Genomic DNA, 49,862 nt, shown 5'->3' on the forward strand with positions numbered 1-49,862 from the left:
CGGTGTGCCTGTTATGGATATGTCGCCTGACACACCGCGGTCGCGGGCAAGCGCGCTCCTACAGATATGTTGTGGGACGGGTCTAATGTGTGTCCATCAGTCCCCGCGATTGGTCGTCCACCCCCCATTCGTGCTTTAATTGAACGTTCAATCAAGTTAAACCGGTGGTTCGCTGCCCGCTCGCAACAGGAGGCCTACCCTTGCCGTATCTGCTTTGTACGAACGTTTTCGCCCCTCTCACGGCGGTATCCGCATGAGCATCCCGAGCGCGCAAAACAGCGCGCCGGTACGCATGAATGCCCCCGTGTTCTACTTCGCCGCCAGCTTTATCCTGATTTTTGGACTGCTAGTCATCAGCTTCCCCGAAGCGTCTGGCCAATGGCTGCTTGCCGCGCAGAACTGGGCGGCCAACACCGTTGGCTGGTATTACATGCTGGCCATGACCCTGTATCTGTTGTTCGTCGTGGTCACCGCGTTGTCCGGCTACGGCAAGATCAAGCTGGGCGCCGATCACGATGAGCCCGAATTCAGCTACCTGTCCTGGGCGGGCATGCTGTTCGCCGCCGGGATCAGCATCACGCTGTTCTTCTTCTGCGTCTCCGAACCTCTGACCCACATGCTGCAACCGCCCCATGGCGAGGGTGGCACCACGGAGTCTGCGCGTCAGGCCATGCAGCTGCTGTTTCTGCACTGGGGCCTGCACGGATGGGGCGTGTTCGCTTTCGTCGGCATGGCGCTGGCCTACTTCGCCTATCGCCATAACCTGCCGCTGGCGCTGCGCTCGGCGCTGTACCCGCTCATCGGCAAACGCATCAACGGGCCTATCGGTTACGCGGTGGACGGTTTTGGCATCATCGCCACCATTTTCGGTCTGGGCGCCGACATGGGGTTCGGTGTGCTGCACCTGAACTCAGGGCTGGATTATCTGTTTGGCGTGGCACACACCCACTGGATTCAGGTCGGCCTGATCACCCTGATGATGGGTGCGGCGATCCTCGTCGCCGTGGCGGGGGTCGACAAGGGCGTGCGGGTCATGTCCGACATCAACATGCTGCTGGCCTGCGCGCTGCTGCTGTTCGTGCTGTTCGCAGGGCCGACCCAGTACCTGCTCAACACGCTGGTGCAAAACATCGGTGACTACCTCGGCGCGCTGCCGACCAAGAGCTTCGACGTCTACGCCTACAACGGCCCGAGCGACTGGCTGGGCGGCTGGACCGTGTTCTATTGGGCCTGGTGGATTGCCTGGTCGCCGTTCGTCGGCCTGTTCATCGCGCGGATTTCCCGTGGCCGGACCATTCGCGAATTCGTCTTCGGCGTGCTGTTGATTCCCTTGGGTTTCACCCTGGCGTGGATGTCCATCTTCGGCAACAGCGCCATCGATCAGGTGCTCAACCACGGCATGGCGGCGTTGGGTCAGTCGGCCATCGACGACCCGTCCATGACGCTATACCTGATGCTGCAGCACTACCCGTGGAGTAAAACCGTCATCGCGGTCACGGTGTTCATCAGCTTCGTGTTTTTTGTCACTTCGGCCGATTCCGGCACTGTTGTGCTCTCGACTCTCTCCGCCAAAGGCGGCAGCCCGGACGAAGACGGCCCGAAATGGCTGCGCGTGTTCTGGGGCGTCATGACCGCGCTGATCACCAGTGGGCTGTTGTTCTCCGGCAGCATCGATGCGTTGAAGTCGGCGGTGGTGCTGACCTCGCTGCCGTTTTCGCTGATCCTGCTGACCATGATGTGGGGGCTGCACAAGGCGTTTCACATGGAGTCGCAACGCCAGATTGCCCAGCTGTACTCGCTGGCGCCGGTGTCCGGATCGCGACGCGGTGGTTGGCGTCAGCGTTTGAGCCAGGCTGTGCACTTCCCTTCTCGCGATGAGGTGTACCGCTTCCTCAATCAGACCGTGCGCCCCGCCATCGAGGACGTGACGGCCGTATTCGTCGAAAAGGGCCTGAGTGTCGTCACGCAGCCTGACCCGGCGAATCACACGGTGGGGCTTGAAATCGGCCACGGCGAAGAACGGCCTTTCATCTATCAGGTGACGATGCGCGGTTATTTCACGCCGTCATTCGCCCGTGGGGGCATGGGCTCCAAGCAACTGAACAATCGCCGCTACTACCGCGCCGAGGTGCATTTGAGCGAGGGCAGTCAGGATTACGACCTGGTGGGCTACACCAAGGAACAGGTGATCAACGACATCCTCGACCAGTACGAGCGGCACATGCAGTTTTTGCATCTGGTTCGGTAGCCGGACGTACGTAGATATGCTTTCTGTGGGAGCCAATTCATTCGCGATGCAATCGTACAGCCGACACAAATATGTCGCCTGAAGGATTTTTCGCGAAATGAATTCGCTCCCACAGGTTCGCTCCGTGTTGTTACAGAGCGATCGCGATGTCCATGGAAGCGGCCCCCTGCAAATGCCCATGCAGCAGCCTCAGCGCCGGGGTGTCCAGCGCCTGCGCGGCATAGCACAGGCCAACCCTGCGGATGAGGCTGGGGGTGCGGGCCGGGCGGGTGATCACACCGGCGTGATGACTGACCATCGATTCCGGCAGCATTGCCAGCCCTGCACCTGCCGCCACCAATCGCAACGCCAGGGTCAGGGAGCCCGCTGTCGCCATGACCGAGCCGGAACTGCGGTTGTAAAGCTCCATCAGGCGCTGGTGGGAAGGGTGAGCGGGGCAGGTAATCCACTGCACGTTGGCAAGGTCGGCTTCGTCCAGTTGCGGGCGATCTGCCAAGGGGTGGCTGGCTGCAAGCGCCAACACGAAGGGCTCTTCCCACAGCGGCAGAAACAGTTCGTCCTCGCAGCAATCCTCCTCCACCGACAGCCGCGCATCGCCGCTGCAGCCATCCTGAAGGGTGAGCAGCAGATTCGGCACAACCCGATGCGCCATCGCCAGAAACGCTTCCAGATGGCTGGCGGCGATTTCACTTTCAACACCGATTTCCAGGGTCAGCCGGTCGTTGCGCTGACGAAACTGGTTGCTCAGCGCCTGGGCTTCGGCCAGCAGGCGACGGGCCTGTGGATAAAGGGTTCGCGCGTCGTCGGTGACTTCCACGCCTCTGGGCAGACGCTCGAACAACGTTGTACCCAGCGCTTCTTCAAGCTGGCGAATGGTGACCGACAACGTAGGCTGACTGGTGAACAGGCGCTGTGCGGCCGAGGTGATGTTGCGTTCCTCGAACACTGCAATGAACGCATTGAGCTGACGAATATCCATATCAGAAACCGATACCAGCAAGAGGAATAAAGCATTTTTCGGGGAATGTGGGCGCTGAATATACTCGCTTTATCGCTTCTGCCGCGGCTTATCCATTGACGCTTCTTATCGCTGGTTTGCCTTCCAAGCGTTTTGCCATTCAACAAGAAGAGAGGACTGAATGACCTACATCGCAGCTGAAAACCGCTATGAACGCGTTCCGTATCGCCGCGTAGGGCGCAGCGGCTTGGTATTGCCTGCTCTGTCAATGGGCCTGTGGCACAACTTCGGCGACAGCACGCCGATGGAAACCCAACGTGCCATGCTGCGCACCGCGTTCGACCTGGGCATCAACCACTTCGACCTCGCCAACAACTACGGCCCGCCCTACGGCAGCGCCGAGGTCAACTTCGGTCGCCTGCTGCGCGAAGACTTCAAGCAGTACCGCGACGAGCTGATCATCTCCACCAAGGCCGGTTGGGACATGTGGCCTGGGCCATACGGTCAAGGCGGTGGCTCGCGCAAATACGTGCTGGCCAGCCTCGATCAGAGCCTTGCGCGCATGGGCCTGGATTACGTGGATATCTTCTATTCGCACCGCTTCGACCCGGACACCCCGCTGGAAGAAACCGCCAGCGCGCTGGCGACCGCCGTGCAGCAGGGCAAGGCGCTGTACATCGGGATCTCGTCGTATTCGGGCGCGAAAACCCGGGAAATCGCTAGCCTGCTGAAAGAGTGGAAAGTACCGCTGTTGATTCACCAGCCGGCCTACAACCTGCTGAACCGTTGGGTCGAAAAAGACCTGCTGGACACCACCGATGAGCTGGGTTCGGGCGTGATCGCCTTTACTGCGTTGGCCCAGGGGTTGCTGTCGGACAAATACCTGAACGGCATTCCCAAGGATGCACGGGTCAATCGTCCGGGCGGCGGTTCGCTGCAGGCGTCGCACCTGTCGGAGAAGAACATCGAGCACGTCCGCGCGCTGAACGAGATCGCCAAACGTCGTGGTCAGAGTCTGGCGCAAATGGCCCTGGCCTGGACCCTGCGCGATCCTCGTGTGACATCCGCCTTGATCGGCGCAAGCCGCCCGGAGCAGATCATCGAGAACGTCGGCGCGCTGGATAACCTGGTGTTCAGTCAGGAAGAACTGGCTGAAATCGACCGATTCGCGGTCGAAGGGGGCATCAACCTGTGGGAAAAGCCGTCTTCGGCTGAATAATCCGAAGACACATTTGACTTGAAACGCTGACCCTGTTGGAAACGCTGACCTTGTGGGAGCTTCCGGAGGTTACGACGGTGGCGAATGGGCTAAACGCGGTCTGCCTGACACACCGCTTTCGCCACTGTCGTAACCTCCGGAAGCTCCCACAAGTCCCAGGCGCATGTCACAAGTTACAAGTCAGAGGGCAGTCTGGTAGACCTGATCAGCCCTCATCCCCTTCATCATCATCCCCACCATCGATCTTCATGCCCAATTCCTTGATCTTGCGGGTCAAGGTATTGCGGCCCCAGCCCAGCAGCACGGCGGCGTCGCGACGGCGGCCTGCGGTGTGCTTCAGGGCGGTTTCGATCATGATGCGCTCGAACGTCGGCACCGCGCTGTCCAGCAGACTGGATTGACCACGGGCCAACGCCTGATCGGCCCACTGCCGCAAGGCCTGTTCCCAGTTGGTCACGGGCGCTGCGTCTTGAGGCAGGCTCAGCAGCTCAGGCGGCAAGTCGCTGATGTGAACTTCACGACCCGAGGCCATGACCGTGATCCAGCGGCAGGTGTTTTCCAACTGACGCACGTTGCCCGGCCAGGGCAGATGCTTGAGGTATTCCTCGGTTTCGGCCTTCAACAGCTTCGGCTCGACGGCCAGTTCTTGTGCGGCGCGGCTGAGGAAGTGCTTGGCGAGCGTCGGAATGTCTTCACGACGGTCCGACAGGCGCGGAATGTGAATGCGGATCACGTTCAGACGGTGAAACAAGTCCTCACGGAACTTGCCGGCCTGGACCAGCGTTTCCAGATTCTGGTGGGTCGCCGCGATGATGCGCACGTCCACTTTGACCGGCACATGGCCGCCCACGCGGTAGAACTCGCCATCGGCCAGTACACGCAGCAGACGGGTCTGGGTGTCGGCTGGCATGTCGCCGATTTCGTCGAGGAACAGCGTGCCGCCGTCAGCCTGTTCGAAACGGCCACGACGCAGATTGGCCGCGCCAGTGAATGCGCCTTTCTCATGACCGAACAGCTCGGATTCCATCAGGTCTTTTGGGATCGCCGCCATGTTCAGCGCGATGAACGGCGAGGCCGAGCGCGGACTGTGGCGATGCAAGGCATGCGCGACCAGCTCTTTACCAGTGCCTGATTCACCATTGATCAGCACCGTAATGTTGGAGTGGCTCAAACGACCGATGGCGCGAAACACTTCCTGCATCGCCGGCGCTTCGCCGATGATTTCCGGGGTGCGGGTCAGGGTCGGCGCAACGTCCATGCCCTGTTGTTCCTGAGCGTGCTGATTGGCGCGCTTGACCAGGGAAACCGCTTCGTCGACATCGAACGGCTTGGGCAAGTATTCGAAGGCACCGCCTTGATACGAGGCCACTGCGCTGTCCAGGTCCGAATGGGCGGTCATGATGATGACTGGCAGACGCGGATGCAGCTCGCGTATACGCGCCAACAGGTCCAGGCCGCTGGCACCGGGCATGCGAATGTCGGAAATGATCACGTCCGGCTGCTGACGCGCCAGGCGACTCATCACGCCGTCGGCACTGTCAAAACTCTGCGTGGTCATGCCTTCCTGCTGCAAGGCCTTTTCCAATACCCAGCGGATGGAACGGTCGTCGTCGACGATCCAGACAGTTTCACTACGGCTCATGTCGAAGCTGCTCCTTGTTCCAGCGGCAAGAAGATCGAGAAAGTTGTGTGGCCAGGATGGCTGTCACACTCGATCAGCCCCTGGTGCTGACTGATGATGTTCTGGGTGATGGCAAGGCCCAGCCCGGTGCCATCCGGGCGGCCGCTGACCATTGGGTAAAAAATCGTTTCTTGTAGTTCCGGTGGAATGCCGGGACCGTTGTCGATGATCTCGATCTTGCTCACTAGACGATGGCGCACGTGGCCGATGGTGAACTGACGCATCGCGCGGGTGCGCAGGCTGATCCGGCCCAAGCGCAATTCGTTCTGCCCGCTGATGGCCTGCATCGCGTTGCGCACGATATTGAGCACGGCCTGAACCATCTGGTCCCGGTCGATCAACACGTCGGGGATGCTTGGGTCATAGTCGCGCACCAAAGTGATGCAACCCTGACTTTCAGCCTCGACCAGGCTGCACACGCGCTCAAGCACTTCGTGAACATTGGTCATTGCCAGCGACGGCAGCTTGTTCGAGCCAAGCATGCGGTCGACCAGATTGCGCAGGCGGTCGGCCTCTTCAATGATGACGTTGGTGTAGTCCTTCAGGCTTTCTTCCGGCAGCTCGCGGGCCAGCAATTGCGCGGCGCCGCGGATGCCTCCGAGGGGGTTCTTGATCTCGTGTGCCAGGCCACGCACCAGCATTTTGGTGGTTTCCTGCTTCGACAGCTGGGCCTCTTCCTTGGTGATGCGCAGCAGGCGATCACGGGGGTGGACTTCCAGCAGAAGCATGGTTTCGCCCTGCGACAGAATGGGCGTCACGGCGTAATCGACAGTAAGCGTCTGGCCGGTGAGCGCTGTCAGCATGGCTTCGCGCTTGGTGAACGGGTGCGCCTGCTCTACCGCCTGACGAAGCGAGCTGAGCGCTTCGGCGGATTCGGTGAACAACTCACTGATGAATTGCCCGTGACTGCGCTGACCGCTGATGGCCAGCAGCATTTCGGCCGCCGGATTCATGTACTCCAGGCGCAGGTCCGAGTTGAGCAGAATCGTGGCAGTGGTCAGGTTGTCGAGTAACAGTCGGTGCAACGTATCGCTGATAGTCATGAATCTCTTTGACCTCTTTTGGCACATTGCACTTGGGCGGGCCCAAGGTGCAGGCTCTGGTTGGTCTTCGCCAGCGTGGGTAGCCGCTGATACGGGGCCTTGCCTTTAAAGTTGCAAAAACCAAACCAAGGCTCCGAAAAGAAGCGTTGAACAATGCATTTCGGGCTTTTTTCGTACAGTCGGCGTGAAGAGAGCGCAAGCTCGGGTGATTTGTGACCCAAAATGGGATTTTAAATCGCACGCTCGTTCAGCTTGTGCACCATTGTGGAGCTTAGCCGCTTGAGCGGGTGCTATCAGAAAAAAGGCAGGATGCTGCTTTCTTCAGGCGGCCTGTCTTTCACAGGGCATTCGGGGCGGATGCCGTAGTCATTGGTCTTGCAGGGTTGGGCGAGACGTTTCTGCGCCAGCGAGATGCGCATCATGCTGAAGGGTTGGTTAGGGGTGCGTTCTGCGACGCGACCGAACTCATCGACAATCTCGATCGACAATTGATGGGTGCCGCGATCGATGTTGGTCATCGGAAACACCGGGCTGCGGCCACCCTCGGCGTAGACCTTGCCGTCCAGCAGCAGGCGGTAGGTGTGGCGAGGCTGCAGTTCGGGATCGTTAGTGACGGTTACAATCAGATTGCCCTGAATGTCGCGGATTATGGAGTCCGGCTCCGGCGCGAGAATGCGCAGTAACTGATAACGAAACAGCGCGCCGGGCCTGGGCTTGGCGCTTGACGCCTGCGCCGGCTTTTTGGGCGTCGAACGAATCTCGTTGCTCGGAGCAATCTCGACCTTTTTCGCGTTCTTGCGCGGCTGGTCGGTGTACACCCGATTCCCTTCGGCATCGATGTAGGTGTAAACCTCAGCCGCCGCCGACTGGGCGACAAGCATCAGCAGACAAAGCGCAATGCCACGCAGCCAGGTGAATTCAAGGTTTACCGACATGGACTCGCTGCACCGTCAGGTTTGTCGTCTGGCTCTGCTGGATGACTTGCGCGCCTTGCAGCACATGAACCGAGAGGCTGTGTTCACCCCGGTCCAGTTCCATCACTTGAAGGCGAGGGATATTGGTCGGCTGGCCATAGGGCTTGCCGTCCACCAGCAGTTGCAGCAAATGCCCGGATTGCAGACGCGGCTGGATCGATACGCCCACGGTGAACGAGCCATTGTTGGCACGCAGCGCTTCTTCCTGAGGCAGGTCGGTCAGCTCAAGCACTTGATAGGCGGCGGTGTTTTGCTGTCCTTGAGTTTGGGCCGGGGAAGGGCTCGGCGCAGGAGGGGGCGGGGGGCCTGTATTGACGCTGTTGAGCGGCGGCAGCTCGACCGTCTCGGCCTTGATACCGTTAGGTAGCTGATTGCTGTACGCCGTATTGCCGTTGGCGTCGGTGTACTTGTAGATCTGGGCGACTGCGGGAAGCGCAAGCAACAGCAGCACAAGGGCAAGGCTTTGACGCATGAATACTCCAGGACCACGATCAGGAGAAGACAGCTTGCGCCCTGATACCGCTGTAGCATCGGGCGCAGTCGCCAGCATAGAGCAAAACCGCTTAGGCAGCGTTATTGGCGGCGTGTCTCGGTGTGTATCCACGTCAGGGCTTGGCCGGCATGACGCACAAGTCGGCTGCCGCCCGCTGCAGTGCTTTTGCCGTGATCGGGTCCGTCGTCTGGCGTTCAATCTCGGCTTGCACCCAGCGCGGGCAGGCGCTGTCTTTGCGATATGGCTGGAACGCTGCGTACTTCTGCATCATCAGCGGCTGCAGCGTATCGAGTCGTACGCGAATCCCGCTGGTCAGGCTGTCGGTCGGCTTCGCGGGCGGCTGAGTGGCCTGCCAGTGAGCGATGCGCGCGTACTGCACCATCTTGTTGGCTACGATCTGCGCGGTCATGAACTGGCGCACATCGGCTTTATCGAGTGCGTAGATGGCGGCCTGCGCCTCGGCATTGGCGATCACCAACTGCTCACGCTCGCTGTCCTGCACAGACTTGCCGCTGTAGAACTTGCTCTGGGCGACATCGTTGGCGATATCCAGGCGTTGATTCATAGCCTCGATCAGCGGACGCAGGGTGTCTGGCGATGGGGGGTTGGTCGCGTTGCTGACACAGCCGGAAATCAAAGGCGTAGCCAGAAGCAGAACCAAGAGTGGTTTGAGCATGTTTGAGCGTATGTCAGTCATTGCAGCGTCCGGCAGTGGGCTAGCGGGACAGTATCCAGAAAAACGGCCCAAAAAAACGACAAATAAATACCACCATGAGTTGATCCGCAGGCATAAAAAAGGCCTCCCGAAGGAGGCCTCTCTTTCACGCCGCTTGCGCTGGCGCGAACCGGATTAGCAGCTGTAGTACAGCTCGTATTCCAGTGGGTGTACGAAGGTACGGACCTTGATTTCTTCTTCCGATTTCAGAGCGATATAGGCATCGATGAAGTCGTCGCTGAAAACGCCGCCTTTGGTCAGGAACGCACGACCTTTGTCCAGCTCTTCCAGGGCTTCTTTCAGGCTGCCGCAAACTTGTGGGATCTCTGCTGCTTCTTCTGGCGGCAGGTCATACAGGTTTTTGTCGGCTGCGTCGCCAGGGTGGATCTTGTTCTGGATGCCGTCCAGGCCAGCCATCAGCAGTGCTGCGAAGGCCAGGTATGGGTTAGCCGATGGATCCGGGAAACGAGCTTCGATGCGGCGGCCGCGTGGGCTGGAGACGTAAGGAATACGGATCGACGCAGAACGGTTACGAGCCGAGTAGGCCAGCATGACTGGCGCTTCGAAACCTGGAACCAGACGCTTGTAGGAGTTGGTCGACGGGTTGGTGAAGCCGTTCAGGGCCTTACCGTGCTTGATGATACCGCCGATGAAGTACAGAGCGGTGTCGGACAGGCCGGCATAACCTTCGCCTGCGAAGGTGTTCTTGCCATCTTTGGCGATGGACATGTGAACGTGCATACCCGAACCGTTGTCGCCGTACAGAGGCTTAGGCATGAAGGTAGCGGTGCGGCCGTAAGCGTCGGCAACGTTGTGAACAACGTATTTGAGGGTCTGAACTTCGTCAGCCTTTTTAACCAGCGTGTTGAACTTCACGCCGATTTCGTTCTGGCCAGCGGTTGCCACTTCGTGGTGGTGAACTTCGACGACCTGGCCCATTTCTTCCAGGGCGTTGCACATTGCGGTGCGGATTTCGTGGTCGTGGTCGAACGGAGGAACCGGGAAGTAGCCGCCTTTGATACCAGGACGGTGGCCCTTGTTGCCGCCTTCGATGTCAGCGTCGGACATCCAGGAGCCTTGTTCGGAGAAGATCTTGAACATGGAACCGGAGATGTCGGATTTGAATTTCACTTCGTCGAAGATGAAGAATTCTGGCTCTGGACCTGCGAAGACGGTGTCACCGATACCGGTGGTCTTCAGGTATTCCTCGGCGCGATGAGCGATGGCGCGTGGGTCGCGATCGTAACCTTGCATGGTCGAAGGTTCGATGATGTCGCAAACCAGGATCAGGGTCGGCTCTTCGGTGAACGGGTCCAGAACGGCGGTTTCGTCGTCTGGCAGCAGGATCATGTCGGAAGCTTCGATGCCTTTCCAGCCGGAGATGGACGAGCCGTCGAACATTTTGCCGACTTCAAAGAAATCGTCTTCCAGCGCATCGCGGGCTGGCATGGTCACGTGGTGCTGAGTACCTTTGGTGTCCGTGAAGCGCAGATCAATCCACTTTACGTCATGATCTTTGATGAGTTGAACCGACTTCGACATGTTGTCCTCCGGGGTGACTTAGGGCCGGGTAGTGGTGGGCCCCTAATATGGGTGATGCCGGGCGCGATAGTCGGCCAAGGCAACCTGCCTCACAAGGGAGCAATTTGCATGCCAGTGCCCCGTGTTGGGTTTCCTGCATAAAACACCGGGTTTTTCGGGTCAAAACGTCGCATTTATGAAAATGAGCGCACCTTTATGGTGCTCTCGGATTGTATACAGTGCCATTTTGGTGCGCTTATGATCGGCTGTGCGATAACTGGTTAAACCTTGAGCAATTTCCGCTATAATCCGCGCCCCCCTTTTTCGACCGGCACTTCGCGCGCTGTTTTCATGAAACTAATCGTCAAAGTTTTCCCAGAAATCACCATCAAAAGCCGGCCGGTGCGCAAGCGCTTCATCAAACAGCTGGCCAAGAACATCCGTACCGTGCTCCGCGATCTGGACCCGGCGCTGGTGGTCGATGGCGTGTGGGACAACCTCGAGGTCGAAACCAGGGTCGAGGACGCGAAGGTCCTGCGCGAAATGACCGAGCGCCTGAGCTGCATGCCGGGCATCGCGCATTTTCTCCAGGTCGATCAATACCCGCTGGGCGATATGGATGACATCTATGAGAAGTGCAAGCTGCATTTCGGTGATGCCTTGCCCGGCAAGATTTTTTCGGTGCGCTGCAAGCGTGCCGGCCATCACAGCTTCAGCTCGATGGACGTCGAGCGTTACGTGGGCAGCAAACTTCGCCGCGAATGCGGCGCTGCCGGCATTTCGCTGAAAGAGCCGCAGGTCGAGGTGCGGATTGAAATCCGCGACCAGCGCCTGTTCGTGATTCACAGCCAGCACAACAGCATCGGCGGCTACCCGTTGGGCTCGCTGGAGCAGACGTTGGTGCTGATGTCCGGCGGTTTCGACTCCACCGTCGCGGCCTATCACGTCATGCGCCGCGGCCTGATGAGCCATTTCTGCTTCTTCAATCTGGGCGGTCGTGCCCACGAGCTGGGCGTGATGGAAGTCGCGCACTTCATCTGGAAGAAGTACGGCAGCTCCCAGCGGGTGCTGTTCGTCAGCGTACCGTTCGAAGAAGTTCTGGGAGAAATTCTCGGAAAAGTCGATAACAGTCATATGGGCGTCGTATTGAAGCGTATGATGTTGCGCGCTGCGACCCACATAGCCGACAGGCTCGACATCGACGCGCTGGTGACCGGCGAGGCGATTTCCCAGGTGTCCAGCCAGACACTGCCCAACCTGTCGGTCATCGACTGCGTGACGGAAAAGCTGGTCTTGCGCCCGCTGATCGCCAGTCACAAGCAGGACATCATCGACGAGGCCGATCAGATCGGCACCGGCGATTTTGCTCGACACATGCCTGAATACTGCGGCGTGATTTCGGTTAACCCGAAAACGGCGGCCAAGCGCCACCGCGTCGAGCACGAAGAGAAAGAATTCGACATGGCCGTGCTCGAGCGTGCGCTCGAAAACGCTCGTCTGGTGCCGATCGATCGCGTGATCGAGGAGCTGGGCCAGGACGTTCAGGTCGAAGAAGTCAGTCAGGCCCTGGCCGGACAAGTGGTCATCGACATCCGTCACCCGGATGAAGCCGAAGACCGCCCGCTGGAACTGTCGGGCATTGAAGTACAAACGCTGCCGTTCTTTGCATTGAACAGCCGTTTCAAGGAACTGGATGAAACACGCCAGTACCTGCTTTATTGCGACAAAGGCGTCATGAGTCGCCTGCATGCTCATCATCTGCTCAGTGAGGGGCATGCCAATGTGCGCGTTTATCGACCGAGCTAAGTGCCCGGGGCTGTTTGCCTGTGGCTTGCGTCACCGGCCCCCCGACACCAGTCGTCAGCCGTAACGGCTTTCGCCGGCTCCACTGTTCATAGCGGCCTACACTAGGTTGCTGACCGAATCCTCTGATCGAGATACACAAGTGATCGAAAATCTACGTAACATCGCCATCATTGCTCACGTTGACCACGGTAAGACTACCCTCGTCGACAAGCTTCTGCGCCAGTCCGGCACCCTTGAGCGTAACGAACTCAATGACGAACGCGTGATGGACTCCAACGACCAGGAAAAAGAGCGCGGCATTACCATTCTGGCGAAAAACACCGCCATCAACTGGAACGGCTACCACATCAACATCGTGGACACCCCGGGCCACGCCGACTTCGGCGGTGAAGTAGAGCGCGTGATGTCGATGGTTGACTCCGTTCTGCTGCTGGTTGACGCTCAAGACGGCCCTATGCCGCAAACCCGTTTCGTGACCAAGAAGGCTTTCGAAGCCGGCCTGCGTCCAATCGTGGTCATCAACAAGGTTGACCGTCCAGGCGCGCGTCCGGATTGGGTTCTGGACCAGATTTTCGACCTGTTCGACAACCTGGGCGCTACCGAAGAACAACTGGACTTCCAGGTTGTTTACGCCTCGGCCCTGAACGGCATCGCCGGCCTGGACCACACCGCCATGGGCGAAGACATGACCGCGCTGTACCAAGCGGTTGTCGACCACGTTCCAGCTCCGGCTGTTGACCGTGACGGACCGTTCCAGATGCAGATCTCGGCACTGGACTACAACAGCTTCCTGGGCGTTATCGGTGTTGGCCGCATCGCTCGTGGTCGCGTCAAGCCGAACACCCCGGTTGTCGCTATCAGCGCCGACGGCAAGCGCCGTAACGGTCGTATCCTGAAGCTGATGGGTCACCACGGTCTGCACCGCGTTGACGTCGAAGAAGCAGCTGCCGGCGACATCGTCTGCATCAGCGGTTTCGACGAGCTGTTCATCTCCGACACCCTGTGCGACATCAACACCGTCGAGGCGATGAAGCCGCTGACCGTTGACGAGCCAACCGTTTCCATGACCTTCCAGGTAAACGACTCGCCATTCTGCGGTAAAGAAGGCAAGTTCGTGACCTCCCGTAACATTAAGGATCGTCTGGACAAAGAGCTGCTGTACAACGTTGCACTGCGCGTTGAAGAAGGCGACTCGGCTGACAAGTTCAAGGTTTCCGGCCGTGGTGAGCTGCACCTCTCGGTACTGATCGAAACCATGCGTCGCGAAGGCTTCGAGCTGGCCCTGGGCCGTCCTGAAGTGATCATCCGTGAAGTTGACGGCGTGAAGCAGGAACCGTTCGAAAACGTGACCATCGACATCCCTGAAGAATCCCAGGGCAAGGTCATGGAAGAAATGGGTCTGCGTAAAGGCGACCTGAGCAACATGGTGCCGGATGGCAAAGGCCGTGTTCGTCTGGAGTACAACATCCCTGCTCGTGGTCTGATCGGTTTCCGTAACCAGTTCCTGACCCTGACCAACGGTGCTGGCATCCTGACCTCGATCTTCGACCGTTACGCTCCAGTGAAGTCGGGCCACATGTCCGGCCGTCAGAACGGCGTTCTGGTTTCGGTTGAAACCGGCAAGGCACTGACCTACTCCCTGGAAACCCTGCAGGCTCGTGGCAAGCTGTTCGTTGAACACGGCCAAGAGATCTACAACGGTCAGATCGTCGGCCAGAACAGCCGCGACAACGACCTGGGCGTCAACCCTACCAAGGGCAAGAAGCTCGATAACATGCGTGCTTCGGGTAAAGACGAAACCATCGCTCTGGTCCCACCTGTTCGCTTCACCCTGGAGCAGGCTCTGGAATACATCCAGGAAGACGAGCTGTGCGAAGTCACGCCTAAGTCCATCCGTCTTCGCAAGAAGATCCTGGACGAAAGCGAGCGTACCCGCGCTGCCAAGAAAGCCAAGGCTTAATCGCCCCGGCTAAACGAAAGCGCCCCCGGTCGAAAGGCCGGGGGCGTTTTTGTTTGTGCGCCATTTGATCTGTGGTGCAGGTCAGTCTTCGAACCAGCGAAATGCCAGGAATGTTTCGGCGATCTTGCGCATCAGCAATTTGTCTGCCGTGTTGGCGATGCCGTCACCGTTGATGTCGGTATTGGTGAAGGAGTCCAGGCGCCCGTCGTTGTCGCCGTCATACGCCGCGGCAGGTTTGATTTGCACCGGTGTGCACGGCAGGCCGTCATCCTGGGTGAAGTGAAGCGTGACGACATTCGGCGAGCCATCGCCGTGGTAGTTTTTTGCTTCGATTCTGAGGTGGCGGACCCAGCTGTCGCCATCGTTGAACCAGTTGAGCTGCAGATAGGCTTCGGCGAAATCCTTCAGGTTCTGTTGATTCCTGAGCTGCGGCGTACATTCGGGAGTGATATTGACCGTACAGGCCAGTTCGATGGTGCCATCATCGGTGATGTCGATGGCCACCGCCTCGAACACCGGCGTGGCCGAGTCTGCATGGAAATGCAGCCGCACGGTATCGGCCCTTCCGTTGCCGTTAAGATCCTGGGCGGTGATTTTCAGATAACGCATGAGCATCTTCTCTGGGTGAAAGATGCTCCATGCTAGAGCTTTGCTGCGATCGTCTCTGTCAGGCAGCGGCTCAACGCGTTGTGGGAATCCGTGACGAATATCCCACGCGTTTACTCAATGCCTGTCGGAAGCGTCCTGATTGAGGCTCAGAACCGTTCCATGACACCTGTGCGGGTTTCACGCACCACTTCCTTGGGCTTGTACGCGCAGTACCCTGGGCGCGGGCCGATCTTCGGGTGATTGCGGCAGGTGTCGGGGCGTTTGTCGTAGATGGTGCACAGGCGGCTCTTGCGATCCAGGTACAGGCAGTCGTTGTTGCTCATGCGCTGCAAGGTGAAGATGCCCGACTTCTGGTTGAAGCGCTCGATAATGCCTTCCTTCTGCAAGCGCTTGGCGATGTTCTTCGGGTTATCGCCCATTTCGAACTCGTCGACGATGCCGATGCGGATCAGGTCCTTGATCTTCGCTTCCACGGGCAGGGTGCAGCAGCTGGATACGCAGCCTCCGCACATGTGGCTGGAGTATTTCTGCCAGGTCTCGAGGCGGTCGAGTTCGGCGGCGGCGATCAAGGTTGGTTTCATGACGGTGAGGTTCCGGGTGTATCGGGCGCGCGATCATACCGGGCCGCGCGCATTTCCCCTATCGCAAAATGATCGATGCGACTATCGGCAGACATTGCCTGGCGACAATGGGTTTCAGTGCATGACCACTTTAGCCAGCGCCTCAAGCTGCTCCTGCCGCTCAGCCTGGTTGAGCTTGGCGTGGGGGTTGAGCGACGACCATTGCGGATGCGCTCGGGCCTTGTGCAGCGCGTCGGGCAGTTTGCCTTCACGCCAGGATTTGTCTTGGGGAGTGTCGAGTTTGATGCTGTCCATCGCCGCGTGGCCTCGGGCTTCCAGCGCCACCAGCAATTGCCGCTGACGCAGAGCGAGCAAGCGCAGCACCGCGTCGTCCACAGTCAGTTCCCGTTGCCCCTTGAGTTTGCCGAGCAGCCGCCCGCCATAGCTGCGTGCAGTCTGCAACGCGCCACCAGCAATCGCCCCCACCAGCGCCGCAGCGCCCAGCGTAATGCCGCCGACCAGCAAATCCACGCCTGCCCCTGCGGCAGCACCGGCCGCAATGCCACTGCCGACTCGCACACCCAGCAGCTTCAGGGTTTCGGGGTTGAACAGGTCATCCCCCCAGCGCCCGTCGAGCAAAGGCAGATCACTGGCCGAGGCGTCCTCGCGACGAAAGGCATAGAGCTTAAGCAGCGCCTCGACGCAACGCTGCTCGCGCTGACGCACCGATTTACGCAAATCTTCGATAGCCGCTCGCTCCAGATTGGCCTCTGTCGCAACGCTGCGCCGACAGGCCGCGCAGTCGAGCAGCAACTCAGCGATCAGGCGTGCCGCGCTGTGTCGACGCACTTCGCGCTGGGCCTGTTGATCAAGGATCAGCCGCTCCAGTTGCCCACGTGAGGTCTCCAGCAGCAGCGCCAGGCTTTCATAGAGCCGACGTTCGCCATCTTCAGGCGGCGCCACGCTGTCGAAACGCACCAGCGCGTGCAGGCCAAGACGGGCGAGGGCTTCGCGCCAATCGTGTTCGCGATGCTGCGAACTGCTGACGAAATTCAACACTGGTAATAGAGGTTTGCCACAGCTGGCGAGCACGGCCAGTTCGTCGCGGTATTTGGCCAGCACCGGTTCGCGGGCGTCGATCACGTAAAGGCCGGCATCCGACGCCAGCAATTGGCGTAGCGCCTTGGCTTCCTGTTCGAATCGCTGCCGGGCTTCGCTGCCTTCAAGAAAGCGCGTCAGCCGCGCCGGACCATCGAGGCGTTCGCCGGGGCGATCCAGCCGTTCCAGAAAATCGAGCAGGGCGATGGCGTCTTCAAGACCCGGTGTGTCGTACAGTTCCAGCAGGGCCTCGCCATCCACCGACAGCCGCGCGCCCTCGACATGCCGGGTGGTGCTGGGGCGATGGGACACCTCACCGAACCCGACATCGCGGGTCAGCGTGCGCAGCAAGGAGGTCTTGCCGACATTGGTGTGCCCGACGACCGCCAGCTTCAGCGGGCGATGGCCTTTTTGCTCAGTCATGTCCGGTCTCCAGCCAGGTCAGCGACGCGCTGTCTGCCCATGTAAGCTCCAGTTGCTGGAGTGCGACATGCCAGTCGCTCAGGCGATCGGCGTCCAGTGCTTCGCCGCTGGGTGCAGGCAGCAGCCATATACGCGTAGCGTTGGCGCATCGGGCGAGTTCTGCGATGAGCGCGAGGCTGCCTCGATCCGGCGATCGGCGCGGATCGCAGGCGATGACCAAGCGCGCAGGCGGGTAGCGAGTCAACTGATCGAGCAGGGTACGGCGGGATTCGCGACTGTCGAGAATACCCGCGTCGGCCACGCTTTCAGGCAGTTCAGGCGGCCATGGGCGTTGGTCATCCAGCTCGATCGCCACCAGCAGCGCGCCTTCGCTTTCGATGGTCGAGGCGCCGGTCTGCACTTGGTGCAGTTGCGCAGGCGCGGCGTCATTGATGCCCAGGCGTTCGCTGCTCGGCATCAGCCGCTCGCGCAGCTCGACGAAACCGGGCTCGCTCAGGTCCAGCGCCAGATGCTTGCGACCTGCCCGCCAGCGGCCATAGCACAGCAACGTCAGCAGCAAGCGCGGCAGGATCCCGTACACCACCAGCACGCCCACCAGCCATGCAGCCCAGGCCTGTCGGGCGTTTTCGATCACCAGCGCGCTGTCGCCACTGGCGCGGATCATGTCCTCGGTGGGCACCCTGAAGCCCAGCAGCGAGGGCAGGGTGCCAAGCCCGTGGGTGAGGCTGACGAAGGTGTCGCTGCCCAGAATCGTGGTTTCCCAAACAAAGCCATAGCGCCGCGTGGCCATCAGCAACAGGAGCAACGTCAGGGCGCTGAGCAGTGCCAGTAGCCACAGCCCGTTGACGCAGGCGCCGAGTACCCAGCGGTTCAGGCGCTTGCGTTGCAGCAATAGAATGAGAGCGGGCGCCAGTTGTGCGGCTTGAGCGTCGCGGGCGAGTTTTTCGCTGAGCCATAGCCACAGGCGGCCCAGGCTGGCAGCGCTTTCGCCTGCGAACAACAGGCCCAGCGCCCAGCTGATCAGCAGAATCAGGTTCAGGCCGAGCAGGCTGCCCAAGGCCCAGAACACGTTGACCGGCGTTTGCCCATCGCCCAGCGCGGCGAAGGCCAATCCTGCGCCGCTGACTACGGCGAAGACCGTCAGCAGCATCAGCGCCAGGCGCGCGCCCTGTTTCCAGTGGCGAAGGGCGGCGAGCATGCCGTCGCGCTCGGCCAGCCACAGTGCGCGGTTCTTGATGCGGGTCAGTAAGTCGCCCGCCGTGGCACGGGCGCGGCGGCTGGCCTCGTCGTCGTCCAAAGGGCCTGCGTGTTGCTCGCGCAGACGCACCGCTTCGGTCAGCCATAGTTCATCGAGGGGAGTCAGTGCAGTCACGCGGCGTCTCGTTGGTGAGTTCAGGAGGGAGCATAACTGGTGTGACCGCTATCGCGCGCTTCCGTGCATGCGTGTGTGCATGTGTACTGCTATCCTCGCCGCCATGAAAAAACATCTCCCCCTCAGCCTGATTGCCGCCCTTGGTGAAAACCGGGTCATCGGCGTCGACAATTCCATGCCCTGGCATCTGCCGGGGGATTTCAAATATTTCAAAGCCACCACCCTGGGCAAGCCGATCATCATGGGGCGCAAAACCTGGGATTCGCTGGGTCGTCCGCTGCCGGGCCGGCTGAACGTTGTGGTCACTCGCCAGGCCGACCTGACGCTGGAGGGCGCAGAGGTCTTCACCTCCCTGGACGCCGCTGTCGAGCGTGCAGAGCAGTGGGCGAACGAGCAGGGTGTCAGTGAAGTGATGCTGATTGGCGGCGCGCAGTTGTATGCGCAGGGGCTAACACAGGCAGATCGCCTGTACCTGACTCGCGTGGCGCTCAGTCCTCACGGCGATGCGTGGTTTCCGGAGTTCGATCAAGCGCAGTGGCAGCTGGTTTCCAACCTGGAAAACCCTGCTGTGGATGACAAGCCTGCTTACAATTTTGAGGTGTGGGAGCGAAGGTAGAACAGGTCCTGCGCCTGCCCCCCATCCAAACTGTGGGAGCGAATTCATTCGCGAAAAATGGATCAGGCGACAAAGATGTGCCTACCTGAACGCCGATTCGCGAATGAATTCGCTCCCACAGGTTCGCATCGCCATTAGCCTGTAACAAATATGTCGTTTTTGTGTCATCTGTCGCGAATGGTTCGCAACATGACGCCTTCAGAACGCGCACGGTCGTTGACGCATTAAAACAGTAATGGCTTTTTGTTACGGTCCAGCCTCGAACTGATAAAGGGGAGGACACCGTTATGAAGCTCGCACCAAAACTGTTGGCCGCTGCGCTCTGTCTGGGCCTTGCCGGGCAGGCGTTTTCAACGGAACTCACGCACTGGCCCGAGCCTGCGGCCAAGCAGCTCAATGCCATGATCGCGGCAAATGCCAACAAGGGTAACTTCTCCGTTTTCGACATGGATAACACCAGCTATCGCTACGATCTGGAAGAGTCCCTGCTGCCGTACATGGAAAACAAAGGGCTGATCACCCGCGAAAAGCTCGATCCTTCCCTCAAGCTGATCCCGTTCAAGGACACTGCTGACCACAAGGAAAGTCTGTTCAGCTACTACTACCGCCTTTGCGAAATCGACGACATGGTCTGCTACCCGTGGGTCGCGCAGGTGTTCTCCGGCTTCACCCTCAAGGAGCTCAAGGGCTACGTTGACGAGCTGATGGCGTCGGGCAAGCCGGTGCCGAGCACCTATTACGAAGGCGATGTGGTCAAGACCATCGAAGTGCAGCCGCCCAAGGTCTTCACCGGCCAGGCCGAGCTGTACAACAAGCTGATGGAGAACGGCATCGAGGTCTACGTGATGACCGCCGCGTCTGAAGAGCTGGTGCGCATGGTCGCCTCCGATCCGAAGTATGGCTACAACGTCAAACCGCAGAACGTCATCGGCGTGACCACGCTGTTGAAAAACCGCGAAACCGGCGAGCTGACCACCGCGCGCAAGCAGATCACGGCAGGCAAATACGATGAGAAGGCCAACCTCAATCTGGAGCTGACCCCGTACCTGTGGACTCCGGCGACCTGGATGGCGGGTAAGCAGGCGGCGATTCTGACCTATATCGATCAGTGGAAAAAACCGGTGCTGGTGGGCGGCGACACCCCGAGCAGCGACGGTTACATGCTGTTTCACAGCGTCGATGTCGCCAAGGGCGGCGTGCATCTGTGGGTCAACCGCAAGGACAAGTACATGACCCAGCTCAACGGCATGATGAAGGCCAACGCCGAGGCGCAGGCCAAAGAAGGGCTGCCAGTGACAGCGGACAAGAACTGGGTGATCGTCAAGCCGGACGAGATTCAGTGAGGCAATCGGATCGTTGACGCTGTAGGAGCGCGCTTGTCCGCGATTGCGTTAGGTCAGCCAGCACATCTGGCACGGACAGACGGCAATCGCGGGCAAGCGCTCCTGCGAAAAGCAGTCGCGATAGAATGACAAAGCCCGGCATCGCTGCCGGGCTTTTTTGGGTTCGCTGCGCGCCAAGGCTCGTTACGGCACCAGCTTATCCAGCAGCGTCTTGTCACGCACAGCGCCTTTGTCGGCACTGGTCGCCAGCAGGGCGTAAGCCTTCAGGGCGGTGGTCACCTTGCGTGGACGCGCTTCGACCGGTTTCCAGCCTTTCTTGTCCTGCTCGGCGCGGCGGACGGCCAACTCTTCATCAGAAACCAGCAGGTTGATCCCGCGGTTCGGGATGTCGATCAGCACTTTGTCACCGTCACGCACCAGACCGATTGCACCGCCCGCAGCGGCTTCCGGCGAAGCGTGGCCGATGGACAAGCCGGAAGTACCGCCCGAGAACCGGCCGTCAGTCAGCAAGGCACAGGCTTTGCCCAAGCCTTTGGACTTCAGGTACGAGGTTGGGTAGAGCATTTCCTGCATGCCCGGGCCGCCTTTGGGGCCTTCGTAACGGATGATCACGATGTCGCCAGCCTTCACTTCGTCGGCGAGGATGCCGCGCACGGCGCTGTCCTGACTTTCGAAGATCTTCGCGTTGCCTTCGAACACGTGGATCGACTCATCGACACCGGCGGTTTTCACCACGCAGCCGTCCAGTGCGATGTTGCCGTACAGCACGGCCAGGCCGCCTTCTTGCGAGTAAGCGTGCTCGACGCTACGGATGCAGCCGTTCTCGCGGTCGTCGTCCAGGGTTTCCCAACGGGTCGACTGGCTGAATGCAGTTTGCGTGGGGATACCGGCAGGGCCCGCCTTGAAGAAGTGGTGAACCGCTTCATCGTCGGTCTGGGTGATGTCCCATTTGGCGATGGCTTCTTCCATGGACTTGGCGTGCACGGTCGGCAGGTCCGTGTGCAGCAGGCCGCCACGGGCCAGCGAGCCGAGAATGCTGAAGATGCCGCCCGCGCGGTGGACGTCTTCCATGTGGTACTTCTGGATGTTCGGCGCCACTTTGCACAGCTGCGGCACTTTGCGCGACAGGCGATCGATGTCGCGCAGGTCGAAGGCGATTTCGGCTTCTTGAGCGGCGGCCAGCAAGTGCAGGATGGTGTTGGTCGAACCACCCATGGCGATGTCCAGGGTCATCGCGTTTTCGAACGCCTTGAAGTTGGCGATGTTGCGCGGCAGTACCGAGTCATCGTTGTCGCGGTAGTAGGTTTTACACAGCTCGACGATGGTGCGGCCGGCTTGCAGGAACAGCTGCTCGCGGTCGCTGTGAGTGGCCAGGGTCGAACCGTTGCCTGGCAGGGCAAGGCCCAGGGCTTCGGTCAGGCAGTTCATCGAGTTGGCGGTGAACATGCCGGAGCACGAACCGCAGGTCGGGCACGCGCTGCGCTCGTACTCGGCGACTTTCTCGTCGGAGGCGGTGGAGTCCGCGGCGATGACCATGGCGTCAACCAGGTCCAGACCGTGACTGGCCAGCTTGGTCTTGCCAGCTTCCATCGGCCCGCCGGAAACGAAAATCACCGGGATGTTCAGGCGCAGTGCGGCCATCAGCATGCCGGGGGTGATTTTGTCGCAGTTGGAGATGCAGACGATGGCGTCGGCGCAGTGGGCGTTGACCATGTACTCGACGGAGTCGGCGATGATCTCGCGGCTCGGCAGCGAATACAGCATGCCGTCGTGACCCATGGCGATGCCGTCATCGACCGCGATGGTGTTGAATTCCTTGGCCACGCCGCCGGCTCTTTCGATCTCGCGGGCAACCAGCTGACCCAGGTCTTTCAGGTGCACGTGGCCCGGAACGAACTGGGTGAAGGAGTTGGCGATGGCGATGATCGGTTTCTTGAAGTCTTCGTCTTTCATACCCGTCGCACGCCACAGGGCACGTGCGCCGGCCATGTTGCGGCCGTGGGTTGACGTTTTCGAGCGGTAATCAGGCATTGGAGCACTCCGGGCGGCTAATCAGGTTCAGTAAGGGAGTGAGCTTCTCTTGGTCCATTGCAACGGCAACAGGTAGCTGCCGATGCGGATGAGGTCGGTGACGCCACAGGATCGCTGCGCTTGACCGGAGCTCATAAACCCGCCGGGGGATGATTGGCGATGAATAGACCGATTCTACACCCCTGAACGTTGGATGGAATGGCGAGACGCGTTGAGCGCAAGGTCTTGCGCCTAAGCGGTCGCGTTTACGGGTGTGAATGAGATCCGATGTAGGAGCGCGCTTGCCCGCGAAGGCGTCGGCGTGGAGACATCCAATTACATGATTGCCCGACGCTTCTGCAAGGGGTCGCTAGCCTTGCTAATTGGAGACTTGTGGAGTGCAAGGGAATGAGCGGATCGCAAAGAGGCTCGGAGCTTCGCCTGGGTCGATATTCCGGTATCGGGCAAATTTACCTTCTGACGTCCGTAACACATGGCCGTTTCCCCGTATTTTCTAACTGGCAAGCGGGGAGGCATGTAGTCGCAGAATTTCGCAAAGCCCAGCAGGACGGTCGCGCCGATTCCTTGGCGTGGGTCGTAATGCCGGATCACTTTCATTGGCTGGTGACTCTGAAGCAGGGCAATTTAGGCACGCTCATGAGGCGTATCAAATCAGGTAGTTCTCTTTCACTGACGCGTGCCGGCTTCTCTTCGCAGCGCATTTGGCAGAAGGGTTATCACGATCGTGCTGTCAGGCGCGAAGAGAGTCTGCAGAGTATTGCGCGGTATATCGTAGCCAATCCCTTAAGAGCGGGATTGGTGAAGCGAATTGGCGATTATCCACTTTGGGATGCGGTGTGGTTGTGAGATTTTTCGCGGGCAAGCGCGCTCCTACGGTCAACCGCGTTCACTTAAAAACGCATTCAACCGTAGGACCGCGCTTGCCCGCGATGGCATTTGTACGGAAGCTGCAAAAATCTGCTATCTGCTATCTGCTATCTGCTATCTGCTATCAGCTATTAGGCAACAACCGGCACGTAATGCTCTTGATGTAGCGGGTTTCCGGAATGGCCGGGTGGACCGGGTGATCCGGGCCCTGGCCGCCGCGTTCCAGTAGCTGGATATTGCGGTCCAGATGGCGGGCGCTGGTCAGGAGGATGTTTTGCAGGTCGTCCTCTGGCAGGTGCATCGAGCAGGATGCGCTGACCAGAATGCCGTCTTTGCTGAGCAAGCGCATGGCCTGTTCGTTCAGGCGGCGGTAGGCGCCTTCGCCGTTTTTGAGGTCTTTCTTGCGTTTGATGAAGGCGGGCGGGTCGGCGACGATCACGTCGAAGCGTTCCTCGGCGGCCTTCAGTTCTTTAAGGGCTTCGAACACGTCGCCTTCAATGCAGGTGACTTTCTCGGCAAAGCCGTTCAAGCCGGCGTTGCGCTCTACGCCATCAAGGGCGAAGCCCGAGGCGTCGACGCAGAACACTTCGCTGGCGCCGAAAGCGCCCGCTTGCACGCCCCAGCCGCCGATGTAGCTGAACAGGTCCAGCACGCGCTTGCCTTTGACGTACGGGGCCAGACGCGCGCGGTTCATGCGGTGGTCGTAGAACCAGCCGGTTTTCTGGCCTTCCATCACCGGCGCTTCGAATTTCACGCCGTTTTCTTCCAGTGCGACCCACTCCGGCACCAGACCGAACGCGGTTTCAACGTAGCGGTTCAGGCCTTCGGCATCACGGGCGGCCGAGTCGTTCTTGAGCAGGATGCCGCTTGGCTTGATCACTTGAATCAGCGCAGCCAGCACGTCGTCCTTGTGGTGTTCCATGGTCGCGGAGGCCAGCTGCACCACCAGGATGTCGCCGAAACGATCGACCACCAGACCCGGCAGCAGGTCGGAATCGCCGTAGACCAGGCGATAGAACGGTTTGTCGAACAGGCGCTCGCGCAGGGACAGGCAGACGTTGAGGCGATGCACCAGCAGCGATTTGTCCAGTGGCAGCTTGACGTCGCGCGACAGCAAACGTGCGCAGATCAGGTTGTTCGGGCTCATGGCGACGATGCCCAAGGGCTTGCCGCCCGCTGCTTCAAGAATCGCCTGGGCGCCTGGGGCAAAGCCGTTGAGTGGGGTGGCGGCAACGTCGATTTCGTTGCTGTAGATCCACAGGTGGCCGGCGCGCAGGCGACGGTCGGCGTTGGGCTTGAGGCGCAAGCTAGGCAGGGACATGACGTCGCTCCGGGTAAAAAAGAGCGGGATTATACCGTTGCGCACACGCTCTGGTGAATTTACCTGAGGACGGTCTGTCGGAACCGATGAGTGCTTCAACGGTTGTCGAAGCATGGGCGGTAAGGGTTAGAATCGCCCCCTGACCTTGAGTGTGTACTTATGTCCCAAGAGCTTACTTCCGAGCAGATCCAGCAAGCGTTGCAAGGCATCAGCGTGCCGCCCCAGCCGCAAATCATGGTCGATTTGCAGATGGAGCAGTACATGCCCGACCCTGATCTGGGTGTGATCGCCCGGTTGATCGCGCAGGACCCCGGCCTTTCCGGCGCCTTGCTGAAAATCGTCAACTCGGCCCATTACGGTCTGGCCAACAAGATCGCCTCCATTCAGCGCGCGGTGAATCTGCTGGGCAGCCGCTCGGTCATCAACCTGATCAACGCGCAGTCGATCAAGAGCGAAATGAGCGACGAAACCATCGTGGTGCTCAATCGCTTCTGGGACACCGCCCAGGATGTGGCGATGACCAGCCTTACGCTGGCCAAGCGCATCGGCTCGCAAACCGTGGACGAATCCTACGCGTTGGGTCTGTTTCATGACTGCGGCGTGCCATTGATGCTCAAGCGCTTTCCCGAGTACATGAGCGTGCTGGAAGAGGCTTACGCCAAAGCAGGCCCTGAATGCCGCGTGGTTGATACGGAAAATCGCATTCTCAACACGAACCACGCCGTTGTCGGCTATTTCACTGCCAAGTCATGGCGTTTGCCTGAACATGTCAGCAATGCCATCGCCAACCATCACAATGCATTGGCGATTTTTCAGGAAGAATCGGGTCGTAACGCGCCGTTGAAAAACTTGCTGGCGATTCTGAAGATGGCAGAACACATCTGCTCGTCCCACCGCGTGCTGGGCAATCAGGCCATCGATCATGAATGGAACAACATCGGTCACCTGATTCTTGATTATGTCGGCCTGTCGGACTACGACTTCGAAAACCTCAAGGAAAGTATTCGTGAGTTGAGCGCGCATTGATCCTGCGCGCTCGCGTTTCACCCGCCATCGAGCAGCCCCATGCCTGAATTACCTGAAGTCGAAACCACTCGTCGGGGCATTGCGCCCCATCTGGAAGGCCAGCGCGTCAGCCGCGTGATCGTGCGCGACCGGCGTTTGCGCTGGCCCATTCCGGAAGACCTGGATGTCCGTCTGTCGGGGCAAAAGATCGTCGTGGTGGAGCGGCGGGCCAAGTATCTGCTGATCCAGGCGGAAGTCGGGACGTTGATCAGTCATTTGGGGATGTCTGGCAACTTGCGTCTGGTGGAGGCAGGGCTGCCGGCGCTCAAGCATGAGCACGTCGACATCGAGCTGGAATCCGGGCTGGCGCTGCGTTACACCGACCCGCGTCGGTTCGGTGCGATGCTGTGGAGCCTCGATCCGCATAATCATGAATTGTTGATTCGCCTGGGCCCCGAGCCGCTGACCGACCTGTTCGACGGATTGCGTCTGTTCGAGCTGTCGCGGGGGCGCTCGATGGCGGTCAAGCCGTTCGTCATGGACAATGCCGTGGTGGTGGGCGTGGGCAACATCTACGCGACTGAAGCACTGTTTGCCGCAGGCATCGATCCTCGTCGTGAAGCAGGGACCGTTTCCAAGGCGCGCTATATCAAGCTGGCCATCGAGATCAAACGGATCCTGGCCGCTGCCATCGAGCGCGGCGGCACGACCTTGCGTGATTTCATCGGGGGTGATGGCCAGCCGGGCTATTTCCAGCAGGAGCTGTTTGCCTACGGTCGGGGCGAGAAGCCTTGCAAGGTCTGTGGCACGACCATGCGCGAGGTCAAGCTGGGGCAGCGGGCAAGCGTGTATTGCCCTAAATGCCAGAAGTGACGGCAGGCGTCCTACAACACGCGTGTCTCGTTTGAGACATTCATTCCCTTGCGTAACCCCAATCCCTGTTTATAGTGAGCAGCATCACTTTTCCTGCTGTGCCTGAAGGATCACGCCATGAGCCCGTTTCGCATTCTCGCTGCCACCCTGGCCCTGCTCTTCGGTTTGCACATGACGCCCGCCATGGCGCAAGTCGAGGCATCGGGCAGCGGCGATCCGATGTACGAAATCCAGAATCCCCCGGCCTACGCGATGATCGGCGACCTGCTAGTGGCGCGTCCTCTGCTGATCGTGGCAACGGTGATCGGTGCAGGGCTCTTCGTGATCGCCTCGCCATTCGCAGCAGCGGGCGGCAATCTGGGCGCAACGGGCAAGGCGCTGGTGGTCGAACCGGGCAAGGCTGCATTCGTGCGTTGCCTGGGCTGCACGACCAGCGGTTACGGCAAGCAGGACTGATCGGCGCAGGTGCGCACCCGATTCAGCGGTGCGTCAGGACTGAACGTCGCTGAAACGCCCACCCCTCTCGGATCGCTCGCAGCCTCGACGCGAGCATTGTTCTTGCGCCACAGCAGCACCTGCTGATTGCCGATGTCGCCTTTGGTCTCCTTGACCCGATAGCCGCGCTCGCGCAAATCGCTCAATTCTTCATCGCTGAATGCGCCGGGCTCGTATTCCATCACATCGGGAACGTATTGATGGTGGTAGCGCGGCACCGACGTCCAACGGGCGATGGGCTGATCATCCAGATACTGCAGCATCGACAGCAGCACCATGCTCGGAATGCGGCTGCCGCCAGGTGTGCCGAACGCTGTGAACGTCTGCGGGCTCTCGATGAAGCTCGGGCTCATGCTCGACAGCGGGCGCTTGCCCGGTTCGATGATGTTGGCCGGGCTGCCTGCCAGCCCATAGGTGTTGCTACCTGTGGGATCGATGGCGAAGTCGTCCATCTCATCGTTCAGAATCACGCCCGTGCCGGGTACCGTGAAGCTCGAGCCGAAGGGCAGGTTGAGTGACAACGTGGCGGATACCGCATTGCCTTGGTTATCCAGCACCGAGAAGTGGCTGGTGTTGTCGCCTTCGCGCCAGCGCGGCGCGGGGGGCAGGACGTTGTTGAGCGTGGCGCTGTGGGGGTCGATGCTGGTCGACAACTGCAGCAGATAATTCGGCGCCAGCACCTGCGCCACCGGGTTGGGCACGAAATCAGGGTCGCCCAGCAGCACGCGATCACGATAGGCGCGACGCAGGACTTCCACGACGTAATGAGCCCGTTGCACTTTCTCCGATTCACGCCACGGCAACTGCTGCAGCATGAACAGGCTCTGCGCCAACGCAATGCCGCCTGCCGAAGGGGGAGGGGCGCTGATCAGTTCGCGCTGGTCAGCCAGCTGGAAGCGCAGGGGCGTGCGCGTGATGACGTCGTACTCTTCGAAATCGTGGTAATTCCAGACCCCGCCCGCTGCGCGCACACCACTGACCATCGATTGCGCTGTCAGTCCGCTGTAGAAACCGGCCCGGCCCTTGTCGGCCAGTCGCTCCAGCGTTTGCGCCAATTCCGGCTGTTTGATGATCTCGCCCAAGTCTGGCACGTCATTGTTGCGCAGGAACAAGCGGGCGCTTTCCTTATCGGCGCGCAACGCGAACAGCCGCCAGCTGGCCCGTTCTCGGTACACCTTGTCGACCTCGAAACCCCGGTAAGCGATGCGAATGGCGGGCGCCATTGAAATACTCAGGGGCAAGCGGCCATACCGCTCTGCGAGTTCGACCAATGCTGCGGGCAAACCGGGAATCGCGGCCGCCAAAGGACCATTGAGGGACAAATCCGGTTGCACCACGCCATGGCGGTGGAACATCCGCAGTTTTGACTTGAGCGGGGCTTTTTCTCGCGCGTCGAGGAACTGGTATTGCACCGGCTCCCTTGCCTGACGCAACAAAAAGAAGCCGCCGCCGCCTAGCCCCGAACCATAGGGTTCGACCACGGCAAGGGTAGTGCTGATGGCGATGGCGGCGTCGAAGGCGTTGCCGCCATCGACCAGAATTTCCCGACCGGCGGCGGTCGCAATGGGATGAGGACTGGCTATGGCGGCCTGATCAGGGTGATCGGGGCTGCCTTGAGCCGAGAGGGCGCACAGAAAAAGCACTGCGCCAAACGAGGACGGTATCCACGTAAGCTTCGATGTCATGCGTATCTCGCTCAGGTCAACAGGCATTACAGCCAGTATCTTCGGCGAAAGCGCGTATGCCGACAGGTATGCCTACGTTTATGCCTTGCTGGTAATCAACTTGTATTTGGCCATCAGCTCGTCCTTGCTCTCGACGTGGTTTTCATCCAGCGGGATGCAATCCACGGGGCAGACTTGCTGGCACTGCGGCTCGTCGTAGTGGCCAACACATTCGGTGCACAGGTTCGGATTGATCACGTAGATCTCTTCACCCTGGGAAATCGCTTCGTTCGGGCACTCGGGTTCGCAGACGTCGCAATTGATGCAATCGTCGGTAATGATCAGGGACATGGATACTCCTGCCGCGGTCGACACCGGGGCATATCGAGAAACTAATGCGCGAATTGTGCCGCATTAGCGCCCGGTATGCACCTCAACATAGCGCAGGAACTAGGCTTTGAACCTTTCCTTGAGCGCTTGGGCGACCGCCGGGTGTACGAATTTGGTGATGTCCCCGCCTAACGCCGCGATTTCTCTGACCAGCGTAGATGAAATGAATGAATAGCGTTCGGAGGGGGTGAGAAAAAGACTTTCGACGTCCGGCGCGAGTTGTTTATTCATGTTGGCGAGCTGAAATTCGTACTCGAAGTCCGACACCGCACGCAGGCCGCGCAGCAGGATGTTGGCGTTTTGCTCTTGGGCAAAGTGCGCCAAAAGGGTGGAGAACCCCACCACTTCGACGTTAGGCAGATGTTTGGTGGCCTCGCGCGCCAGCGCCACACGTTGCTCCAGCGGGAACAGCGGGTTTTTCTTGGGGCTGGCGGCAATGGCGATGACCACTTGGTCGAACATGCGCGAAGCGCGCTCGACCAGATCGCCATGACCCTTGGTGATCGGGTCGAAGGTGCCTGGGTACAACACTCGGTTCATCGCGTCGTCCTGGTCGGAGTTCGTTCGGGACTCGGATGGTAGCGCAGCGCAGGCGGATGGGCCAAGCCAGGTGTGCAGGACGTCGCGCCACCTGCGGGGGGCGTCGGAGGTTACGACAGCAGCGAAAGCGCCGCAGCAGCCGACATCAATGTGACAGGCCGGGCATCAAACAAGCCGCCCCCCATGCCGTGCCGCTGCGCCGCACTCATCGCACGAACAGCCGATACACCAGCTTTTGAATCGCTTTGCCGTAAGGCGGGTAGATCAGTCGTGCGGCATTGAAGCGCTGCTTGATGAACACGCCTTTGGCCTTGCTGAAGGTCAGAAAGCCTTCGTGGCCGTGGTAATGCCCCATGCCCGACGGGCCGATGCCGCCGAAAGGCAAGTCGTCCTGGGCGACGTTCAGCAGGGTGTCGTTCAGACAGACGCCGCCAGAATGCGTCTGCTCCAGCACTCGATTCTGCTCGGCCTTGTTGTAGCCAAAGTAATAGAGCGCCAGTGGGCGAGGTCGCTGGTTGATGTAGGCAAAAGCCTGTTCGATGCGCTCGTAGGGCACGATGGGCAGCAACGGGCCAAAGATTTCGTCCTGCATGACCAGCATGTCGTCGCTGACATTCAGCAGCAGACTGAAAGGCAGGCGCCGATCTTGCGCCTCTTTATAAAGGGAAATGACTTGTGCGCCCTTGCTGGTGGCGTCCGCCAGGTAACTGTTTAGCCGTGCGACATGTCGGGGATTGATGATGGCGGTGTAGTCCGGGTTGTCGGCCAGCGTGGGATAAAACCCTGTGACCGCCTTTCGGTAGGCCTCGACGAACTCATCGACACGATTTTTCGGCACCAGCACGTAGTCCGGCGCCACGCAGGTTTGTCCGGCATTCAGGGTTTTACCAAAGGCGATGCGCTCGGCGGCGTCCGCGACCGGCACGTCACTGGAAACGATAGCGGGAGATTTTCCCCCCAGTTCCAGCGTCACCGGGGTCAGATTTTCAGCCGCTGCGCGCATTACATGGCGTCCGATGCTGGTGGCGCCGGTGAACAATAAATGATCGACCGGCAGCCGCGAAAACGCCACGCCGACCTCGGCCTCACCCAGCACAACAGCCACTAGATCCTCCGGAAAGACCCTGGCAAACAGCCTTTTGAGCAATTCGCCTGTGGCCGGCGTCGACTCACTGAGCTTGAGCATCACCCGATTGCCCGCCGCCAAAGCGCCCACCAGTGGGCCAATGGCCAGGTACAGCGGGTAATTCCACGGCACGATCACGCCCACCACGCCTAATGGCTGATAAATGACCTTCGCTGATGCCGGCTGAAAGGCCATGCCGACGCTGCGTCGGGACGGGCGCATCCACTTGGTCAGATGGCGGCGGGCGTGATGGATGTTGTGCAGGCTGGGCATCAGCTCGGCGAGGAGGGTTTCGTCAGCGCTGCGGTGGCTGAAATCCGCGCTGATGGCGTCGATCAACGCCTGGCGCTCATCGCTCAACAGCTGGCGCAGGCTGTCGAGCCATTGCCGACGCTGTGCAGCCACAGGCATCGGGTTCGCTGCAAAGGCTTGACGCTGCAAGGCGAATATTCGTTCGACCTCATCGCAAGATTCGGACAGACCATCGGGCAAGGGCAAACGCGCGGATTCGACAGGCATCGCTGCAGGTCCTTTTTGAAGTGATGCAGTGTTTTTAGAGTTATTACTCTATAAAGTCAAATGCTCTCCGCAAGGCCTGCGAACGAAGCTGACCAGCGCTGCTGGGTCTGCGCGGGGTGATTCTGATGCCGGGGCTGGTGAGCGGCGTGATCGGCATTGCCGTTACGGCGCGGGTTCAGTGACCACTGCAACGTCGGTCGAGTTGTGAGGACTGCACCGATGCGCGGCGCATGCGTTAAGATCCAGCACATCTCTGTGACATCCCAACGTTCGAGCTGAGCATGGCGCCGCGCATCAAAACCCTACGCATCAAGACCCGAGAGCGCATCGTGCAGAGCAGTCTGGAGCTGTTCAATCTGCAGGGCGAGCGTAGCGTGAGCACCAATCACATCGCCGCGCACATGGAAATCTCGCCGGGCAATCTGTATTACCACTTCCCCAACAAGCAGGCGATCATCGCCGAGCTGTTCAGCGAATACGAAGCGCTGGTCGACAGCTTCCTGCACCCGCCCAAGGGCCGTCTGCCGGGCGTTGAAGACAAGCGTCATTACCTGATGGCGATTCTCGATGGCATGTGGCGCTACCGTTTTCTGCATCGCGATCTTGAGCATCTGCTCGATGCCGACCCCGAGTTGGCCGACCGTTATCGTCGCTTCTCCCAGCATTGTCTGATCAAGGCCATGGCTATTTACGGAGGGTTCGTCGAGGCCGGGATTCTGGCAATGGACAGGGTGCAGATCGAATCGCTAACCCTCAATGCCTGGATCATCCTCACGTCCTGGGTGCGGTTTCTCTGCACGACGCGGGAAAACGCCAGTCATCTGAATGAGGACGCCATCCGCCGGGGCGTCTATCAGGTGCTGATGCTCGAAATGGCTTACGTCACGCCGCAGGCGCGGGATGCTGTAAATGCGTTATGCGCAGAATTTTATGTGCCATTGAACAAGGCACTGGAGGACGCGAATTGAATAGCGTCTATCCATTTGAATAGATTGTCTTAACGCTTTAGCCACTTTTACTGTCTGCAGGAGCCCGTCATGTCCATCGCGCAATTGATCAGCCCGCAACAATTGGCCGAACGCCAACAGCAGCCCGGGCTTGTGATTCTTGATTGTCGTTCTTCCCTTGATGATCTGGACTACGGCCAGCGTAGCTATGCGGAGGGGCACATCGAGGGTTCGTCCTACGCTGATCTGCTCAGAGACCTGAGCGGGCCGATCACCAAGGGCGTGACTGGTCGCCATCCGTTGCCTGATCCGCAGACGTTGATCGAGCGTCTGCAATTCTGGGGCGTGCACAACGACAGTGACATCGTGCTTTATGACGACGGCCCCGGTGCCTATGCCGCTCGCGCCTGGTGGCTGCTGGCGTGGCTGGGCAAGCGCGAGGGTGTGTATGTGCTCGATGGCGGTTTGAAGGCCTGGCATGCCGCAGGTCTACCGTTGAGTCTTGACCCGCCGGAGCATCGCGAAGGAACGTTTCAGGGCAAGCCGGACGACAGGCTGGTGCTGAGCGCCGCCGACGTGCAGAAGCAACTCGACAGGCCGGATGTCACCCTGATCGACGCCCGTGCGCCTGCGCGTTTCCGGGGCGAAGTCGAGCCCATCGACCCGGTGGCCGGGCACATCCCCGGCGCGCAATGCGCAGCCTTCACTGACAACCTGGGGCCCGATGGTCGTTTCCTGCCAGCGGATCAACTCAAGCAGCGCTTTGCGCAAACCCTCAACGGGCGTGCGCCTGAGCAGCTGGTCGCTTACTGCGGCTCCGGGGTCACGGCCTGTCACAACCTCTTCGCGCTGTGCCTTGCGGGTTATCCGTTGGGGCGCCTGTATGCAGGCTCCTGGAGCGAGTGGATCAACGATCCCCAGCGTGGGGTTGCGACGGGGGAATGACTTGGCGCGGGCCGAGTTCAAGGCGGCCCGCGTGTCACGTCATCAGCGAACGAGCTTCTGATCCGGCACCACAAAGCCCCGGTAGTTGGCTTCGATGAACTGCTTCACCTCAGGCCCGGTCAGGTACTTGGCCAGCAGCGTTACCCGCGGGTCGTCGAGCATGTCGTTGCGGGCGTAGATCAGGTTGGCGTACGGGTTATCGGTGATGTGTTCGCGCACCAGCGCCTGTGAAGGGTCGACCCCGTTCGACAGCGCAACGTCGCCGTTGATGAAACTTGCATCGGCATCCGGCAGCGCCTTGGCGCGCAAGACGGTGTCGGTGGGCACCAGTTTCAGGTGGTGAGGGTTGTCGACGATTGATTTCTCGCTTACTGAAATGGCCGCTGGCGAGCTGTCGAGTTTCTCCACATTGAGTTTGATCAGGCCCAGGTCCTGCAGGATGAACAGCGACCTCGGCAGGTTGGTCTGCTCGTTCGGGACGAGGATTTTCGCGCCGTCAGGCAGATCCTTGGGGCTCTTGTACTTCACCGAATACAGGCCGAACGCGTTTAGCAGCACGGTCGCCTTGCCATCGAAATTGTTGAGTTTGGGGTGCGCGACTTTCCAGGCGTTGACGTAGGGTTGGTGCCCGGTGAAGTTGACGTCGGTGTCGCCATTGGCCAGCAGCTCGTAGGAATCCAGCGCACCGCTGCCGCCGCTGGTGGTCAGTTTGAGCTTGAGTCCCGAACCGTCGGCGTCGGCCAGTTTCTGCACGAAGCGCACGATGTCGCCCTGGGGCGATGCGGTGGCGTAGATCTTCAGCGGCGTGTCGGGCACGGTCGTGCCTTTGTTGGCGGTGCTCGCCACTTCGCTGGCCGAGGCGTAATTCTGCTTGCCCATAAAAACCGGCATGACCATTGCGGTGCCGACGGCAATCACTGCAATACCGGCAGTCAGCACTGCCTTGCGTCTGGACGTGACTCGAGTGTTTTCCATGATTTCTCTTCGACAGATGGGGAACGGGGCGGCCTGTCTCGCGACCGGCCTTGAAATCCTGGCGGCTAGCGCTTGTGGCGGCGTGCGCGAATCCAGACGTCGCCGCTGATCTGAATCAGCTGCACGATGATGACCATGGCGAACACCGAGATGAACATCAGCTCGCCGTAGAAGCGCTGGTAGCCGAACTCGATGGCGAAGTCGCCCACCCCGCCAGCACCCACGGCGCCGGCCACGGCCGTGCCTTCGACGGTGCCCACCAGAATGATGGTGATGGCATTGAGCAGGCCGGAAAACGACTCGGGCAGCAGCACTCGAAATATCAGCTGAAAACGCGTCACGCCCATGGCGCGCGCGGCTTCGATGCGGCCTTGGTCCAGCTCACGCAACACTGACTCCACCAGCCGCGAGAAGAACGGCGTGAAGCCCAGCACCAGCGGAATGATGGCCGCGATTGGCCCGAGGGTGGTGCCCACGGTCGCGCGGGTGATGGGGATCAGCAGCACGATCAGGATCAGAAACGGAATGGAACGGCCAACGTTGACCGCCGTGGTCAGCAGGTAATACAGCGCAGGCCGTGGCGAAATGGACTGCGGCGCGATCAGGTACAGCGTGGTGCCGATGGTCAGGCCCGCCACGATGATGCAGGGGCCGGCGATGGCGATCATGTAGAGGGTCTGGGCCAGTGCGGCCCAGAAATCCGGAAGGTAGGTCTGCCAGGTGATAGGGTCCATGGGGCGCTCGAGCGAATATCAGAGATTGACGGTGATCATCTGGTCGGTCAGCCATTGCCTGACTTGCACGACATCCACCTGGGTTTGCGGGTGGCGCGGGCGAAACCGCACCTGAAACCGGGCGATGGGGGTTTTGCCCAGGTTGTCCACGCGCCCGGACAGGATCGAGAAGTCGACCCGCAGCGCGCTGGAAAGCGTAGAGAGCAGGTCGGTCTGGGTTTCGGGGTGTTCGAAAATCAGGTCGAGGGTGTCCGGGCCATGCTGCCAGGCGGCGTCCTTGTTCAGCGGCAGCAGGTGATCCTTGAGCACCGAGTGCTCGCGCTGGATCACTTGTTTGAGCGTGCCGCCCTCGGTGATCCGCCCATGCTCGACCAGCACGGCAGCGTCGCAGGCATAACGAATGACGTCCCAGGCGTGGGTGATGAGGATCACGGTAAAGCCGTAGAGCCGCTTGAGTTCGGCCAGCAGGTCGAGAATGGTCTGCGTGGTTTGCGAATCCAGCGCGCTGGTCGCCTCGTCACACAGCAGCACGTCGGGGTTGGTGATCAGGGCGCGGGCGATGCCGACGCGCTGTTTTTGCCCCCCTGACAGTTGCGAAGGGTAGTGGCCTTCGCGATCCTTCAAACCGACTTTGTCAATCAACTCTCGCGCCCGCGCATAGCGCTCGGCAGCAGGCACCCCGCGGATCGCCAGCGGAAACGCGACGTTATCCAGGACCGTCTTGCCGTGGAACAGATTGAAGTGCTGAAAGATGGTCGAGACTTTCGACAGGTATTGGCGTTGACCTTTGAGGTTCAGTTTCGCCAGATCCTGGCCATTGAATTCGATGGTGCCCGCCGAGGGTGTTTCCAGCAGGTTGAGCAGGCGCAGCAGCGTGCTTTTCCCGGCGCCTGAGGTGCCGACGATGCCCAGAAAGCTGCCGCGCTGAATCTCCAGGTGAATATCTTCCAGCGCAGTGATAGCAGCGTTGTCGCGCTCGAACGTTTTGCTGACATTGGCCAGTCGGAAAATCGGATCACTCACTGCAGCTGTCCTTGGTGATGGTTGCCGGCGCAAATCATTCGGTAGCTGCATAATCAGTGCTGGTGGTTATAACGGAAAAGAATTTTTAATTCTTTGCTTATAACCTTCAACACGTGCGAATCCGGGAGCTGATCTTCAAATTTGGCCCAATGCCCAGCGAAGCAGGAAGAACACCGCAAGCCCTCCGCCGATCGTGGCCAGCAGATTACGGCTGAACGCCGCAATGCCGATGGCAACGATACCGGCCAGCAGGTAAGCGTTATCGAGCGACACCTGCCAGTGCTGCCCATCCGGCAACAGCATGCCTGGCACCACGATGGCGGTCAGCACAGCGGTCGGCACGTAATGCAGGCCCTGTCGCACCACCGGCGGGAAGCGCAAGTCTGGCCAGGCGAACAGGCTGTAGCGCATCAGAAAGGTGATTGCGCTCATCCCCAGAATCAGCCACCAGTAGTTCATGAGTGTGCCTCCTTGCATGACGCCTCTTTCTGCCCTGCGCCCTGACGACGCTCCAGCAGTACCCCCACAGCGATCCCGCTGAATGCCGCCGCCATCAGTCCCAGCTTGTACGGCAGCGACCACGTCATCAGTGCCACCGCGCCTGCTGCCAGCGCGGCTGCGATTTGCGGCTGATTGCGCAATAAGGGCACCACGATGCCGATAAAGGTCGCCAACATCGCGAATTCCAGCCCCCATCGGGCCATGTCCGGAACCGCTTGGCCGAACAATACGCCCACTAGCGAACTGCCGACCCAGCAGGCATACAGCGCGCTGGTCACCCCCAGCCAATACCAGTGCGCCAGCGGCGTGCGGCCGTGGACGAGGTAGTAACGCTGGACCACGGCGAAGCTCTCATCGGTTAGCCAGAAGGCCAGCAGCAGTCGCCAGCGCTGCGGCAAACCCTGGACTTGCGGCTGCATCGTGGCGCTGTAAAGGACATGGCGCAGATTGACGATGAAGGTCGTCAGCAAGATCACCACGGCGCTGGCGCCAGCGCCCATCAGGCTGACCACGATGAACTGAGCGGAGCCGGCGTAGACGAACATCGACATACCGACCGCTTGCCAGAGGGACAAGCCGCCGACGCCTGCCAGGGTTCCGAAGATGATGCCGAACGGCGCGATGCCGACCAGCATGGGGACGCTGTCGCGAAGGCCGCGAACATAAAGTTGATTGCGGGACATGGTGTTTCTCCTTATGTCCCGAAGGGTAGGCCGGTGGTGGCAGGCTGTCTTGAACGATCTTGCAAGTGAGAGGCTCGCAAACCTTTGCGGGTGTGAGCTCGCTCACGAAGACAGTTTCAACCCTGCATGTCCTGTGGATCTGCTGGCTTTTCGTGAGCAAGCTCACTCCCACGGATGTCAGTTGCTGGGCTGCCAAATGCTTTGCGAACCATGGACATCCACCAGCCAGTCCGGAATCCGCTGCTCCAGATAGTAGAGCGGTTTTTTGACCGAACCGCCGACGAAGCCGACATGCCCGCCCCGCGCCTGCAAGTCGAATCGAGTGCTGGCCGACAACTCGCTGAGCGCAGGCAGGCTGTGCTTGAAGACGAACGGGTCGTCGAGCGATTGCACCAACAAGGTGGGCGTGCGAATCGCGCCGAGGAAATAGCGGCTCGACGCGCGTCGGTAGTAATCCTGGGCGTCTACAAAGCCGTTCAGTGGCGCGGTGACCTTGCCGTCGAAATCCCAGAACGTGCGCAAGTTGTCCAGCGAGCCCAGCGCTGCGAGTGTGGCCAGACCCTCGTTCATGCCTTCGTGCTGGAAGCGCCGCTGTTTGTCCTTGATGTATCCCACCATCTCGCGCATGAAGTGGCGCTGATAGACCCGGGAGAACCCCAGCCCGATGCGGTCTGCGCATTCGTCCAGACGAAACGGTACTGACACCGCTGCGGCCCCTTGCAACTGACTTTCCAGCCCCGACTCGCCCAAATGCTTGAGCAGAATGTTGCCACCCAGCGAATAACCCACGGCATACAGCGGCGCCATGGGCCGTGCGGTGCGGATGTGGGCGATCACGGCGGCGAGGTCATCGCTGACCCCGGAGTGATAGCTGCGCGGCAGCAGATTGGGCTCGCCCGAACAGCCTCGCCAGTTCAGCGCAACGCTGGTCCAGCCGCGTTTCTCCATCGCCTGCTGCAAGCCGACGACATAAGGCGAGTTGGAGGAACCGGTCAGGCCATGCAGCACCAGCACCACGGGCACCTTGGCATCGTGAGGGCCGTGCCAGTCCAGATCGAGGAAGTCGCCGTCGTCGAGCCACATGCGCTCGCGACGGCGTTGCAGGTGAAGGGTCTTGCGCCAGATCGGCCCCCACAGGGTTTGCAGGTGGGGATTGCCGATGCCGAACGCCGGGACGAACGGACGGCTGTCAGCTGACGAGGCCACTGCGTTCCCACAATGCATAGTGCACTTGCCCGGTCTTCTTCTCCCGGTGCAGACGCCAGTTGCCCGGCAGGCCGAGGGTCGACGGTGCCGTTTCGCTTTCGGTATAGATCCAGGCGTCGTTGGCCAGCCAGCCGCGCTCCTCGAGCAATGTGCAGGCCGGAACGAGCAGGTTCTGGTGGAAGGGCGGGTCGAGGAAAACCACGTCGAAGGGCTCTGCGGCCTGGGTTTCCAGGTAACGCAGGGCGTCGCCAGCCGAGGTCTTGCCGACCGTGCAGCGCAGCGTGCCCAGGTGTTCACGCAAGCTGGAAATGGCGGCTGAGTTGGCATCCAGTGCCAAGCCCATGCTGGCGCCGCGGGACAAGGCTTCGAGGAACAGCGCGCCACTGCCCGCGAACGGGTCGAGCACGCGAGCGCCTTCGATGTAGGGGGCCAGCCAGTTGAACAGGGTTTCGCGCACCCGGTCCGGCGTCGGGCGCAGGCCGGGGGCATCGGGAAAACTCAGACGCCGACTGCGCCATTCGCCGCCGATAATGCGCAACTGGCCAAGGCCCGTATGGATTTTATGGCCTTTGTGTACGCGCGGCGGCTTGGAAGTCGAGGTCATCAGTGCTCCGGAACGCCGAGGGGTTGTTCGGCGGGTCTATCGGTAGGGGGCGGCAGCGGCTTCTGCGGGACAGTGGGGCCCGCGGTCACGATCACTAGGTTGTCCACGTTCAGGTGTTTGTTCATCACCGCCTTGATCTGCTCGACGGTGACGCTCTGGGATTGCGTCATGAAATCTTCGAGGTAGGACAGAGGCAGATTATAGAAGCCGATGGCGCCCAGTTGGCCAACGATCGCCGAATTGCTTGCGGTCGACAGCGGGAAACTGCCAGCGAGTTCGCGTTTGGCGTCGTCGAGTTCTTTCTGGGTCGGGCCGTTGGCAAGGAAGTCGCGAGTGACGTCCTTGACCAGTTTCAGGGTGTTTTCGCTCAGTTCGGCACGGGTTTGCAGGCCGATCATGAACGGGCCCTGGGCCTGCATCGGAGTGAAGCCCGACGAGACGCCGTAAGTCAGGCCGCGTTTTTCGCGCACTTCAGTCATCAGGCGGCTGCCGAAACCGCCACCGCCCAGGATCGAGTTACCCAGCGACAGCGCTGCGTAATCCGGGTCGGCGCGATCGATGCCCAGTTCAGCGAGCATCAGGTGAGTCTGCTTGGACGGGAATTCGATGTGGGTTTCGACCGGCTTGGGCTCGGTTGGCGCGATGGTTTTCGCCAGCGCCGGGCCTTTTGGCAGCGAAGACGAGACTTGTGCCGCAACCGCTTCAGCCTCTGCGCGAGACAGGTCGCCGACCAGCGCAATCACTGCGTTGCCCGCCGCGTAGGCCTTGGCGTGGAAGGCTTTGAGCTGAGCGAGATTGATCGGCGTGATGCTCTTGGCATTACCCATGCTCGGGTGCGCGTAAGGGTGATCGCCATACAGGCGCTTGAACAGCTCGTCGCCCGCCAGTTTGCCGGGGTTCTGCTTCTGGTATTCGAAACTGGCCATCAGCTGGTTTTTGATGCGCGCCAGCGAGTCGGCGGGGAAGGTCGGTTTGCCGACGACTTCCGAGAACAGCTTGAGGGCCGGCTCACGTTTGTCTGGCGCGCTCAGGCTGCGCAGCGATGCGAGGGCCATGTCGCGATAGGAGCCATTGCCGAAATCGGCGCCCAGGTCTTCGAAGCCCGCGGCGATGGCGCTCACGTCCTTGCCTTTGACGCCTTCGTTGAGCATGGCGTTGGTGATCAGGGCGATGCCGGGTGTCGCGCCGTCCTGACTACTGCCTGCGGCGAACAGCACGCGCATGTCGAACATCGGCAATTCGTGGGCTTCGACGAACAGCACGCGGGCGCCTTCGGCCGTGTTCCACGACTGGATATTCAGGGCGCGGCGGGCCGGTGCCTTGCCGTCGAGCTCCTTGAGCGAGGTCAGAGTGTTGGCGGCCTTGTCGATGGCCTTGGGCGTTTCGGCGGGAGTGTCGGCCATGGCCGATGTGATGTTGCCCAGGCCAAGTGCCACAGCCAGCAGCAGTGCAGGGGCCCGGGTTCGCACAGCGCGTGCATCGATGCGCTTGGTCATTGGGCTTTCTCCTCAGGCAGAACGTGGGCGACGGCAAGGCGTTCGCGAGTGAAATAGGTGCGTGCGGCTTTCTGGATGTCCTCCGGGGTCACGCTTTGCAGCGCGGCCAGCTCGCCATCGATGAGCCGCCAGGACAGGCCGACAGTCTCCAGCTCGCCAATGGTGCTCGCCTGGCTGGTGATGGAATCGCGCTCGTACACCAGGCCTGCGATGACCTGTGCGCGAACCCGCTCAAGCTCGGCCTTGGTCGGCGGCTTGTTCTTGAGTTCGTCCAGCAGGCGCCAGATTCCGGCTTCGGTGTCCGCCAGGGTTTTCTTCTTCTGCATGTTCGGTGTGGCGCTGATGGTGAACAGGCTGTCGCCGCGGGTGTAGGCGTCGTAGTTCGACGATGCACCGGTGACCAGCTCCTCGCCGCGTTCAAGACGGGAAGGAATGCGCGCGCTGTAGCCGCCGTCAAGCAGAGCTGCGATCAGGCGCAGTGCGTTGACCGATTGCGGGTCGGTGGCGGTGCTCAGGCTGGGCACGTTGAAGCCGTACATCAGGCTGGGCATCTGGGTGGCGACATGCACGGTGATCTGGCGCAGGCCAGGCTCGGGCAGCTCAAGCGGTTTTTTCGACGGTGGGACGTCCCGACGCGGCACCGGCCCGAAGAAACGCTCGGCCAGGGCCTTCACTTCGTCGGGTTTCACGTCACCGACCACCACCAGCGTGGCGTTGTTCGGCACGTACCAGGATTCGTACCAGTGGCGCAGCTCTTGGACCTTCATGCGGTCCAGGTCGGCCATCCAGCCGATGGTCGGCGTGTGGTAGCCGCTGGCCGGGTAGGCGATGGCCTTGAAGCGCTCGTAGGCCTTGGCGTTGGGCTTGTCGTCGGTGCGCAGGCGACGCTCTTCTTTAATGACCTCGATTTCCCGGGCGAACTCTTCCGGCGGCAGGCGCAGGCTGGCCATGCGATCGGCTTCCAGCTCGAAGGCCACGCTCAGGCGGTCGCGGGCGAGCACCTGGTAGTACGCGGTGTAGTCGTCGCTGGTGAAGGCGTTTTCTTCCGCGCCCAGGTCGCGCAGGATCAACGAGGCTTCGCCGGGGCCTGCCTTGGAACTGCCCTTGAACATCATGTGTTCCAGCGCATGGGAAAGACCAGTCTGGCCCGGCGTCTCGTAGCTGGAGCCGACCTTGTACCAGACCTGCGATACCACGACGGGCGCCCGGTGATCTTCGCGCACGACCACCTTCAGGCCGTTATCCAGTGTGAATTCAGTGGTGGGTTGAGGGTCGGCGGCAACGGCGGTGAGGGGCAAACACAATGTACCGAGCAAAAAGCCTGCGGCACGGCGGGCGAGAGCATTCATTCGTAATTCGAACCTTCGAGACGGCCTGCGTGAACTTAGCGTCGGCGGGCGCGGGGGTGTTAGGATAGCGGCCAGTTTGGCTGCCGACTATGCCCGAAAGCGATACTTGGGAATCGGACTACGATGCAAGTCGTTCGTCTGGGTGATTTTGTAGGGATTGCCCGGGCCCTCGACCGGCCAACAGATGAACAAGCAGACATAAAAGCAGTCTGTTTCGCATACAGAATTTTTCAGAGGCGCCGTTCTGGCGCGTCGCTACCTTGAGATAGCCGTCCTCCATGTTTGGTTCCAACGACGACAAGAAGACCCCAGCCCCGGCTGGCGAGAAAAAAGGCCTGTTCGGATGGCTGCGTAAAAAGCCGCAGGAAACCGTCGCCGAGCAGCCAAAAGATGCACCCGCAGCAGCGCCCGAGCCTGTCGTCGAGTCGACGCCGTCCGCTGCCGAGTCGCAGACACCCCCGGCCATCCCGCCTGCCACCCATGTGCCGCAACCTCTCATTGTCCCCGCGCCTGCGCTTGAAGAGCCGGTTTCCGAGCCCTGGCTGAAACTGCCGGTCGCGGAAGAGCCTGTGGCACTGACGGACGAGCACGAGCCTCACGTTACGCCCGAAATCCCGGCTTACACCGCCTCCTACGTTCAGTCGGACGTCGCGCTGCCGCACCCTCCTGCGCAACCGGCTGTCGTCGATACCACGTCCTTTGAAGTACCGCCGTCCATCGAGCCGATTCCGGTTGCCTTGCCCGATCCTGTGGCGGGCGATGATCTGCCTGCGCTGGCTCAGCCAACGCCTGCGCCGGTTGCACCTGTCGTGGCCCCTGTCGTGCCCGCAGTTGAGACCCCAGCTACCCCTGTCGTCCCACAAGTGCCGCAACCTGCGCAAGCCAGGCAACCCGGTTTCTTCGCCCGCCTCAAGCAAGGCCTGTCCAAGACCAGCGCCAGCCTTGGCGAAGGCATGGCCAGCCTGTTCCTGGGCAAGAAAGCCATCGACGACGACATGCTCGACGAGCTGGAAACCCGCCTGCTTACGGCCGACGTCGGCGTAGAGGCGACGTCGCTGATCGTGCGTAACCTGACGCAGAAAGTGGCGCGTAAACAGCTGACCGACAGCGATGCCCTGTACAAGTCGCTGCAAAGCGAACTGACCGAAATGCTCAAGCCGGTCGAAGCGCCGTTGGTCATCACCGCTGAGCACAAGCCGTTCGTGATCCTGGTGGTCGGCGTCAACGGCGCGGGCAAGACCACCACCATCGGCAAGCTGGCCAAGAAGCTTCAGCTCGAAGGCAAGAAAGTCATGCTGGCGGCGGGCGATACTTTCCGCGCGGCGGCGGTAGAGCAGCTGCAAGTCTGGGGCGAGCGCAACAAGATTCCGGTCATTGCCCAGCACACTGGCGCGGATTCCGCTTCGGTGATCTTCGACGCCGTGCAGGCCGCCAAGGCCCGTGGTATCGATGTGCTGATCGCTGACACCGCGGGTCGTCTGCACACCAAAGACAACCTGATGGAAGAGCTGAAAAAGGTTCGCCGTGTGATCGGCAAGCTGGACGAAGCGGCGCCTCACGAAGTGCTGCTGGTGCTCGATGCCGGTACAGGTCAGAACGCCATCAATCAGGCCAAGCAGTTCAATCAGACCGTGAGCCTGACGGGCCTCGCCCTGACCAAGCTCGACGGCACGGCCAAAGGCGGGGTGATCTTCGCGCTGGCCAAGCAGTTCGGGTTGCCCATCCGTTACATCGGCGTCGGCGAAGGCATCGACGACTTGCGGACTTTCGAGGCTGAACCCTTTGTACAGGCCCTATTCGCCGAGCGGGAGCGCACATGATTCGTTTCGAACAGGTCGGTAAACGCTATCCGAACGGACACGTCGGCTTGCATGAGCTGAGCTTTCGAGTGCGTCGTGGGGAGTTTCTGTTTGTAACCGGCCACTCCGGTGCCGGCAAAAGTACCCTGCTGCGCCTGCTGCTGGCCATGGAGCGCCCGACCACCGGCAAGCTGCTGCTGGCAGGGCAGGACCTGGGCCAGATCAGCAACGCGCAGATTCCGTTTCTGCGTCGCCAGATCGGCGTTGTATTCCAGAACCACCAATTGTTGTTTGATCGCACCGTGTTCAACAACGTCGCGCTGCCCTTGCAGATCCTTGGGCTGTCCAAGGCCGAAGTGACCAAACGCGTCGACTCGGCGCTGGAGCGCGTGGCGCTGTCCGACAAGGCCGAGCTGTATCCCGGCGACTTGTCCACAGGCCAGCAGCAGCGCGTCGGCATTGCCCGCGCCATCGTTCACCGCCCGGCCTTGCTGCTGGCGGACGAACCCACCGGTAACCTCGACCCACGTCTGGCAGCGGAGATCATGGGTGTATTCGAAGACATCAATCGTCTGGGCACCAGCGTGCTGATCGCCAGTCACGACCTGGCCCTGATCGCACGTATGCGCCATCGCATGCTGACCCTGCAACGCGGCCGACTGATTGGCGACGGGGAGGCCGGCGTATGAGTGCCACCCGCAGCCCAAAGGTTTCCGAGCGCGTGGCACCCAAGGCCGCCGAGCCGGGCCCACAGAAGAAAAAGAAACACGACGATGACGACGGCCCCGGTTTTGGTCAGTTGTTCAACGCGTGGATCGAAGCCCACCGGTCGAGCATGCTCGACAGCTTGCGTCGTCTGGGCAAGCAGCCGATTGGCAGCTTCTTTACCTGTCTGGTGATGGCGGTTGCGTTGAGCCTGCCGATGGGGTTGTCGTTGCTGCTGAGCAACGTCGAACGCCTGGGCGGTTCGTGGCAGCGAGCGGCGCAAATCTCCCTGTATTTGCAACTGGATGCTTCACCGAGTGAAGGCGCGAGTCTGGTGAGCCAGATCAAAGAGCTGAACGGCGTCGCCGATGCGGAGTACATCTCCCGTGAACAGGCGCTGAACGAGTTCCAGCAGCAGTCGGGGCTTGGCGAAGCGCTCAAGGAGTTGCCTGAAAACCCGCTGCCAGGCGTCGTGCTGGTCACGCCGCTTGAAGTTGACAAACCGGCCCTGGAGGCATTACGTACTCGCCTCGCTGCCATGCCGAAAGTGCAACAGGCGCAGCTGGATCTGGTGTGGGTCGAGCGTCTGGCGGCCATCCTCAAGCTGGGTGATCGCTTCGTCTTCGGCCTGACTGTGCTGCTCGTTGTGGCATTGTTATTGGTGATAGGTAATACCATTCGTCTTCATATCGAGAACCGCCGCACGGAGATAGAAGTCATTAAACTGGTGGGCGGCACCGATGCCTATGTGCGCAGGCCCTTCCTTTATATGGGCGCGTTGTATGGCTTCGGAGCGGGGATCCTGTCATGGGGCATTCTGGCGTTCGGTCTGGACTGGCTGAACGAAGCAGTGATACGCCTGGCAGGCTTGTATGGCAGCAATTTCTCCCTGGCTGGCGTGCCGGTGGCCGATGGTCTGTCACTCTTGCTTGGGGCTGTGCTGTTGGGGTATATCGGTGCGTGGATTGCGGTTGCACGCCATTTGAGAGAGCTGGCACCTCGTTAGGATTTAATGTTCGGGTAACGTTTGTAGCGTAAATTTTGTTTCACCTATTGACTTTTCAGCTAAGGGAACTTGTTTAGCGGTTCCCGGTCAATTTTCGCAGTGCTGAACTGCACGAGTCATGTGTCGGAGGTTTTTTCGTATGACCAATTCTTTGCAACCTGCTTATGCCTTGGTTCCGGGTGCAAACCTGGAAGCCTACGTGCACACGGTGAACAGCATTCCACTGCTGACGCCCGAGCAGGAGCGTGAACTGGCCGAGAGTCTCTATTACGAGCAGGATCTAGGGGCGGCTCGGCAGATGGTGCTCGCCCACCTGCGTTTTGTCGTGCATATCGCACGCAGTTATTCCGGTTACGGCCTGGCTCAGGCTGACCTTATTCAGGAAGGCAACGTCGGTCTGATGAAGGCCGTTAAGCGCTTCAACCCTGAAATGGGCGTTCGTCTGGTGTCGTTTGCAGTGCACTGGATCAAGGCCGAGATTCACGAGTTCATCCTGCGCAACTGGCGCATCGTGAAAGTCGCGACCACCAAGGCCCAACGCAAGCTGTTCTTCAATCTGCGCAGCCAGAAGAAACGCCTGGCCTGGTTGAATAACGAAGAAGTGCATCGCGTTGCGGAAAGTCTGGGCGTGGAGCCGCGTGAAGTGCGCGAAATGGAAAGCCGTCTGACCGGCCAGGACATGGCGTTCGACCCGGCTTCTGAAGCAGACGACGACAGCGCGTTTCAGTCCCCGGCCAATTACCTGGAGGACCATCGTTACGATCCGGCCCGTCAGCTGGAAGATTCCGACTGGACCGACAGCTCGACGGCCAACCTGCACGAAGCGCTGAACGTGCTCGACGAGCGTAGCCGCGACATTCTTTACCAGCGCTGGCTGGCCGAGGAAAAAGCCACGCTGCACGACCTCGCCGAGAAGTACAACGTCTCCGCCGAGCGTATTCGTCAGCTCGAAAAGAGCGCGATGAACAAGCTCAAGCTGTCGATTGCTGCGTAAGCGGTCAGCTGCAATAAAAAACGCCCCGAGATGATCGGGGCGTTTTTGTTTGTGCGGGCAGCGCAATTAAACGTAGGAGTGCGCTTGCCCGCGACACGGGTCTGTCTGACCCGTTGACTTGCCTGAGATCAAGCCATCGCGGGCAAGCGCGCTCCTACAGTTTGAGAACGTGGGTCATCACCACTCACGCCGATGGTTCAACCCCACCAGATACTCATCCCCACCCAACTGGCGCATCTGCTGGCGAATCCAGCCGGCGCGGCGTGAGACGTAGCTGGTGGGATGGCTGGCACTCCATTCCCGAGGGTTGGGAAGCACGGCGGCGAGATAGCTCGCTTGCTGGTTAGACAGCTGGCTGGCGTTGACGTGGAAATGGTGCTGCGCGGCTGCCTGAGCGCCGAATACGCCGTCGTCCCATTCCACGCTGTTGACGTACACCTCAAGAATCCGTTGCTTGGACCAGAGCACCTCGATCAGCCCGGTAAACCACGCCTCCAGCCCTTTGCGCAGGTAGCTGCGGCCGGACCACAGAAACAGGTTTTTCGAGACCTGCTGGCTCAGCGTACTGGCGCCGCGGATCGAGCCCCCACGCTCGTTGTGAACCAGTGCGGCCTGGATGGCGTCGATATCGAAACCCCAGTGCTCGGCGAATTTCTGGTCTTCGCCTGCAACGACGGCGACCTTGAGATCGTCAGAGATTTTCTCCCACGGTTCCCAGTCCCGTTGCAGGTCGATGGGTTGGCCGTCGAACCAGGATTCGATCTTGCGCTCGACCATCAACGCCGTGAACGGCGGGGGGACGAAGCGAAAGATCAAAACCAGCACGACACTGGCCGCTGCGAACCAGAGCAGACCTTTGGCGACACAACGAAGGAGGAGACGCAGCATAGAGATGGCTTGGCCGAACCCGTAGAGCGGGCCATTATACAGATCACGCGCCATTGAACCTGGAGTTACACATGCTTCGAACCTTTCTGATGTTGGCTGCTTTCTTCGGATTCACCGGCGTGGCCCTCGGCGCATTCGCGGCCCACGGCCTGAAAAACCGCCTGACCCCCGAATACCTCGCCATCTTCCACACCGGCGTGCTGTACCAGTTGATTCACGCGCTGGCGATCTTCGGTGTGGCGATCCTGGCGACGCAGATTCAGGGGCGACTGGTCAGTTATGCCGGAATCGCCTTCGTGCTGGGCATCCTGCTGTTCTCCGGCAGCCTTTATCTGCTGACCCTCACCGGCGTCAGCAAGCTGGGCATCATTACGCCGATTGGTGGCCTGTGCTTCCTCATTGGCTGGTTCATCCTGGGCTGGCTCGCGTGGCGCTTGGGCTTGGATACCCTTTAAGTGGTCGACCTCCCACAGGTGCATCATTGCGTCTTGGTAGAGACGAATGGCACCGCTTTGCCTTGGTCCGGCAGGCTGATCGGGCTAGAATGCTCGCCCCTAAAATGATGGCTGCCTCTCGCATGCGCATTCAGTTGAACGGTGAATCCTATGAACTGCCCGACGGCGAGACCGTTGCGGCGTTGCTGACCCGTCTGGACCTGGCCGGGCGTCGAATCGCGGTCGAGCTCAATCTGGATATCGTGCCGCGCAGCCAGCATGCTTCCACGGCGCTGAACGAAGGCGATCAGGTCGAAGTGGTGCATGCCATCGGCGGCGGCTGATTCACAGCGCCGCAGCCTGCCCTGATCCAGAAGACCTGCAAGAACCTCAACCGTAAAGAGGATTTCCGATGAGCAACGTTCGTAGCGACAAGCCGTTTACAGTGGCCGGTCGTACTTTCCAGTCGCGCCTGTTGGTCGGCACGGGCAAGTACAAGGATATGGAAGAAACCCGTCTGGCCACTGAAGCCTCCGGCGCCGAGATCGTCACTTTCGCTGTGCGCCGCACCAACCTCGGCCAGATCGAGGGCGAACCGAACCTGCTCCAGGTGCTGTCACCGGATCGCTACACCTTCTTGCCCAACACGGCTGGCTGCTACGACGCCATCGAAGCCGTGCGCACCTGCCGCCTGGCCCGTGAGCTGCTTGACGGCCACAATCTGGTGAAACTGGAAGTGCTGGCGGACCAGAAGACCCTTTTCCCCAACGTGATCGAAACCCTCAAGGCTGCTGAAACGCTGGTCAAGGAAGGCTTCGACGTGATGGTCTACACCAGCGATGATCCGATCATCGCCCGCCAGCTGGCCGATATCGGCTGCTGCGCGATCATGCCCCTGGCCGGTCTGATCGGCAGCGGTCTTGGCATCTGCAACCCGTATAACCTGCAGATCATCCTCGAAGAATCGAAAGTCCCGGTGCTGGTCGATGCCGGTGTCGGCACTGCGTCCGATGCCACCATCGCCATGGAACTGGGCTGCGAAGCGGTGCTGATGAACTCGGCCATCGCCCACGCGCAACAACCGATCCTCATGGCTGAAGCCATGAAGCACGCCATCCTGGCAGGCCGCATGGCTTACCTGGCTGGCCGTATGCAGAAAAAACTCTACGCCAGCGCATCCTCGCCGCTGGATGGTCTGATCAAGTAAGAGCCTGTTGATGATTGATTCGCAAACGCCCGACCCACTTCCGGACGACGAAGTGATGAACGACGAAGACGGTAAAGCACAGGGCGATGACAGCCATCATCGGCGCATCAAGAGCTTCGTGATGCGCGCCGGTCGCATGACCGAAGGCCAGCAACGCGGTCTGGATCAGGGCAAGCCGCTGTTTGTGCTGCCGCTGGCCGACGCGCCGGTTGATTTCGACACGGTGTTCGGTCGCTCGGCGTCGCGCACCTTGGAAATCGGTTTCGGCATGGGCCACTCGCTGCTGGAAATGGCAGCAGCGGCGCCTGAGCAGGATTTCATCGGCGTTGAAGTGCATCGCCCTGGCGTGGGGGCGCTGCTCAATGGTGTGCTGACCCAGGGCCTGACCAACGTGCGGGTCTACGATTGCGACGCGATCGAAGTGCTCAACCGTTGCGTGGCCGACAACAGTCTCGATCGCCTGATGCTGTTCTTCCCGGACCCATGGCACAAGGCGCGTCACCACAAGCGTCGTATCGTCCAGGCCGAGTTCGCCGAGCTGGTGCGCAGCAAGCTCAAGCCAGGCGGCGTGCTGCACATGGCCACCGACTGGGAACCGTATGCCGAGTACATGCTGGAAGTCATGAGCGTCGCGCCGGGGTATCGCAACCTGGCCGAAGACGGCAAATGCGTCCCGCGCCCTGCGGAGCGTCCGATCACCAAGTTCGAGCGCCGTGGTGAGCGTTTGGGGCACGGGGTTTGGGATTTGAAGTTCGAGAAGATCGGCTGATCAAGCGGCGTCCCGCCGAATGGGGGACGCCGATCGGACGTTGGCGTGAACCTGTGGGAGATTCTATGTTTGGGGGGCAACCCCCAAACGTCTGGCAGGGTCGTAATCCTGCTTTTTCTTCAGCAAC

At 60.4% G+C, this 49,862-nt stretch carries 46 protein-coding genes and 1 pseudogene; 20 read left to right on the plus strand and 27 right to left on the minus strand.

Features of this window, described 5'->3' with window-relative positions:
- Nucleotides 1–253 precede the first annotated feature (253 nt).
- Nucleotides 254–2,248, plus strand: a complete 1,995-nt coding sequence (gene betT / locus AC07V9_RS27175) for a choline transporter BetT (RefSeq protein ID WP_495018709.1) — start codon at nt 254–256, stop codon at nt 2,246–2,248.
- 130 nt (nt 2,249–2,378) lie between these two features.
- On the opposite strand, the gene AC07V9_RS27180 is transcribed toward betT, so the two are convergent.
- On the minus strand, nt 2,379–3,227 hold the full coding sequence (locus AC07V9_RS27180) for a LysR family transcriptional regulator (protein ID WP_495018710.1): 849 nt from the start codon (nt 3,225–3,227) through the stop codon (nt 2,379–2,381).
- 160 nt (nt 3,228–3,387) lie between these two features.
- Between AC07V9_RS27180 and mgrA the strand changes: the two genes are divergently transcribed.
- The gene (gene mgrA, locus AC07V9_RS27185) at nt 3,388–4,425 is read left to right on the plus strand and encodes an L-glyceraldehyde 3-phosphate reductase (protein ID WP_495018711.1); all 1,038 of its coding nucleotides are present in this window, start codon (nt 3,388–3,390) and stop codon (nt 4,423–4,425) included.
- A gap of 205 nt (nt 4,426–4,630) precedes the next feature.
- On the opposite strand, the gene ntrC is transcribed toward mgrA, so the two are convergent.
- The 6 genes from ntrC to glnA all read right to left on the minus strand — a co-directional run bounded on the left by ntrC (nt 4,631) and on the right by glnA (nt 10,873).
- Complete coding sequence (gene ntrC, locus AC07V9_RS27190; protein ID WP_495018712.1) at nt 4,631–6,067, minus strand: nitrogen regulation protein NR(I); 1,437 nt, start codon at nt 6,065–6,067, stop codon at nt 4,631–4,633.
- Nucleotides 6,064–7,149 carry a nitrogen regulation protein NR(II) gene (glnL, locus tag AC07V9_RS27195; RefSeq protein WP_062385603.1) on the minus strand — a complete coding sequence of 362 codons (1,086 nt, stop codon included), beginning with the start codon at nt 7,147–7,149 and terminating at the stop codon, nt 6,064–6,066. The genes ntrC and glnL overlap by 4 nt, the downstream gene beginning before the upstream one ends.
- A 293-nt stretch (nt 7,150–7,442) precedes the next feature.
- A complete protein-coding gene (locus AC07V9_RS27200) occupies nt 7,443–8,057 on the minus strand; it encodes a DUF4124 domain-containing protein (protein ID WP_495018746.1) in 615 nt (204 codons plus the stop codon).
- 10 nt (nt 8,058–8,067) lie between these two features.
- Nucleotides 8,068–8,595, minus strand: coding sequence for a DUF4124 domain-containing protein (locus AC07V9_RS27205; protein ID WP_495018713.1), 528 nt, complete (start codon nt 8,593–8,595; stop codon nt 8,068–8,070).
- A 133-nt stretch (nt 8,596–8,728) separates the two neighbouring features.
- On the minus strand, nt 8,729–9,313 hold the full coding sequence (locus tag AC07V9_RS27210) for a chorismate mutase (RefSeq protein ID WP_495018714.1): 585 nt from the start codon (nt 9,311–9,313) through the stop codon (nt 8,729–8,731).
- A 153-nt stretch (nt 9,314–9,466) separates the two neighbouring features.
- The gene (glnA, locus tag AC07V9_RS27215) at nt 9,467–10,873 is read right to left on the minus strand and encodes a type I glutamate--ammonia ligase (protein WP_495018715.1); all 1,407 of its coding nucleotides are present in this window, start codon (nt 10,871–10,873) and stop codon (nt 9,467–9,469) included.
- A 330-nt stretch (nt 10,874–11,203) separates the two neighbouring features.
- Here glnA and thiI point away from each other — a divergent pair, with 330 nt between their 5' ends.
- Nucleotides 11,204–12,658: a tRNA uracil 4-sulfurtransferase ThiI gene (thiI, locus tag AC07V9_RS27220; protein ID WP_495018716.1), complete on the plus strand. Its 1,455-nt coding sequence runs from the start codon at nt 11,204–11,206 to the stop codon at nt 12,656–12,658.
- A 139-nt stretch (nt 12,659–12,797) separates the two neighbouring features.
- A complete protein-coding gene (typA, locus tag AC07V9_RS27225; protein WP_495018717.1) occupies nt 12,798–14,618 on the plus strand; it encodes a translational GTPase TypA in 1,821 nt (606 codons plus the stop codon).
- Nucleotides 14,619–14,699: 81 nt separating this feature from the next.
- Here the strand turns inward: typA and AC07V9_RS27230 are convergent, their stop codons facing one another.
- From AC07V9_RS27230 to AC07V9_RS27245, 4 genes are all read right to left on the minus strand, one after another.
- Complete coding sequence (locus AC07V9_RS27230; protein WP_495018718.1) at nt 14,700–15,227, minus strand: hypothetical protein; 528 nt, start codon at nt 15,225–15,227, stop codon at nt 14,700–14,702.
- Between the two features lie 146 nt (nt 15,228–15,373).
- Complete coding sequence (locus AC07V9_RS27235) at nt 15,374–15,808, minus strand: YkgJ family cysteine cluster protein (RefSeq protein ID WP_495018719.1); 435 nt, start codon at nt 15,806–15,808, stop codon at nt 15,374–15,376.
- 114 nt (nt 15,809–15,922) lie between these two features.
- Nucleotides 15,923–17,308: a GTPase/DUF3482 domain-containing protein gene (locus tag AC07V9_RS27240; protein ID WP_495018720.1), complete on the minus strand. Its 1,386-nt coding sequence runs from the start codon at nt 17,306–17,308 to the stop codon at nt 15,923–15,925.
- Complete coding sequence (locus AC07V9_RS27245; RefSeq protein ID WP_495018721.1) at nt 17,301–18,680, minus strand: DUF2868 domain-containing protein; 1,380 nt, start codon at nt 18,678–18,680, stop codon at nt 17,301–17,303. The genes AC07V9_RS27240 and AC07V9_RS27245 overlap by 8 nt, the downstream gene beginning before the upstream one ends.
- Before the next feature lie 103 nt (nt 18,681–18,783).
- On the opposite strand from AC07V9_RS27245, the gene AC07V9_RS27250 reads away from it, so the two are divergent.
- Nucleotides 18,784–19,296 carry a dihydrofolate reductase gene (locus AC07V9_RS27250; RefSeq protein ID WP_495018747.1) on the plus strand — a complete coding sequence of 171 codons (513 nt, stop codon included), beginning with the start codon at nt 18,784–18,786 and terminating at the stop codon, nt 19,294–19,296.
- 287 nt (nt 19,297–19,583) lie between these two features.
- The gene (locus AC07V9_RS27255; RefSeq protein WP_495018722.1) at nt 19,584–20,639 is read left to right on the plus strand and encodes an HAD family hydrolase; all 1,056 of its coding nucleotides are present in this window, start codon (nt 19,584–19,586) and stop codon (nt 20,637–20,639) included.
- A 183-nt stretch (nt 20,640–20,822) separates the two neighbouring features.
- Here the strand turns inward: AC07V9_RS27255 and ilvD are convergent, their stop codons facing one another.
- Nucleotides 20,823–22,670: a dihydroxy-acid dehydratase gene (ilvD, locus tag AC07V9_RS27260; protein WP_495018723.1), complete on the minus strand. Its 1,848-nt coding sequence runs from the start codon at nt 22,668–22,670 to the stop codon at nt 20,823–20,825.
- 387 nt (nt 22,671–23,057) lie between these two features.
- On the opposite strand from ilvD, the gene AC07V9_RS27265 reads away from it, so the two are divergent.
- A complete protein-coding gene (locus tag AC07V9_RS27265; protein ID WP_495018724.1) occupies nt 23,058–23,516 on the plus strand; it encodes an REP-associated tyrosine transposase in 459 nt (152 codons plus the stop codon).
- A gap of 145 nt (nt 23,517–23,661) precedes the next feature.
- Here the strand turns inward: AC07V9_RS27265 and AC07V9_RS27270 are convergent, their stop codons facing one another.
- Nucleotides 23,662–24,858 (minus strand): class I SAM-dependent rRNA methyltransferase, encoded by a 1,197-nt coding sequence (locus tag AC07V9_RS27270; RefSeq protein ID WP_495018725.1) that lies wholly within the window; start codon nt 24,856–24,858, stop codon nt 23,662–23,664.
- 213 nt (nt 24,859–25,071) lie between these two features.
- Here AC07V9_RS27270 and AC07V9_RS27275 point away from each other — a divergent pair, with 213 nt between their 5' ends.
- The 3 genes from AC07V9_RS27275 (at nt 25,072) to AC07V9_RS27285 (ending at nt 27,192) form a co-directional block, all read left to right on the plus strand.
- Nucleotides 25,072–25,884 carry an HDOD domain-containing protein gene (locus AC07V9_RS27275; protein ID WP_495018748.1) on the plus strand — a complete coding sequence of 271 codons (813 nt, stop codon included), beginning with the start codon at nt 25,072–25,074 and terminating at the stop codon, nt 25,882–25,884.
- A 39-nt stretch (nt 25,885–25,923) separates the two neighbouring features.
- Nucleotides 25,924–26,736, plus strand: coding sequence for a bifunctional DNA-formamidopyrimidine glycosylase/DNA-(apurinic or apyrimidinic site) lyase (gene mutM / locus AC07V9_RS27280; RefSeq protein WP_495018726.1), 813 nt, complete (start codon nt 25,924–25,926; stop codon nt 26,734–26,736).
- A 117-nt stretch (nt 26,737–26,853) separates the two neighbouring features.
- The gene (locus AC07V9_RS27285; RefSeq protein ID WP_495018727.1) at nt 26,854–27,192 is read left to right on the plus strand and encodes a multidrug transporter; all 339 of its coding nucleotides are present in this window, start codon (nt 26,854–26,856) and stop codon (nt 27,190–27,192) included.
- On the opposite strand, the gene ggt is transcribed toward AC07V9_RS27285, so the two are convergent.
- The 4 genes from ggt to AC07V9_RS27305 form a co-directional block, all read right to left on the minus strand.
- On the minus strand, nt 27,174–28,916 hold the full coding sequence (ggt, locus tag AC07V9_RS27290; protein ID WP_495018728.1) for a gamma-glutamyltransferase: 1,743 nt from the start codon (nt 28,914–28,916) through the stop codon (nt 27,174–27,176). The two genes, AC07V9_RS27285 and ggt, sit on opposite strands and share 19 nt — an antisense overlap.
- 78 nt (nt 28,917–28,994) lie before the next feature.
- Nucleotides 28,995–29,246, minus strand: a complete 252-nt coding sequence (locus AC07V9_RS27295; protein WP_400599356.1) for a YfhL family 4Fe-4S dicluster ferredoxin — start codon at nt 29,244–29,246, stop codon at nt 28,995–28,997.
- A gap of 99 nt (nt 29,247–29,345) precedes the next feature.
- Entirely contained in the window at nt 29,346–29,825 is a 480-nt protein-coding gene (coaD, locus tag AC07V9_RS27300; protein WP_495018729.1) for a pantetheine-phosphate adenylyltransferase, read from the minus strand.
- A 205-nt stretch (nt 29,826–30,030) separates the two neighbouring features.
- The gene (locus AC07V9_RS27305) at nt 30,031–31,470 is read right to left on the minus strand and encodes a coniferyl aldehyde dehydrogenase (RefSeq protein WP_495018730.1); all 1,440 of its coding nucleotides are present in this window, start codon (nt 31,468–31,470) and stop codon (nt 30,031–30,033) included.
- A gap of 281 nt (nt 31,471–31,751) precedes the next feature.
- Between AC07V9_RS27305 and AC07V9_RS27310 the strand changes: the two genes are divergently transcribed.
- Both AC07V9_RS27310 and AC07V9_RS27315 read left to right on the plus strand, forming a co-directional pair.
- Nucleotides 31,752–32,438: a TetR/AcrR family transcriptional regulator gene (locus AC07V9_RS27310; protein ID WP_495018731.1), complete on the plus strand. Its 687-nt coding sequence runs from the start codon at nt 31,752–31,754 to the stop codon at nt 32,436–32,438.
- 69 nt (nt 32,439–32,507) lie between these two features.
- Nucleotides 32,508–33,362, plus strand: a complete 855-nt coding sequence (locus tag AC07V9_RS27315) for a sulfurtransferase (RefSeq protein ID WP_495018732.1) — start codon at nt 32,508–32,510, stop codon at nt 33,360–33,362.
- Between the two features lie 42 nt (nt 33,363–33,404).
- Here the strand turns inward: AC07V9_RS27315 and AC07V9_RS27320 are convergent, their stop codons facing one another.
- From AC07V9_RS27320 to AC07V9_RS27360, 9 genes and pseudogenes are all read right to left on the minus strand, one after another.
- Nucleotides 33,405–34,337: a MetQ/NlpA family ABC transporter substrate-binding protein gene (locus tag AC07V9_RS27320; protein WP_495018733.1), complete on the minus strand. Its 933-nt coding sequence runs from the start codon at nt 34,335–34,337 to the stop codon at nt 33,405–33,407.
- Nucleotides 34,338–34,402: 65 nt separating this feature from the next.
- Nucleotides 34,403–35,071 carry a methionine ABC transporter permease gene (locus AC07V9_RS27325; RefSeq protein ID WP_495018734.1) on the minus strand — a complete coding sequence of 223 codons (669 nt, stop codon included), beginning with the start codon at nt 35,069–35,071 and terminating at the stop codon, nt 34,403–34,405.
- Between the two features lie 18 nt (nt 35,072–35,089).
- Nucleotides 35,090–36,094: a methionine ABC transporter ATP-binding protein gene (locus AC07V9_RS27330; RefSeq protein ID WP_495018735.1), complete on the minus strand. Its 1,005-nt coding sequence runs from the start codon at nt 36,092–36,094 to the stop codon at nt 35,090–35,092.
- Nucleotides 36,095–36,229: 135 nt separating this feature from the next.
- Nucleotides 36,230–36,553: an AzlD domain-containing protein gene (locus AC07V9_RS27335; RefSeq protein ID WP_495018736.1), complete on the minus strand. Its 324-nt coding sequence runs from the start codon at nt 36,551–36,553 to the stop codon at nt 36,230–36,232.
- Nucleotides 36,550–37,278: an AzlC family ABC transporter permease gene (locus AC07V9_RS27340; protein ID WP_495018737.1), complete on the minus strand. Its 729-nt coding sequence runs from the start codon at nt 37,276–37,278 to the stop codon at nt 36,550–36,552. The genes AC07V9_RS27335 and AC07V9_RS27340 overlap by 4 nt, the downstream gene beginning before the upstream one ends.
- 177 nt (nt 37,279–37,455) lie before the next feature.
- The gene (locus tag AC07V9_RS27345; protein WP_495018738.1) at nt 37,456–38,484 is read right to left on the minus strand and encodes a hydrolase; all 1,029 of its coding nucleotides are present in this window, start codon (nt 38,482–38,484) and stop codon (nt 37,456–37,458) included.
- Nucleotides 38,468–39,088, minus strand: a complete 621-nt coding sequence (rsmD, locus tag AC07V9_RS27350; protein ID WP_495018739.1) for a 16S rRNA (guanine(966)-N(2))-methyltransferase RsmD — start codon at nt 39,086–39,088, stop codon at nt 38,468–38,470. Before rsmD ends, AC07V9_RS27345 begins: the two co-directional genes overlap by 17 nt.
- A pseudogene (locus AC07V9_RS27355) lies at nt 39,088–40,437 on the minus strand (M16 family metallopeptidase); the annotation flags it as partial. The pseudogene AC07V9_RS27355 and the gene rsmD, both read right to left, overlap by 1 nt.
- Before the next feature lie 143 nt (nt 40,438–40,580).
- Complete coding sequence (locus AC07V9_RS27360; RefSeq protein ID WP_495018740.1) at nt 40,581–41,933, minus strand: M16 family metallopeptidase; 1,353 nt, start codon at nt 41,931–41,933, stop codon at nt 40,581–40,583.
- A 278-nt stretch (nt 41,934–42,211) separates the two neighbouring features.
- Between AC07V9_RS27360 and ftsY the strand changes: the two genes are divergently transcribed.
- From ftsY to rpoH, 4 genes are all read left to right on the plus strand, one after another.
- Nucleotides 42,212–43,753 carry a signal recognition particle-docking protein FtsY gene (ftsY, locus tag AC07V9_RS27365; protein ID WP_495018741.1) on the plus strand — a complete coding sequence of 514 codons (1,542 nt, stop codon included), beginning with the start codon at nt 42,212–42,214 and terminating at the stop codon, nt 43,751–43,753.
- A complete protein-coding gene (gene ftsE, locus AC07V9_RS27370) occupies nt 43,750–44,421 on the plus strand; it encodes a cell division ATP-binding protein FtsE (RefSeq protein ID WP_166595768.1) in 672 nt (223 codons plus the stop codon). The genes ftsY and ftsE overlap by 4 nt, the downstream gene beginning before the upstream one ends.
- Complete coding sequence (gene ftsX, locus AC07V9_RS27375) at nt 44,418–45,443, plus strand: permease-like cell division protein FtsX (RefSeq protein WP_495018742.1); 1,026 nt, start codon at nt 44,418–44,420, stop codon at nt 45,441–45,443. Before ftsE ends, ftsX begins: the two co-directional genes overlap by 4 nt.
- A 139-nt stretch (nt 45,444–45,582) precedes the next feature.
- Nucleotides 45,583–46,437: an RNA polymerase sigma factor RpoH gene (gene rpoH / locus AC07V9_RS27380; protein WP_495018743.1), complete on the plus strand. Its 855-nt coding sequence runs from the start codon at nt 45,583–45,585 to the stop codon at nt 46,435–46,437.
- A gap of 177 nt (nt 46,438–46,614) precedes the next feature.
- On the opposite strand, the gene mtgA is transcribed toward rpoH, so the two are convergent.
- Nucleotides 46,615–47,325 (minus strand): monofunctional biosynthetic peptidoglycan transglycosylase, encoded by a 711-nt coding sequence (gene mtgA / locus AC07V9_RS27385; RefSeq protein ID WP_495018744.1) that lies wholly within the window; start codon nt 47,323–47,325, stop codon nt 46,615–46,617.
- Nucleotides 47,326–47,396: 71 nt separating this feature from the next.
- On the opposite strand from mtgA, the gene AC07V9_RS27390 reads away from it, so the two are divergent.
- From AC07V9_RS27390 to trmB, 4 genes are all read left to right on the plus strand, one after another.
- Complete coding sequence (locus tag AC07V9_RS27390; RefSeq protein WP_400608707.1) at nt 47,397–47,780, plus strand: DUF423 domain-containing protein; 384 nt, start codon at nt 47,397–47,399, stop codon at nt 47,778–47,780.
- Nucleotides 47,781–47,902: 122 nt separating this feature from the next.
- On the plus strand, nt 47,903–48,103 hold the full coding sequence (gene thiS / locus AC07V9_RS27395; protein ID WP_296186335.1) for a sulfur carrier protein ThiS: 201 nt from the start codon (nt 47,903–47,905) through the stop codon (nt 48,101–48,103).
- Nucleotides 48,104–48,171: 68 nt separating this feature from the next.
- Nucleotides 48,172–48,966, plus strand: a complete 795-nt coding sequence (locus tag AC07V9_RS27400; RefSeq protein WP_495018745.1) for a thiazole synthase — start codon at nt 48,172–48,174, stop codon at nt 48,964–48,966.
- A gap of 55 nt (nt 48,967–49,021) precedes the next feature.
- Nucleotides 49,022–49,735 (plus strand): tRNA (guanosine(46)-N7)-methyltransferase TrmB, encoded by a 714-nt coding sequence (gene trmB / locus AC07V9_RS27405; protein ID WP_495018749.1) that lies wholly within the window; start codon nt 49,022–49,024, stop codon nt 49,733–49,735.
- Nucleotides 49,736–49,862: the final 127 nt, after the last annotated feature.

This window comes from Pseudomonas sp. GW821-FHT02A11, from assembly GCF_059421985.1.

Excerpts from the sequence above, each read along its gene's own strand:
- betT (WP_495018709.1), top strand. The coding sequence starts at position 254 with ATGAGCATCCCGAGCGCGCAAAACAGCGCGCCGGTACGCATGAATGCC.
- AC07V9_RS27180 (WP_495018710.1), bottom strand. The coding sequence starts at position 3,227 with ATGGATATTCGTCAGCTCAATGCGTTCATTGCAGTGTTCGAGGAACGC.
- mgrA (WP_495018711.1), top strand. The coding sequence starts at position 3,388 with ATGACCTACATCGCAGCTGAAAACCGCTATGAACGCGTTCCGTATCGC.
- ntrC (WP_495018712.1), bottom strand. The coding sequence starts at position 6,067 with ATGAGCCGTAGTGAAACTGTCTGGATCGTCGACGACGACCGTTCCATC.
- glnL (WP_062385603.1), bottom strand. The coding sequence starts at position 7,149 with ATGACTATCAGCGATACGTTGCACCGACTGTTACTCGACAACCTGACC.
- AC07V9_RS27205 (WP_495018713.1), bottom strand. The coding sequence starts at position 8,595 with ATGCGTCAAAGCCTTGCCCTTGTGCTGCTGTTGCTTGCGCTTCCCGCA.
- AC07V9_RS27210 (WP_495018714.1), bottom strand. The coding sequence starts at position 9,313 with ATGACTGACATACGCTCAAACATGCTCAAACCACTCTTGGTTCTGCTT.
- glnA (WP_495018715.1), bottom strand. The coding sequence starts at position 10,873 with ATGTCGAAGTCGGTTCAACTCATCAAAGATCATGACGTAAAGTGGATT.
- thiI (WP_495018716.1), top strand. The coding sequence starts at position 11,204 with ATGAAACTAATCGTCAAAGTTTTCCCAGAAATCACCATCAAAAGCCGG.
- AC07V9_RS27230 (WP_495018718.1), bottom strand. The coding sequence starts at position 15,227 with ATGCGTTATCTGAAAATCACCGCCCAGGATCTTAACGGCAACGGAAGG.
- AC07V9_RS27235 (WP_495018719.1), bottom strand. The coding sequence starts at position 15,808 with ATGAAACCAACCTTGATCGCCGCCGCCGAACTCGACCGCCTCGAGACC.
- AC07V9_RS27240 (WP_495018720.1), bottom strand. The coding sequence starts at position 17,308 with ATGACTGAGCAAAAAGGCCATCGCCCGCTGAAGCTGGCGGTCGTCGGG.
- AC07V9_RS27250 (WP_495018747.1), top strand. The coding sequence starts at position 18,784 with ATGAAAAAACATCTCCCCCTCAGCCTGATTGCCGCCCTTGGTGAAAAC.
- AC07V9_RS27255 (WP_495018722.1), top strand. The coding sequence starts at position 19,584 with ATGAAGCTCGCACCAAAACTGTTGGCCGCTGCGCTCTGTCTGGGCCTT.
- ilvD (WP_495018723.1), bottom strand. The coding sequence starts at position 22,670 with ATGCCTGATTACCGCTCGAAAACGTCAACCCACGGCCGCAACATGGCC.
- AC07V9_RS27265 (WP_495018724.1), top strand. The coding sequence starts at position 23,058 with ATGAGCGGATCGCAAAGAGGCTCGGAGCTTCGCCTGGGTCGATATTCC.
- AC07V9_RS27270 (WP_495018725.1), bottom strand. The coding sequence starts at position 24,858 with ATGTCCCTGCCTAGCTTGCGCCTCAAGCCCAACGCCGACCGTCGCCTG.
- mutM (WP_495018726.1), top strand. The coding sequence starts at position 25,924 with ATGCCTGAATTACCTGAAGTCGAAACCACTCGTCGGGGCATTGCGCCC.
- AC07V9_RS27285 (WP_495018727.1), top strand. The coding sequence starts at position 26,854 with ATGAGCCCGTTTCGCATTCTCGCTGCCACCCTGGCCCTGCTCTTCGGT.
- ggt (WP_495018728.1), bottom strand. The coding sequence starts at position 28,916 with ATGACATCGAAGCTTACGTGGATACCGTCCTCGTTTGGCGCAGTGCTT.
- AC07V9_RS27295 (WP_400599356.1), bottom strand. The coding sequence starts at position 29,246 with ATGTCCCTGATCATTACCGACGATTGCATCAATTGCGACGTCTGCGAA.
- coaD (WP_495018729.1), bottom strand. The coding sequence starts at position 29,825 with ATGAACCGAGTGTTGTACCCAGGCACCTTCGACCCGATCACCAAGGGT.
- AC07V9_RS27305 (WP_495018730.1), bottom strand. The coding sequence starts at position 31,470 with ATGCCTGTCGAATCCGCGCGTTTGCCCTTGCCCGATGGTCTGTCCGAA.
- AC07V9_RS27310 (WP_495018731.1), top strand. The coding sequence starts at position 31,752 with ATGGCGCCGCGCATCAAAACCCTACGCATCAAGACCCGAGAGCGCATC.
- AC07V9_RS27315 (WP_495018732.1), top strand. The coding sequence starts at position 32,508 with ATGTCCATCGCGCAATTGATCAGCCCGCAACAATTGGCCGAACGCCAA.
- AC07V9_RS27320 (WP_495018733.1), bottom strand. The coding sequence starts at position 34,337 with ATGGAAAACACTCGAGTCACGTCCAGACGCAAGGCAGTGCTGACTGCC.
- AC07V9_RS27325 (WP_495018734.1), bottom strand. The coding sequence starts at position 35,071 with ATGGACCCTATCACCTGGCAGACCTACCTTCCGGATTTCTGGGCCGCA.
- AC07V9_RS27335 (WP_495018736.1), bottom strand. The coding sequence starts at position 36,553 with ATGAACTACTGGTGGCTGATTCTGGGGATGAGCGCAATCACCTTTCTG.
- AC07V9_RS27340 (WP_495018737.1), bottom strand. The coding sequence starts at position 37,278 with ATGTCCCGCAATCAACTTTATGTTCGCGGCCTTCGCGACAGCGTCCCC.
- rsmD (WP_495018739.1), bottom strand. The coding sequence starts at position 39,088 with ATGACCTCGACTTCCAAGCCGCCGCGCGTACACAAAGGCCATAAAATC.
- AC07V9_RS27360 (WP_495018740.1), bottom strand. The coding sequence starts at position 41,933 with ATGAATGCTCTCGCCCGCCGTGCCGCAGGCTTTTTGCTCGGTACATTG.
- ftsY (WP_495018741.1), top strand. The coding sequence starts at position 42,212 with ATGTTTGGTTCCAACGACGACAAGAAGACCCCAGCCCCGGCTGGCGAG.
- ftsE (WP_166595768.1), top strand. The coding sequence starts at position 43,750 with ATGATTCGTTTCGAACAGGTCGGTAAACGCTATCCGAACGGACACGTC.
- ftsX (WP_495018742.1), top strand. The coding sequence starts at position 44,418 with ATGAGTGCCACCCGCAGCCCAAAGGTTTCCGAGCGCGTGGCACCCAAG.
- rpoH (WP_495018743.1), top strand. The coding sequence starts at position 45,583 with ATGACCAATTCTTTGCAACCTGCTTATGCCTTGGTTCCGGGTGCAAAC.
- mtgA (WP_495018744.1), bottom strand. The coding sequence starts at position 47,325 with ATGCTGCGTCTCCTCCTTCGTTGTGTCGCCAAAGGTCTGCTCTGGTTC.
- AC07V9_RS27390 (WP_400608707.1), top strand. The coding sequence starts at position 47,397 with ATGCTTCGAACCTTTCTGATGTTGGCTGCTTTCTTCGGATTCACCGGC.
- thiS (WP_296186335.1), top strand. The coding sequence starts at position 47,903 with ATGCGCATTCAGTTGAACGGTGAATCCTATGAACTGCCCGACGGCGAG.
- AC07V9_RS27400 (WP_495018745.1), top strand. The coding sequence starts at position 48,172 with ATGAGCAACGTTCGTAGCGACAAGCCGTTTACAGTGGCCGGTCGTACT.
- trmB (WP_495018749.1), top strand. The coding sequence starts at position 49,022 with ATGAACGACGAAGACGGTAAAGCACAGGGCGATGACAGCCATCATCGG.